Source organism: Gluconobacter oxydans DSM 3504 (assembly GCF_000583855.1).
Lineage (GTDB): Bacteria > Pseudomonadota > Alphaproteobacteria > Acetobacterales > Acetobacteraceae > Gluconobacter > Gluconobacter oxydans.
The window spans coordinates 2,740,623-2,796,590 of record NZ_CP004373.1; the positions used below are offsets into that span (position 1 = coordinate 2,740,623).

Below are 55,968 nucleotides of genomic sequence, written 5' to 3' on the forward strand. Positions count from 1 at the left end.
CTGAAGACCAGGTTATCATGGCCGTCCCGGGGCCTGTCGCGCAGTCCCTGCTTCCAGGACTGAAAGCGCCGGACGCTTTCGAGAGCATCGCGAACGCGCATTTCCGTCTCCCGGCCGTGGTTCATGCCCGAGGCGTCGTGGCTCAGGCCGGGTTTGTGGGGCTGGTTGGCGGCATTTCGGAATGGATCTTCCTCAAGGGCGATATCCTGTCCGTCACCGTCAGTGCGGCCAACCGCTACGCCGATCGCGAGAACAGTGAACTGCTGGCCACGATCTGGTCCGAGATCCGGCGCGCGCTTGATCCCGTCCTGTCGCAGTCGCTTCCGGTGGCCATGCCGCCCGCGCGTCTGATCTGGGAAAAGCGGGCAACATTCGCCGCGACACCCGAGCAGAACCGGCTGCGCCCCGGACCCCGAACGGATCTGGTGAATCTGGCTCTGGCCGGGGACTGGACCGACACCGGACTGCCCTCCACGATCGAGGGCTCCATCCAGTCCGGTCTTCAGGCCGTAGCGGCGCTGGGTTTCCGCTCCGCCGTTGAAAACACGGGATCGTGATGAGCGCTCTCACAGTCATGATTGTAACACAGCTCCCGCCTTTCAGGACCGCCTGTGTCGGGAGAACCGAACAATGCTGATCTATTCTGATATTCTGGAAAAGGAGGACCGCGTGAGCGAGACCTTGTCCCGCCAATCCGTCGAACCCGATGAGATCAATCATGCCATCGAGGGAGCGCAGGCCGCGCTGGGTGGGAAGCAGAAATCAGACGGACACTGGGTTTACGAGCTCGAAGCGGACGCGACGATCCCTGCGGAATATGTACTGCTCGAACATTATCTCGACCGGATCGACCCGGAAAAACAGGCCAAGATCGGTGTCTATCTGCGTCGCATCCAGGGCGATCACGGGGGATGGCCGCTTTATCATGACGGCGGCTTCGATCTTTCGGCGACCGTAAAGGCGTATTTCGCGCTCAAGGCCATCGGGGACGACATCAATGCGCCTCACATGCGCATTGCGCGTGAAGCCATTCTCGATCACGGCGGCGCGGCACGGACGAACGTGTTCACGCGGATCCAGCTCGCCCTGTTCGGGGAAGTGCCGTGGGACGCAACGCCCGTAATGCCGGTCGAGCTCATGCTCCTGCCACGCAAGGCGTTTTTCTCCGTCTGGAACATGTCCTACTGGTCCCGGGCCGTCATTGCGCCGCTTCTGGTGCTCAACGCGCTGCGTCCCAAGGCCATCAATCCGCGCGGCATCCATGTCCAGGAGCTGTTCGTCAAGCCACCTTCCGAGGTCAAAGACTGGATCCGCGGGCCGTACCGCTCGGTCTGGGGGCGGTTTTTCAAACACCTGGATTCCGCGCTGCGGCCGGTCCTGCCGCTCATTCCGCGCAGCGTGCACAAGAAGGCCCTCAAGGCTGCCAGCGATTTCATTGAGCCGCGTCTGAGCCGGGGTGGCCTTGGAGCCATCTATCCGGCCATGGCGAATGTCGTGATGATGTACCGCGCCCAGGGCGTGCCGGACAGCGATCCGCGGGCCAAAACGGCATGGGACGCAATCCAGGATCTGCTCGTGGATCATGGTGACGAGATCTACTGCCAGCCCTGCGTCTCGCCGGTCTGGGATACGGGTCTGTCGGGCCTTGCGATGATCGAAGCGGCGTCCGGACCGGCCGGCACGAAAACCAAGGAAACACTCGTCGCCCTGAAAAAGAGCGCCGAGTGGCTGCGGGAGCATCAGATCCTGGACGTCAAGGGCGACTGGGCCATCAATGCGCCTGACCTTCGGCCCGGTGGCTGGGCGTTCCAGTACGAGAACGATTACTATCCGGACGTCGATGACACCGCCGTCGTGGCCATGCTGCTGCATCGTGTCGATCCCGAAAACAGCCGCGAGGCCATCTCCCGCGCCCGGGAATGGATCATCGGCATGCAGAGCACCAATGGCGGCTGGGGTGCGTTCGATATCGACAACGACCACGAACTGCTCAACCACATCCCCTTCTCGGATCATGGCGCACTTCTGGATCCGCCGACCGCGGATGTCTCGGCGCGCTGCATCTCTTTCCTGGCGCAGCTTGGAGACCCGGATGACCGGCCGGTCATCCTCAAGGCGATCGAATATCTGCGCTCGGAACAGGAGCCCGAGGGCTGCTGGTTCGGCCGGTGGGGCACGAATTACATCTACGGGACATGGTCGGTCCTGTGCGCCCTGAACATCGCAGGCGTGCCGCATGATGATCCGATGGTCCTGCGGGCCGTAAACTGGCTTGAGAGCGTCCAGCGTCCGGATGGCGGCTGGGGCGAGGACTGCGCCACTTACGAGGGCGGCACCGCCGGTACGTACAAGAAGAGCCTGCCGTCCCAGACTGCCTGGGCCGTCCTCGCTCTCATGGCAGTCGGTCGCCGCGAGAGTGAGGCCGTCAAGCGCGGTGTGGCCTATCTCGTGTCCCAGCAGAACGAGAAGGGCGAATGGCAGGAAGAAGCCTATAATGCCGTTGGCTTCCCGAAGGTCTTCTACCTGCGCTATCATGGCTACAAGCAGTTCTTCCCGCTGACTGCCCTGGCCCGTTATCGCAATCTCGGTGTGAGCAACAGCGGCAAGGTGGAGTACGGGTTCTGATGCTTGGTATTCTCGCAGGTCTGAAACAGGAAGCCCGTCTGATCCGGCGCTTCCTGCCGAATGCTCCCGTGGCATTGAGCAATGCCACGCCGGAAGGCGCGCGCAGGGGGGTGGAACGTCTGCTCAAGGCAGGCGCAACGGAACTCCTGTCTTTCGGATGTGCGGGAAGCCTCTCAACAGACGTCGCACCTGGAACAGTCATCGTGGCGGACCATGTCCGCTACCAGGACAGGGATATTTCCTGCGATCCGCATCTGAGCGAAATGTTCGGCTCGGCCTATGCGCGACGCGGGGGCATCCTGCACAGCGATGTGCTGGTCGAACTGGGTCTGGAAAAAGCTTGGTATTTTTCGCAGACGAAATGCCTGGCCGTGGACATGGAAAGCGGCGTTGTTGCCGATGCAGGCGTGCCCTTTGCCGTTCTGCGGGTGGTCTGTGACGATGCGACGCGGGACCTTCCGCCGGCGGTCAAGACCAGTGTCAGAGACGGGGCCGTGTATGTACCGGGCCTGCTGGGTTCCCTGCTGCGACATCCACTGCAGATCGGCGGCCTGATCCGTCTGGGCCGGGAAGCGGCCATAGCACAGCGTTCCATGGCTTCATTCCTGCAGGCCAATCCGCCTCAGGCCTGAGAAGGTCCCGGCACCGGCAAACGTGGCTGCGACACCGATCGGAACGAGCCACGGGAAGGCAATGGGATGCCCCTCGATCCGGACGAGGGAGACGAGCGCCAGCACGATCACGGCGGATATGAAACCGGCAATGGCAGACCGTTCATCCCGGGAATGGCCGATCATGGCCAGCAGGAACACGCCAAGCGTAGCGCCATAGCTGTAGGACGCGATGGAGAGGCCGAAGACGACAGCCGAACCGCTCGGGCGCGAAAACAGCAGCGCGGTCAGAACGAGAAGAAAAGCCCAGAGCCCCGTCAGACTCCTTAGGGAGAACGGTCCGTGCGGCATAAAGTCTGCCCGGGTTGCGGCCGCCATGGCATTCATGGCGCTGGACAGGGACCCCATGGTCGCGGCGAGAATGCCTGCGATCATGAGGCCGCTTAACACGGGCGGCAAAGTTAGGATGAAATGCGGGAACAGTGCGTCGGGCCGGGCACCCTGAGCCGGCATCAGATCCCGCAGTGCCACACCGATGCAGGAAAGCAGGGCAAAAAGCCCTCCCACGACGAAAACACTGCCGATCATTGCCGCGCGCGCACCATTGAGTGTCTTTGCCGCGAGACAACGTTGCAGCATCAACTGATCGGTCCCGTGCGACGCCAGCGCCAAGATGGCCCCGCCGATGACTGCGCCGGCGATGGAAAACGGATCTGTAAAGACGGGCAGGCCGTGACTGAAGACAGGGGCCCAGTGAAAGGGAGCTGCCCCCGCGCGGCACCAGATCACGACCAGACAGGCAATACTTCCGCCCAGATACAATCCAAGCTGGAGACTGTCAGACCAGACAACGGCTTTCAGGCCGCCCGCGATCGTATAAGCCAGTGTCAGCAGAACGATCAGAAATAAAAGAAGCAGGTCCGAGACAGGATAGCCCATGCTGGCAAACAGCATCGAGACGGGAAGCATTCCGGCATAAAGGCGAACGCCCTCGGCGACGAGGCGGGTGATCAGAAAGGTGCCGGAGAGGAGCTTCTGCAGTTTTGTGCCAAATCTCTGGCCGATATAGCGATAGATGGATGTCGCGCCGCGTTCATGCAGCGGCAGAAACCAGATTGCGACCGCCGTGCGGCCAATCAGGTATCCAATGGCCAGCCCGACAAAAACATAACCCTTGAGGTACGCCACGCCCGGGACACTGACGATGGTCAGGGTCGACGTTTCGGTCGCGACCAGCGAGAGGCAGATCGCCCAGGGCGGGAGATCCTTGTGAGGCTGCCGGGCCAGCACAAGAGAGATAACGGGCAGAAAGCAGAGATACAGAAGAATAACGAGCAGGCTGGCAAGCATCGAGACGGGTTATTCTTCCGAAAAAATCTATGCGGGATGGCGGTATCTGCTGCCCTCAGGCACCCTTGCTGCTTTCGAGCAGACGCTCCGGGCGAAAACCCGTTGCAATGACATAAAGCTCGCTGGATTCCTTACGCGATGCCGGGGGTTTGACGTGCTTGACGCTGGAAAACGCCGTTTTCATCAATGCCAGCATGTCCTTTTCCGAGCCGCCCTGGAACACCTTGGCGATGAAGCTTCCCCCTTCAGCCAAGACCTGGAAGGCGAAATCAAGCGCACCTTCCGCGAGACCCATGATCCGCATGTGGTCGGTTGCGGCATGACCCGTCGTATTGGGCGCCATATCGGACATGACGAGATCGGCCGGACCACCCAGCATATCCTTCAGGCGATCCGGCATCTCGGGATCCGTGAAGTCCCCTTCGATGATTTCCGCACCGGCAACAGGATCGACCGGAAGCAGATCCAGCCCCACGACATGCTTCGCGCCCCGCTTGACCGCAACCTGGGTCCATCCGCCGGGAGCAGCGCCCAGATCGATGATCCGCGTGCCTTCCCCGATCAGTTTGAATCGGTCGTCGATTTCAATCAGCTTGAAGGCAGCACGCGAACGCCAGCCCTGCTTGCGAGCGGCCGCGACGTAGGGATCGTTCAGCTGGCGATTGAGCCAGCGCTGCTGGGCCGTGGTGCGTCCACGGGCCGTGCGGAGCGATACGGTCTTGTTGCGGGCCGTGCGGGCAGTTGCGGAATCAAGTGTTGCGTCGTTTTCACCGGGGTTGGAGGCGCTTTTCAGGGCCTTGCCCGGAATACGCTTCGGTCCCGTGTCCTTGCTGGAACCGGAGCGGGATCTTGGCGGCTTCATATCGTAGCGTATGTCCCGAATGGGCCCCGTGACCGGGGCGTGGCATGGCGACTGGTCGTGCTGCGCCCCTTGCCGGAACGCTGACCGTGATCGCGGGCCATACGCAGCAACATCCCGTCGCGCAACCCCCGGTCCGCAATCGTTACGTCCTCAACCGGCCACAGACGGTGGATCGCTTCGAAGATTGCACAGCCCGGCAGAACGAATTTCATACGTTCCGCCCCCACGCAGGGATGCTCCGCCAGTTCGTCACGATCCAGACGGCGCAGGCTGCCGATGGCATCCACCATGCTTGGACCAGGCAGTGTCAGTCCATCAATCGCCGCGCGGTTGTAGCGGGGCAGGGAGAGCGCCACCCCGGCAAGTGTCGTCACGGTTCCGGAGGTGCCGATCAGCCGTGTTTTGCCGAGCGTTACCTCACGCCGGATACGGTGCACGGTCTCAAAACCCTTCAGATAGTCCTGAACGTGACTGACCATCGTCTCATAAGAGGGGCCATGTCCTTCACCGAACATTTCCTGAAGGGTAATCACTCCGACGGGGACACTTGTCGTGCCGATCAGGGTCTGGGTCTGACGCTCCGGATCGATCCGGACCCAGGCGACCTCGGTAGAGCCACCGCCGATATCAAAAAGGACGCCACGATCCGCCTGGACGGGCTTGTGCTCCGGCTGCCGGAAGAGGGGGGAGCAGCTTTCAAGCGCCAGCTCCGCTTCTTCACGGGCCGTGATGATGTCGATGGTCAGACCTGTCTCATGCTGTACGCGCGCCAGGAACTCGCGACCGTTGGCGGCCTGACGGCACGCTTCGGTCGCGACGGCGCGGACATGAACGAGGGGCCACTGTTTCATGCGTTCCGCACAAATGCGGAGGGCATCGAGCGCACGCTTCATGGACTCTTCGGCAAGACGGCCACTGGCGCGCAGGCCTTCACCCAGACGGACTGAGCGGTTGAAGCTGTCCACCACACGAAAACCGTTGGGCGTGCCTGCTGCAATCATGAGGCGGCAGTTGTTGGTACCGAGGTCGATGGCACCAAAGAACGGACCCGTGCGTCTGGCAGACGCATGCACAGGCGCGGGGCCTGACAGGTTGTGATCCGTTCCATACCTCATCATGTGTTTCGGCTCCCGCTTGCCCGTGATCTGGGACCTTGGAAAAGCAGCATGGGGTGCGCGGGACCCTAGTCGCAAGAAAAATATCAGTTTTTCTGAAAAAAATGTCTATCGCCCCCTTGCGCCGTCCCGGAGCGATTGATAAACACCCTCTCACCGCTTGGGAGATAGTTTAGCGGTAGAACTACCGGCTCTGACCCGGTCAGCCCTGGTTCGAATCCAGGTCTCCCAGCCAAGAAATCCTCAGAAAATACCGCAAAAAAGAGACTTCCCCTCAGGGGGTAAAGTGCTCTATGAGGACCCGCCAACGGCCGGACGGCCTCTTGGTCTCCGGTTCACACACATCGCGTCGTCACGACGCATGACGTAACGGGGGCAAGCGGGCATGACATCATCTTCCGGCACAACCAATCTTAATGAGCGCATCCGCGATGCTTTGGCTTTTGACGACGTTCTCGTCGAGCCGGCTGAATCGTCGGTCCTGCCGGCACAGACCTCCACACGGACCCGCCTGACGCGCTCCATCGAACTGAACATCCCGCTGATGTCGTCCGCCATGGACACCGTGACCGAAGACGGCATGGCCATCGCGATGGCGCAGCAGGGCGGCATGGGCGTCATTCACAAGAACCTGTCCATCGAGGAGCAGGCCGAGCAGGTCCGTCGCGTCAAGCGCTTCGAATCAGGCATGGTCGTCAATCCTGTCACAGTTGGCCCGGACCAGACGCTGGCTGAGGTTCAGGCCATCATGGCGCGGCATGGCGTCTCCGGTCTTCCTGTCATTGAAGATGGCAGCGGCGTTCTCGTCGGCATTCTCACCAACCGTGACATGCGCTTCACGACCGATCCAAACACGCGCGTTCGCGACCTGATGACCCATGAGAACCTCGTGACGGTCCTCAACGGCGCAGCGCCGGATGAGGCGCGCACGCTCCTGCACCGTCACCGGATCGAAAAGCTCCTGGTGGTGGACGAGGCGAAGCGCTGCATCGGACTGATCACCGTCAAGGACATGGACAAGGCCATCGCGCATCCACTGGCCATCAAGGACTCCCAGGGCCGTCTGCGCTGCGCTGCGGCTGTAGGTGTCGGGGAAGACGGCTTCCGTCGCGCTGCTGCTCTTGCAGAAGCCGGGGTCGACGTCATTGTCGTGGATACGGCCCACGGACACTCCCGAGGTGTTCTGACCGCAGTTGAAACGCTCAAGAGCCGTCACGGGGACCTGCAGGTCATCGCAGGCAACGTCGCAACGCCGCAGGCTGCACGTGCGCTGATTGCGGCCGGTGCCGACTGCGTGAAGATCGGCATCGGACCGGGATCCATCTGCACGACGCGCGTCGTAGCGGGCGTGGGCGTGCCGCAGTTCTCCGCCGTCATGGAAACGGCTGCCGCCTGTCATGAGCTGGACATCCCGGCCATTGCGGATGGTGGCGTCCGGACATCGGGCGATATCGTTAAGGCAATTGGCGCGGGTGCTGACGTGGTGATGGTCGGCTCGCTGCTGGCCGGCACGGATGAGAGCCCGGGCGAGACGTTCCTGTATCAGGGTCGCTCCTACAAGGCCTATCGCGGCATGGGCTCGCTCGGGGCCATGGCCCGCGGCTCCGCAGACCGTTATTTCCAGGCGGAAGTCCGCGACACGCTCAAGCTGGTTCCGGAAGGCATCGAGGGCCAGGTTCCTTACAAGGGCGGCATGGCTCCGGTCATTCATCAGCTCGTCGGCGGCCTGAAAGCGGGCATGGGCTACACGGGATCGGCCACGGTGGCTGATCTTCAGGTCCGGACCATGTTCCGTCGCATCACGAATGCAGGCCTGCGTGAGAGCCACGTTCATGACGTGACGATCACCCGCGAAGCCCCGAACTACCGCCGGGACTGAACGTCCCCGCATCAAAGCCTCTCGCAATGAGAGGCCAAACGGGCTACGGGGGCGCTATGACCCCCGCAGCCCGTCTTTCAGGCGCCATCGATCTGCTCTGTGCGATCCAGAACGCGCCCCGCCGTCCAGCCGACGCCACAGCCAACGCCTTTTTCCGCGAGCGCCGTTATATCGGTGGCGGTGACCGGCGAGCCATTTCCACAATCGTCTGGGATGTCCTGCGGGGCTGGAGACGGCTGCAATGGCATCTCAAGGATATTTCCGGCGACATTTCCCCACGCCTGCTGTGCTCGGCATCGCTCCTCCTTGGTGGGGAAACGATGGAAAACGTCCGCAAGCTGTTCAGTGGCGAGCGCTATGCGCAGAAGCCTCTGACGTCACGTGAAGATATGGCGCTTAAGGGACTGGAAGGAAAAGAACTTTCCACCCAGAAGCAGCCTATCGCAGTGCGGCTTGAATATCCGGACTGGCTGGACAGTGCGCTGCGCGAGACGTTCGGCAACCGGCTTCCGGACGAGATGGAAGCCATGCTCGGAACGCCGACGCTCGATCTGCGCGTCAATCTGCTGAAGGGAAGCCGTGAGGCGGCCATCCGCGAGCTTCGCCGCGAATCGCTTCAGGCAGAACCGACAAAGCTCTCGCCCTGGGGACTGCGGCTTGACGGGCGCCAGCCGGTCACGGCGACGCAGGCGTTCAAGGATGGGCTGGTCGAAATCCAGGACGAGGGCAGTCAGCTTGTGGTTGCGGCCGCAGATGCGCGCGGCGAGCACCGGGTTCTGGATTACTGCGCGGGTGCGGGCGGCAAGACGCTGGCACTCGCGATGACCATGGAGAACCGCGGACATATCGTAGCCTGTGACGTGCATGAGAAACGTCTGGACGGAGCGGTCAAGAGGCTGCGTCGGGCTGGCGTTCATAACGTCGAGCGGCATCTTCTGGTGTCGGGGGACAAATGGGCCAAGCGTCGGGCAGGCAGCTTCGACCGGGTGCTGGTCGATGCGCCGTGCTCGGGAACAGGAACCTGGCGACGGAACCCGGATGCACGGTTGCGCCTGACGCCTGAAGACATTCAGGAGCTTATCATCAAACAGGCGCAGATCCTTGATCGTGCAGCATCTTTGGTGAAGCCGGGTGGACGGATGATCTATGCGACCTGCTCTCTTCTGGCGTGCGAGAACGGGCAGCAGATCGATGCCTTCCTTAAGCGTCGCACGGATTTTGTGCGTCTGTCGAAAGAACAGACGTCTGAACTTCTACCAGCCGAACTGCGGAATAAGGCACAGTTTTCCCTGACTCCCCTGCGGGATGGAACGGACGGGTTCTTTGCCTGCGTGCTGGAGCGGGTCGTGGCGGATGTGAAGCCTGAAGAGACGACCGAAGCGACTGAATCCGCTGTTACGACGCCGCAGGCAGAAGGTCCTTCCACATAACCAGCGCGTCCACATAGCCTTGGGAGGGGTGGTCGAATGCGCCGGGGAGCGTGCCGATCACCCGGAAGCCCAATGATTTCCACAGGGCTATGGCCCGCAGGTTGGTGCTGACGACGAAATTGAACTGCATGGCGCGGAAGCCGAGTTTCGTGGCTTCCGCCAGAGCATGTTCGGCCATGAGGCGGCCCGCGCCAAAGCCGGACCGGGCGACGAAACCGGCATTGGCAATATGCGCGCCACCGCCTTTCTGATTGGCCTGAAGATAGAATGTCCCGACGATCTCATGGTCACGGGTCTGCGCGACATAGACGCGATGCTCCACATCCATCCAGTACGCCAGCGCCTGCCGCCGTCCCCAGTGACGGGGCAACGCGTAGGTTTCTGCCTTGCGCAGGACAGGGGACAGGAGACGCCAGATTCCTTCACGGTCCAGCGACTGGGCGGGACGGATCAGGAGGTCCGTGTCGGGCTGGGATGGCGGGAGCGTCATAACGGAACATTATTCCATATTTTAGGTGCATTGGCTGATCCGGGATATGATACCGCTTCGTATCCATAACGCGGAGCCCGTCCCGAACATCCATGCAATATGACATTCTTATCGGCATTGCCTCGACTTTCGGAGCGGGGATGCTGGCCCAGTGGGTCGCCTGGCGATTCCGGCTTCCGGCTATTGTCCTTCTGTTTTCGCTTGGTCTGATCTTCGGGCCCGGGCTGGGTATTCTTCATCCATCGGAGACGATGGGTTGGATGTTCCGGCCTCTCGTGTCGCTGCTCGTGGCGCTCGTGGTGTTCGAAGGCGGCATGGCGCTGGATTTCCGCCAGTTGCGCGAGGCCGGGGAAGGCGTTGCACGCCTGACGATGCTTGCACTGCCGATCAACTGGGTTCTGGGCTCCCTGGCGGCACATTATGTGGCGCATCTGGAGTGGGGCACCTCCATGCTGTTCGGGGCGATCGTCGTCGTGACGGGGCCAACGGTGGTTCTGCCGCTACTGCGCAGTGCCAAGCTTCAGCCGCGCGTGGCGGCGTTCCTGCGCTGGGAAGCCATCGTCAACGATCCTCTGGGCGCGATTTTGGCGGCTGTCGTGCTTCAGCTCATGATGCTGCATGTGGACGTTCATGCGGATGTGTTCTTCACGCATACGCTGCCGGATCTGCTGGGTGCAATTGCCGTTTCGCTGTCAGCAGGCATCCTGCCGGCCTATCTGATCCGCTATCTCTTCACGCGCGATCTGATGCCGGAAATCCTCAAAACCCCAATGCTGATCTCGATGGCGCTGGTGATCTTTTCGCTGTGCAATCTGGAGATGGGCGGCGCGGGGCTGATGGCGGTCACGATCTTCGGCATGGCTCTGGCGAATCTTCAGATCCCTGGCGTCACGGAACTGCGACGCATGAAGGAATCACTCGTGGTTCTGGTCGTGTCCGTACTGTTCATCATGCTGACGGCCGATCTGCACCGCGATGTTCTGGCCCGACTTTCCATTCCGATTTTTGCGCTGACGGTCGTGGTCCTGTTCGTCGTGAGGCCACTGGGCATTTTCCTGTCCACGCTGGGGACGAGCATGCCCTGGAAGGAAAAGCTGTTTGTCGGCTGGATCGCGCCACGCGGTATCGTGGCGGCGGCTGTGGCCGGTGAGGCGGGGATCAGCCTCAAGGAAGCGGGCTATCAGTCCGCCGATCTCATCATGCCGGCGGTGTTCGCCGTGATTGCGGTCACGATGATCCTGCATGGATTTTCGCTCGGGCCGATCGCTCGGATGCTGAAACTTACGCTGTCCAACGATCCGGCGATTGCGATTTTGGGGGCAAGCCCGTGGTCCATCAATTTTGCGTCCTGCCTGCGCAGGGCTGGAGTGCCTGTGCTTCTGGTAGACAACCGCTCCAGTGCGCTTATGCCGGCGACACGGCAGGATATTCCCGTCCTGCGGGCGGAACTCCTGTCCCAGCACGGACAGGAATCCTTTGAGGAACGCCCTGCGGACTATCTGATCGCGACGACGGGTGACGGCATCTATAACGGGATGGTGTGTGGACATCTGGCCCCGACCATGGGGCGGCAGCGCGTCTATCAGATCAGCCCTGGCGTGGCGCGGCTGGATTTCTATCACGGCCTCTCACGCGATGCGCGGGGCAAGGTTCTGGGTGAACCCGCCTGGAATTACACCCTGTTCGATACGCTGTTCGAACAGGGGTGGCGCTTCGTGGCAGTGGAAGCCACGGAAGAAAGCGCGCCGACTTTCGGGACGGATGAGAACAGGCTCGACATTCTTGTCGTGCGGCGTGACGGAAACATCCTGATCCGGTCGGCCGAAGACAATGACAAAGCCGTGCCACAGCCGGGGGATTACATGGTCTCCATGGTCCCGCCGGCGGCAGAATAAGAGCAGTTCAGGACGGTTTTTCCACGGTGATGTGGGAGAGGCCGTCCCGCAGGAGCGCGCGAAGCTCCTTTTCCTCCACGGCGATGCAGCCTTCCGTGTAACCGCTGGCGGGCGGAAGGTGCAGGAAAATGGCCGAGCCGCGTCCCGACTCGGCTGGCGCGTCGTTCCAGCCCATCACAATACAGAGATCGTAAACATGGTCCTGGCGCCAGAGAGTCTCGCAGGAAGCGAGGTGGGGCAGGGAGACGGCACGGTTGTAGTCGGGATGAGCCGGATCATCGCACCAGCCGTCATTGGGAGCGATCGGTTCAACCGGCAGTTCCGCACCGCAGACGGGGCGCGATGTCCGGTCTGCGCGGTAGAGGACACGCCGGATCGGTAGTTCCCCCACGGGGGTGCACAGATCGCCCTCGACCTTGTCAAGAGACAGACCGCGCCTCCCCGTCAAAGCCGGAATGATTTTGCCCTGGAAGTGAAGAAAAGCGCGGTCTCCAGCGGTTTTCAAAATAGCTTTAGCCATAATGCTGTTTCCTTTTGCGGCTGTACTTGCCATAGTCTGCCCCGAGAGCATGCTGCTTTCTTCCCCCGTAGCGGGAATGGTAAGTCCGGATGCGCGAGTTACGAACGCCGATCTCTGCGGATGTGACTTTTCTTCCGTCGCGATAGAACGAGACAGGTTATTATGGCAGGTCCACGCCCCATTCTGGTTGTTGACGATGATGATACGCTGCGTCGTCTTCTGGCGGAGCAGCTTCAGCACGGTGGCGAACTGGAAGCCGTTGAGGCGACGTCCGTTGCCGCGGCGCGCGAACTTCTCGCCAAGCCTGGCGCCCGTTATGACGCCATGCTGCTGGATATCACTCTCCCCGATGGTGACGGGCGCGATTTCTGCGCCGAACTGCGACGCGAAGGCGTCCGCATGCCGATCATCATCCTGACCGGCTCCGATGACGAGCACGACGTTGTGCGCGGTCTGGATGCGGGTGCCAACGATTACGTTGCCAAGCCTTTCCGGATCGGTGAGCTTCTCGCCCGTCTGCGCGCCCAGCTGCGGATTTTCGAGAACAGCGAGGACGCCGTTTTCGAGATCGGTCCGTATGCCTTCCGTCCGTCCGCCAAGCTGCTGGTTGAAACCGCCCGCAACCGCCGGATCCGTCTGACGGAGAAGGAAGCGGCGATCCTGAAATATCTTTACCGCGCAGGTCAGCGCCCGGTGGCCCGTCAGGTTCTCCTGAACGAGGTGTGGGGCTACAACGCCGCCGTCACCACCCACACGCTTGAGACGCATATCTACCGTCTGCGCCAGAAGATCGAACCCGATCCGGCTCGTACCTCGCTGCTGATTACGGAAGGGGGCGGCTATCGTCTCGATCCGGAAGGCCGTGGTGTCATCGGCTCCGACAGCCTGTCAGCCTGAAGGCTGACAGGGCGGGTGACGGGTCAGGCCGGATCAAAATCCAGCACGACCGGAACGTGATCGGAGGGACTGGCCCAGTCCCGCACGTCCTGCAGGACCCGGACATTACGCAGACCCGGCATAAGATCGGGCGTCATCCAGACATGATCCAGCCGCCGTCCACGGTTGGACTTCTTCCAGTCCCTGTTGCGGTATGACCACCACGTATAGAGCTTTTCCGGCTCCGGCGTGATCGTCCGCATGGCATCCTGAAATCCCGTTGCCATCCACGCCTTGAGACGTTCGATCTCGGGGGGCGTATGGCTGACGATCTTCAGGAGCTGTTTGTGGCTCCAGACGTCATGTTCCAGCGGCGCGATGTTGAGATCGCCAACCAAAATGCTGCGGGCAGGCGGTGTGCTGGTGAACCAGCTGGTTGCCTCGTCCACAAAGGCCAGCTTGTGGGCGAATTTCTCGTTTTCTTCGGGATCCGGGATGTCCCCGCCAGCTGGCACATAGAAATCGTGCAGCAGGATCGGGCCAGCCGGTGTCGCAATGCTGGCAGCGACATGCCGGCAGTCGGATCGGGTACACCAGTCCGGTGTGCCGTCTACGCTCTGCAGTTCGTATCGCGACAGGATCGCCACACCGTTATAGCCCTTCATGCCTTTATAGATCTGATGGGGCAGTCCCATTTCGGCCAAGGCCTGAGCGGGGAAGAGGGGATCCGGGACTTTCGTTTCCTGTAGACAGACGATGTCCGGGTTTTCCTGTTCGACGATCTGCTTCAGCAGAGGCAGTCTGAGTCGAAGGGAATTGATGTTCCAGGTGATGAGACGCATGCAAACTGGATCGACCGGATCGGGCGTTTTGACAAGCACCCTCTTGCACACAAGGCGTTCCCGTCCGATCTAGAACGAACCATGACTGATCTGCACGACACGCTCCTGACGCTTGATTCCCATATCGATATTCCCTGGCCGGACCGGCAGGATGCCTGGGCGGAAGAAACGCCCCGGCAGGTGAATGTCCCCAAGACTCGCAAGGGCGGTCTGCGGGCCGTGTGCCTGGCTGCGTATATTCCACAGGGCCCCCGTGACGAAGCAGGACACGCTGAAGGTTGGGAGCGGGTCCAGGGCATGCTGGACGTGATTGCCGGACTTGAAGGACGGCAGGGCGGTCAGGGCGCACATGTCTGCCGCACAGCTGCGGATGTGCGGGCCGCCTACAAGGCAGGCGACCTCGCCATCATTCCGGCGATCGAGAACGGGCATGGTCTGGGAGGCCGTCCGGAGCGTATTGCGGAACTCGCCCGCCGGTATGGCGTGCGCTACATGACACTGACCCATAACGGGCATAATGCGCTCGCGGATGCGGCCATTCCGCGCAAGGATCTTGCCGATAACGAGACGCTTCATGGCGGACTGTCGGATCTGGGACGTGAGACGATCGCGCAGATGAACCGCTCGGGTGTTCTGGTCGATGTGTCGCATGCAGCGAAGTCGACCATGATGCAGGCCACCGAAGTCTCGAGCACGCCGGTTTTCGCCAGCCATTCCTGTGCCCGCGCCCTGTGCGATCATCCGCGCAATCTGGATGACGAGCAGCTTGACCGCCTGAAAGAGACAGGCGGGCTGATCCAGGTGACGGCCATGGGATCGTTCCTGAAAAAAGGCGGGGGCGGTACGGTCGAGGATCTGGTGCGGCATGTCTCGTACATCGCGGATCGGATCGGGGTAGAGCACGTAGGCATCTCGTCCGATTTCGATGGCGGGGGTGGGATTCCGGGCTGGAAGGACGCAACCGAGACCGCGAACGTGACCCGCGCGCTTCAGGCGGCAGGATTCAGCGACGCGGATATTTCTGCCATCTGGGGTGGTAACATGCTGCGTCTTCTGGAGACGGCCGAGCGGGCTGCAGAGAAGGCCTGAGAGCGGGGTCTTCACACGCTTTCGGGACCGACCGATAGAACAGAACATGATCATGGGCGGCGAAAAGGGAGCCAGTTCGTCCACCATGGTCGGAAGAGATGTTCTTCGGGAGCTTCCCGCTCCTTTCCGTCCCGCAGATCGAAGCTGACGGGAAAGATCGGAAAGCAAGATGCAAGTGTTTTCAATGACTTGCAAAACATGATTAAAAATTGGGCAATCTGATGGCAGGTCTGGCAAACCGGGGCTTTCATGATTCTGTCACGGAGCAGCCCACAGACTTTTCCACAGGTTCAGTGGATGACTGAAGAAGCTGAATGACCGACCTTCCTCCGCACAGTTCCGACCATCCTGCCGATCAGGGTGAACCCCTTGTTCCTGCGGAAAAAAAGCAGGGCGTGGAGGCCATCCGTGAGGCCCTGAAGACCATTCCCTACAGCCCTGGCGTGTATCGCATGCTGAGCGAGAAGGGAGAGGTTCTGTATGTCGGCAAGGCGCTGAGTCTGAAGAAGCGCGTGTCGTCCTATACCCGCATCAACCAGTTGCCGGAGCGGCTGCGGCGGATGGTGTCGATGACGGTATCGATGGAAATCGTCATCACACGAACGGAAGCGGACGCCCTGCTTCTGGAAGCCAACTACATCAAGCGGATGAAGCCCCGCTTCAACATCCTGCTGCGCGACGACAAGAGCTATCCGTGGCTTATGCTGACCGAGAGCCATGAGTTTCCCCAGATCACCAAGCAGCGTGGCAAACCGGTCAAGGGTGCGACCTACTGGGGACCGTTCGCGAATGCCTGGGCGGTCAATCAGACGCTGAATCTGGTGCAGCGCAGCTTTCTGCTCCGGTCCTGCTCGGATGCGGTCCTGAACAGCAGGACGCGCCCCTGCCTGCTGTACCAGATCAAGCGCTGCTCGGCGCCTTGTGTGGACCGGATTTCCAAAGAGGATTACGCCGAGCTGGTCAGCGAGGCGCGGCAGTTCCTTTCCGGGCATAGCACGGAACTGCAGCAGCGTCTGGTGGCCGAAATGGAGCAGGCCTCGCAGGAAATGAACTACGAGCGGGCCGCGTCGATCCGGGACAGGATCCGGGGTTTTGCCAGCATTCAGGGCTCGAGCACGATCAACCCGACCTCGATCAACGATGCGGACATCATGACCATCTGGCAGGAAGCCGGTCAGAGCTGCATCCAGGTCTTCTTCATCCGTGGCAGCCGCAATAACGGCAACCGGGCATTCTACCCGGCCCATGCGGAAGAAGAGACCGCGGCAGACGTGCTGTCGGCGTTCATGATCCAGTTCTATGACAACAAGCCGCCGCCGCCTTCCATTCTTGTGAACTGCGAACTGCCCGAACTGAAGCTCGTCGAGGAAGCACTCAGCATCCGCCGGGGGCAGAAGGTCGAGATCCTGAGGCCCCAGCGGGGCGAGAAGAAAGACGTTGTCGAGCATGCCGCACTGAATGCGCGTGAGGCGCTGGAGCGGAAGCTGGCCGAGAATACCGGGCAGCGCAAACTGCTCGAGGGTGTGGCGGAAGTCTTTGGCCTGCCGGAAATCCCCCAGCGGATTGAGACCTATGACAACTCGCACATCATGGGGCAGGCCCCTTATGGCGTGATGGTCGTGGGCGGCCCGGAAGGGTTCAACAAGCGCGCCTATCGCAAATACGCCATCAAGGGGCCTGTCACGCCAGGCGATGATTTCGGCATGATGCGGGAAGTCATGGAACGGCGGTTCGGACACCGCCCTGAAAACGGGGAGCGACCGGAAGACTGGCCGGATCTGCTGCTGATCGATGGCGGCCTCGGGCAGTTCAACGCGGTACGGGCCGTTCTGGCGGATCTGGGCGTGACAGGAATCCCGATTGTCGCCATCGCCAAGGGACCGGATCGTGACGCAGGGCGGGAGTGGTTCTTCACGGAAACGAAGCCGCCATTCCAGCTCCCGCCGCGGGATCCGGTTCTGTATTACCTGCAGCGGTTACGTGACGAGGCGCACAGATTCGCCATCACAACCCATCGGGCAGGGCGCTCCAAGGGACTGCGCAGTTCGGAGCTGGATCACGTTCCGGGAATCGGGGCGGCGCGGAAAAAAGCCCTGCTCAACCATTTCGGCTCGGCGAAATCCGTCAGGCAGGCGAGCCTTGAGGAACTTGAGAACGCGCCGGGGATCAGCTCGAGTACGGCAACCGCCATCTACGGGCATTTTCATCCGGAATGGGTCCAGAAGACATCGGCCGATAATCGCAGCCATTAAGCCACACGTCGGAATTTACACGAAAAATACATCTTTTACGGGCATATTGGCGCATACCGGAGAGACGGAAACTGTTCTAGACTGACTGCGATGCTGACAGATCTGCCAAACATCCTGACACTGCTGCGTATCGCGTCCATTCCTGTACTGGTCGTGCTGCTCTCCGTGCATTCGCCGACTGCAAACGTGATTGCGTGCGCGGTCTACACTGCCGCGTGCATCACGGACTATCTGGACGGGGCGCTTGCACGCCGCTGGCACCAGCTTTCGGAGCTGGGCCGGATGATGGATCCGATTGCGGACAAGCTGCTGGTAGGGTCGCTTCTACTGGCTCTGGCGGGGCTGACGCACCTCCCGGTTTTCTCACTTTATGCCGGGATCATCATCATGGTCCGGGAAATCCTGGTCAGTGGCCTTCGGGAATACATGGCCTCGCAGCGGGAAACGCTGCCCTCCACCCGCCTGGCGAAATGGAAAACCGGAATCCAGATGGTGGCGATCGGGTTTCTGATCGGTGGGGACGGGGCGGCAGGAATGCTGGGTCTCTCTTTCCTGCCTGCCACCCTGATCGGCGGAATTCTTCTCTGGTTCTCGGTCATTCCGACCGTCATCAGCGGCTGGGGTTATCTGACTGCCGGGCTCACCCGCATCATGGCGGGACAATCCCGCAAGTCATCCAAGATCAGCTTCTGACACCAGTCTCTGGTAGAATTATGGATGTCTTTGACTGTCTTCATCTGGCGCTCCGTTACAAGGACCGCTAAAGGTCATTTATTGACCTTGTGGGAGTAAGAAATGCGGAAGGCCGCTCTGCTGGCACTACCTCTCGCTCTGAGCGGCTGTTCAGGCATGGGCAAGTATATCCGTGACACCATGGTGTGGACGGCGCTCGACAACCCCAATGGTCCACACGGCGACAGTGAGAATATTCACCGTGCCCGTGGCGAGAAATACGCTGAAACCCCGATTTTCCCTGAAGGCGGCAATATCTGGCCTGGTGCCCCACAGCCCCTTCCGACCCTCAAGGACGTCGAAAACCCCGACAGCACGTTCAGTCATGCCCTCGGAGACCCGGCAACCTATTTCGGCGGCGCAGCTCTCGACGAGAATTTCATGGGTGGCATTGGCAGCAAGGGCGCTCTGGGCGCTTCCGGCCAGCAGCTCATGCAGGGGCAGAGCATGTCGGTCGGCGAAAGCGCCGATACCCATCAGGGTGTGAGCCGGGACCGCAGCCATGTCATTCCGACATTGCCATCCTCGGTCCCCGATAGCGCTACCCGTTTCCTGAACAAGAATCCAAGCAAGACCATCGTCATTCCGAATGGTGACGGCACGAGCACGCTGATTGCGCCAGATGGCAGCGTGAAAGTCGTACGCGGCACCCCCGCTGCGCCGCAATAACAGGGTTTCTGACGGCTCCTGAAGCCGTCAGCAGTAACCCTGGTTTCAGTACTGCCGGAAAAGCGCGACCAGACGGCCCTGAATATGGACGCGCTCCGCCGGGAAGATGCGGGTTTCGTAGTCCCTGTTGGCCGCTTCCAGCGCAATCATCGATCCGCGACGACGCAGCTTCTTGAGCGTCACTTCCTGCTCGTCGATCAGGGCGACGATGATCTGTCCGTTTTCCGCAGTTTCGCGTCGCCGGATGATGGCGATGTCACCATCCAGAATGCCCGCTTCGATCATCGAATCACCCGCAACCGTCAGGGCATAATGCTCGCCGGTACCCAGAAGCGAGACCGGCACGTCAATCCGGTCGCTGTCATCCTGCATGGCCTCGATCGGGAGGCCGGCTGCAATACGTCCATAGAGCGGGATGCTGACAGTCTGGCGGTCGTTGGCGACGCTGGCTTCTGAGAACGCACCCTCAAGACCCGTCTGTCCCTGGTTGAGAACAGCCGGGACGAACGCGGTCCCCGTGCCGGTAGCGGCCGGTGCCTCGGTTCCCATGTGTGGCAGACGCAGCACTTCGAGCGCACGGGCACGATGATGGTGACGACGCAGAAAGCCGCGTTCTTCCAGAGCGGAAATCAGCCGATGGATGCCAGACTTTGAGCGAAGCTCAAGAGCATCCTTCATTTCATCGAAAGAAGGGGAATAGCCCGTCCGGCGAAGATGGTCGTCGATATATAGCAAAAGCTGGTGCTGCTTGCGGGTCAGCATACAGGCGCTCCCATGCGCCTCGGCGGAGGCAGGTCGGAAAACAAGGTGCAGAATGAAAGCCATCCCGCATTTGTTCCTTATAGGTTCCTGTCTGTTGCCTCACAAGCGAAAGAGAGGGGCTCACACGATGGCCTGATAAGATTCCTTCAGGCTGAAAGTCCCTGAAAGCGCAGGAAAACCCCGAAATTATACGTCAGGGCCTTGACCTGCGGACCACAAATCAGCATGGTGCGCCCAATCTAGAGATCAACATGCTGCATCGACACCTTCGAGCGGCATCAGTATGGCGAAAGCCCGAGGGTATCATGGGAAAGAGCAACGTTATTCAGATCCGGCTCGTTTCGTCCGCCGAAACCGGCTACTTCTACGTCACGAAGAAGAATGCCCGTTCCGCTACGGGAAAGATGGAAGTGCGCAAGTACGACCCGGTTGCACGCAAGCACGTCGTGTTCCGCGAAGCCAAGATCAAGTAAGACTGTTTCGACAGTCTTCATGAAAAAAGCGGCCTTCTGGCCGCTTTTTTTGTATCTGCAGAACCGGATTTCCTAGCCGCTGCTCAGAACAGCTTGTCGTGAGGACCGTAAGGGACAACCAGATCACCGCTGCGCGTCAGGTTCATCGTGGCACGGGCCCGCTCATCCAGCATATCGGCGTCCAGCGCCTTTTCCTTGAGAGCAACGACACGCCGACGCCAGACATTCTGCTCGTCGTCGGCATCCTGCCGAGCCTGAAGGGCATCCTTCTGAAGCTGCATCTGTTCCTGATAGGCGTGAATACCGTGAGCGCCGTGAAGGGCGTTCCATCCGAAATAAGCCGTCAGGGACAGGAAGAAAGCTGGGGGAGCAACGGCGCGGACACCACGCTTGATGAGCCGGATCAGTGTCACGTCGTGAGAACTCCGTTCTGAGGGACTACTTCAGTTTATATCAGTCAATCGTGACCAGACAATGAAGGATGCGAGGATCTTTCACGTCCGGACCTGAAAAAACGGCCCCGTTCCCGAAGGACATGAGGCCGTTGTGCAATCTCAGGAGTTCTTGAGAATGCTGCGGCCGGCATAGCGCGCGGCGCTGCCGAGCTGCTGCTCGATCCGGATGAGCTGATTGTACTTCGCCGTGCGGTCCGAGCGGGAAAGGGAGCCCGTCTTGATCTGTCCACAGTTCGTGGCGACGGCGAGGTCGGCAATCACGGAATCTTCCGTCTCGCCCGAGCGATGGCTCATGACGCAGGCGTAACCGGCCTTATGTGCGGTTTCGACAGCTTCGAGCGTCTCGGTCAGCGTGCCGATCTGGTTAACCTTGACGAGCAGGGCGTTACCCGTGCCGGCCTTGATGCCACGGCGCAGGCGCTCGGGGTTGGTTACGAACAGATCGTCGCCAACAAGCTGAAGCTTCTTGCCCAGACGGGTCGTAAGCTCTGCCCAGCCTTCCCAGTCGTCTTCCGCCAGACCGTCCTCGATGGAGACGATCGGGTAACGGTTGGCCAGATCCTCAAGGTAGGAAATCATGCCCGAAGCATCGAATTCCTTGCCTTCACCCTTCAGGTTGTACCGGCCATCCGCATAGAACTCCGTGGCAGCACAGTCGAGCGCGAAGGTCACATCCTCACCAAGCTTGTAGCCCGCAGCCTCAACGGATTTTGCAATAAATCCAAGAGCTTCGTCAGCAGACTTCAGGTTCGGTGCGAAGCCGCCTTCATCGCCGACATTGGTGTTGTACCCGGCTTCGGACAGACCTTTCTTCAGGCGCGCAAAGATTTCCGAGCCCATACGGATGGCATCCGCGACCGTCGGAGCACCGACTGGCTGGATCATGAATTCCTGGATGTCGATCGGATTGTCGGCATGCTCGCCGCCATTGACGATGTTCATCATCGGCACCGGCAGGAGATGGGCATAGGCGCCACCGACATAGCGGTACAGCGGCAGCTCCAGTTCCTCGGCCGTGGCCTTGGCGACTGCAAGGGAAACGCCCAGGATGGCATTTGCACCCAGACGGGATTTGTTAGGGGTCCCGTCCAGATCGATCATCGCGTTGTCGATGGCGATCTGATCTTCCGATTCGGCGCCCTGGAGCACTTCGAGGATGTCGTTTTCAACGTGGCTGCAGGCCTTCAGGACGCCCTTGCCTCCGTAGCGGGACTTGTCACCATCGCGCAGCTCCACGGCTTCATGGGCGCCTGTAGAGGCACCGGACGGGACAGCAGCGCGGCCGCGGGCACCCGAGGACAGCTCGACCTCGACCTCGACGGTGGGATTGCCGCGGCTGTCCAGGATTTCGCGGGAGGTGATATCAACGATGGCGCTCAATGGAAGCTCTCCTGGAGATGCGTGAACCGGGGTGGCTCGTGACCGTTCGGAATGAAACAGCTATTTCAAGTCTCAAAATCACGCCGTGAGGTCAACGACGACATGCGTCTTCCTTTTCCCGTTTTCGTGCTCGGCATTGCCGGACTGATCCCCTTCATGACGCTTGGCGGGTGGATCTTTCTGGCCGGACTGTTCGCGCCGCTGCCACATCTGAAGATCATTCTGCTGGCGTACGGGGCCTGCATCCTGTCATTTCTGGGAGCCGTGCACTGGGGGCTGGCCATGGAACGGCCGGACATCATCACCGTTGGCGGCACATCGCAGCGGGACCGTCAGCGTCTCGTGCTGGGCGTCTGCCCTGCGCTGTGGGCATGGCTGTCGCTATGCGTGGGTGTACTGGGGCATGTCCGTGCCGGTTTCGGGCTGGAAATCATCGGTTTTGTCGGGACGTTCCTCGTGGAACGGGAAGCCTGGAGGAAAGGCGCTCTTCCCCCAGGTTATCTGCCGCTTCGCACAGGGCTGACGGCTATTGCGGTGCTGAGCCTGTTTCTGGCGGCTCTGGCCCCGTCGGGCACTTAGACCAGAAAGGACTTCGCCAAAGCGTCAAAGGCTTTCAGACGCGTCAGGAGACCATGCATTTCACTGAGCGGAACCATGGTCGGGCCATCGCTCGGAGCGTGGTCCGGGTCCTGATGCGTCTCGATGAAAACGGCAGCCACGCCAATGGACAGGGCAGCGCGGGCCAGTGGTTCAACGAATTCACGCTGCCCACCCGTTGACGCACCAAGCCCCCCCGGCTGCTGAACCGAGTGTGTGGCGTCGAACACGACCGGATAACCGGTCTGCGCCATGACCGGCAGGCCACGCATGTCGCTCACAAGCGTGTTGTAACCGAAGCTCGTACCGCGGTCGCAGAGCATGATGCGCTCATTGCCTGTGGATGCGATCTTCGCCGCAACATTCGCCATGTCCCACGGTGCGAGGAACTGGCCCTTCTTGATGTTGATGGCGCGACCGGTTTTTCCCGCAGCCAGTAGCAGATCCGTCTGGCGGCACAGGAAGGCTGGGATCTGAAGAACATCCACCGCCTGGGCAGCAGGCGCGCACTGCTCTGCAGTATGGACGTCCGTCAGGACAGGAACGCCGAATCGTTCCCGGATGCTGGCGAGAATATCCAGACCGGCATCCATGCCCACACCACGCGCAGCGTTGACCGAACTGCGGTTCGCCTTGTCGAAGCTGCTTTTGTAGATCAGACCAATTCCCAGCTCACGGCACAGGCTGGAAATGGCGTCGGCCATTTCCGTTGCGTGCTCGCGGGATTCGATCTGGCAGGGACCAGCGATCAGCGTGAAGGGCTGATCCTGGCCGACCGTAAGGTCTCCGATCCGGAAGCTCACTTGCGGTGAGCCTCCTTGACGGCCGCGGCGATGAAGCCCGCGAACAGCGGATGCGGGTCGAAAGGCTTGGAGAGCAGTTCCGGATGGTACTGCACGGCCACGAACCATGCGTGATCCGGGTATTCGACCACTTCCGGCAGCACGCCGTCAGGAGACAGGCCGGAGAAGCGCAGGCCCGTCTTTTCGAGACGGTCCTTGTAGTGCGCATTGACCTCCCAGCGGTGACGATGGCGCTCGCGGATTTCCGTGCGGCCGTAGATTTCCGCCACGCGGGAGCCCGGAACCAGTTTGGCCGGGTAGGCACCCAGACGCATCGTACCGCCCAGATCGCCACCTTCGCGACGACGGAGCATTTCGCTGCCACGGGCCCATTCGGTCATCAGGCCAACCAGCGGCTCGTCCGTAGGACCAAACTCGGTGGACGAGGCCTTGGGCAGACCCGCCAGCGAACGGGCACATTCGATCACGGCCATCTGCATGCCGAAGCAGATACCCAGGAACGGGATATTGTGCTCACGGGCATAGCGGACAGCCTGGATCTTGCCTTCCGCACCGCGCTCACCGAAGCCGCCTGGGACGAGGATGGCGTCCGCATCCTTCAGACGCTCGGCGATGTTGCCGTTCTTCTCGAACTCTTCCGATTCGATCCAGTCGAGCTTCACCTTCACATGGTTGGCGATGCCACCATGCAGCAGGGCTTCGGCCAGCGACTTGTAGCTGTCGAGCAGAGCCGTGTACTTGCCGACGATGGCCACGCGGACTTCGCCTTCGGGTTCGCGAATCGCATGGACGATCTTTTCCCAGCGCGAGAGGTCCGGCTTGCTGTCATAGGGCAGGTCAAAATAGCGCAAGACTTCCTGATCCATTCCCTCATTGTGATAGGAAATGGGGCAGGCATAGATCGTGTCCACGTCGAGCGCCGCGATGACGGCTTCCGGACGGACGTTGCAGAAGTTGGCGATCTTCCGGCGCTCGTTATCCGGAATGGGACGGTCCGAGCGGCACAGCAGCATCTGCGGCTGGATACCAACGTTCTGCAGTTCCTTGACGGAATGCTGCGTCGGCTTCGTCTTGAGTTCGCCGGCTGCCGGGATATAGGGCAGGAGGGTCAGGTGCACGCACATGGTCTGGGCGTGGCCGAGATCATTGCGCAGCTGACGGATGGCTTCGAGGAAGGGCAGGCTCTCGATGTCGCCGACCGTACCGCCGATTTCCACGAGGACGAAATCATAGTCGTCGGTACCCGTGACCACGACGTCCTTGATAGCATCCGTGATGTGCGGGATGACCTGTACGGTCCCGCCCAGATAGTCGCCGCGGCGTTCGCGGGCGATCACATCCGAATAGATCCGTCCCGTCGTGGTGTTGTCCGCACGTGACGCATGGACGCCCGTGAAGCGTTCATAGTGCCCGAGATCGAGGTCGGTTTCGGCCCCGTCATCGGTAATGAACACCTCACCGTGCTGGTACGGGCTCATGGTGCCCGGATCCACGTTGAGATAGGGGTCCAGTTTGCGCATGCGGACCTTGTATCCGCGCGCCTGGAGGAGAGCAGCGAGGGCCGCTGAAGCGATGCCCTTGCCGAGAGAAGATACCACACCGCCGGTGATGAATACGAAACGCGTCATGGGCGGTCTTCATACACTGCCGACATGGGGCAGGGGAAGCGAAGAGACGCGTCTGTTGAAAAGATCCCCGTTAAAAAGTTTGAACGGGGATTTTCAGCCCCGATCAGTGAGCAGGTGCGGGAGCCGGAGCGGCAGGTGCAGCCGGGGTTGTGGTGGTGGTCGTCTGGGTGGCGGCAGGCGGTTCGGCCAGAATGTCATGCGAGCCGACGCCGGAAGAGGCGCCACGGTTCATGACGGCCAGCACCAGACACAGCAGCATGAAGATGCCGGCGAGAACGGACGTGGCACGCGTCAGCAGCGTTGCCGTTCCACGGCCGCTCATGAAGGAGCCCATGCCCTGGCCGCTGCCAATGCCGAGGCCGCCGCCTTCGCTGCGCTGGATCAGGATCACCCCGATCAGCGCCAGTGTGACCAGCAGGTTGAGAGCAAGCAGAAGAGTGGTCATGAACGATAGGGTCCGGACAATGGTTGGGACGTCAGGCGGAAAGATGCCGCTTCAGCGATGCGCAGGAAGCTCTCTGCTTCCAGACTGGCACTGCCGACCAGCACCCCGCCAAGCGACCCGATGGAAAAAATGGTCGGCGCCTGAGCCGGTGTGACGGAGCCGCCATACAGGATTGGCACACGAATGTCATCCGTCTTGAGACGGGACTGCAACAGTCCATGCAGGAGAGAGAGGGTTCTCTCGAGCTCGTCGATGGGCGGGATCGTGCCGCTTCCGATGGCCCAGACGGGCTCGTAAGCCAGGATACCGGTAAAGTCGTCGGTCAACGATCCCTCGACCTGCGTGGCCAGAACGGTGGTCGTCCGGCCTTCGAGACGCTCCTGCATCGTCTCGCCGATACAGACGATGGGAATGAGGCCCGCAGCTTCGGCAGCTTCGACCTTCTGGCGAATCAGGACATCGGTTTCGCCATGGGCCTGACGCCGTTCGGAATGACCGAGGATGACATAGCGGACGCCAAGGTCGGCCAGCATTTCAGCCGAGATGTCCCCGGTGTGGGGCCCCGAAGATGTCGTATGACAGTCCTGCGCGCCAAGACGCAGCGGCGTCGCCGGACCTTCGGCATTGATGATGCCATGCACGCTGGCGAGCTGGGTGAAGGGTGGGCACAGGACGAGCCGCACGTCATCGGGGAGGGACTGCGCGCCCTCGGCGACGGCACGGGCCAGACGGCCGGACTGCTCCCGCAATCCGTGCATCTTCCAGTTTCCAACGACAAGCCTGGGTGATGGGGGCACTCTTCCTCCTTGATGATGACGCCCTGAAGAATGGCGGCGTTACCGGTGTATGCTCAGTGTCTGCGACCGGCTGAATGCCGCAAGGTCGCACTCGTTCCGGTCTGCTTCTGGTCAAGCCGTTCTCACGACATTATGGTGCGGCAAGTCTAGCGGGCCTTTTGTGTCCGCACCATCCCGTCATCCGGATCTGCCCTGACCCTATGATTACCACGCTCCGCCACCTCTTTGTTGACTCCTGGGCCGGCCGTGCCGCCGCGCTGCTGATCTTTCTGGCCTTCATCGGCTGGGGCGTGGGAGATGTGTATTCCAACATGGGCACGGCAAGCTCCAACGAAGTCGTGCGCGTCGGCGATCGCAGCATAACGCCGGATGATTTCAGCCGCGCGCTCTCGGCGCAGCTTCCCGAAGTCGCCAGGCGGATCGGGCTTGCCGACCCGTCCAAACTCCCCAAGGGCGAGGTCGAGCAGATCGCACGGCAGACGCTTCAAAACCTTGTGATCCAGAACGAGACCCAGCTTGCCGCCGCCCGTGCAGGCATGATGGTTCCTGATGATCTGGTGCGGCAGGAAGTCTTTGCCATTCCGGCGTTTCACAATGCCGCCGGACAGTTCGACCGGAGCGTCTTCAATGACCGTCTGACCCGGATCGGACTGTCCGAGGGCAAGCTGCTCCAGGCCATCCGCGAGGACATCGCTTCACGCGGGCTTCTGCAGGGCATGGGGCAGTCCGTTATCGCGCCGCCCTCCCTGACGGACCGGATGCTGTCCTTCGATGCAAGCCAGCGCGTCTTCGATCTGGTTCAGATCCCGTTTGCAAGCGGTGTCGTTGCCGCTGCGCCGACGGATGACCAGCTTCACCGTTTCTATGACAACCACCCGCAGATGTTCCGCACGACGGAATACCGCCATGCGAAAATGGTCGTCATGACGCCGGACAGCGTGGCGAAGACGATCGAGGTTCCCGACGACGTCCTGCACCGCCTCTATGATTTTCAGGCCCGCACCTTCGACATGCCCGAGACGCGGACGCTTCAGGTCCTGACCTTCACCGATCAGGCAAAGGCCGATGCGGCTGCAACGGCCTGGAAGAGCGGAACGTCCTGGGACGATATCCAGAAGAAGTTCCCCGAAGCTGCTGCGGTGTCCCTGCCGTCCGTGCGTCAGAGCGACATTCCGAACCCCGAGCTCGCCAAGGCGGCATTCGCAGCACCGTCCGACCGCATCTCCGGACCGGAAAAGACCGGCATGGGCTGGGTCGTCTTCAACATCACGGCCATCACCGCGCCCCACAAAACGACCTTCGAACAGGCTAAGGACGGTCTGAAGACGCAAGTCCAGACCCAGGAAGCCGGGGAGGCGCTTCAGGCCCGCCAGAAGCAGTTTCAGGATGCGGTTGCCGGATCTTCGACACTGGAGCAGATCCCGAGCGATCTCGGGGCCGTTCCCGCATCCGGCACGCTGGATTCAAACGGCCTGACACAGGACGGTCTGCCTGCCCCCATCCCGGGCGACGCGGCCCTGCGCCAGGCGATCATCCACCAGATCTTCACCCAGTCCAAAGGTGCCCAGCCGACCGTCATCAATGGTCCGAACGGCACGGCGTTCTCCCTACTCGTCGATGAAGTACATCCGGGTACGCTCAAGCCGTTCGACAGCGTGCGCGATCAGGTCGTGCAGGCCTGGACAGCTGATCAGAAGCGCCACGCTGCGGATCTGCGGGCAACCGCGCTGTTCAATGCCGCCAAGGCGGGAACGCTGCGCAAGGCTGTTGAGGGGCAGGCCGAAGCCTCGGCCCTGCGTCAGGACGTTGCCGTGTCGCGGGTTCATCCGGACCAGAGCCTGCCGCAGAATGTCCTGCGCGGTGTCTTCGGTCTCAAGCCGGGAACGAGCGGCATGTTCGAATCCCCCGATGCATTCTGGCTGGTCAACGTGACGGCAGACAAGCCGGCCTCGGCAGAGGACATGAAAAGCCTGGGCAACCAGCTTTCGGACGAATACCTGCAGTCCATGCGTTCCGACATCCCGGTGGCCCTGAATGCGGCCATAGAAAAGGCGGTTCCGCCGTCGCACATCAACATGGCGCTCTATAATCAGGTCGTGACTGCGGCCGCGCCGGCAGCAGGAAACGGGGCGCAGTAATGGGCATTGTCTACAGCATCGAGGCCGCCGATCTTCTGACGCCTGTCTCGGCCTTTCTGCGTCTCTCGAAACTGTCGGACGATCCGTACCGGCTGCTGTTTGAAAGCGTCGAAGGCGGTGCGGCCCGCGGGCGTTATTCCGTAATCGCGCTTCTGCCGGATCTGGTCTGGAAGTGCCGGGACGGGAAGGTGACGCTGGACGGCAAGCCCGTTGGCGGCGTACCGCTCGAGACCCTGAAGACCATCGTGGATGAGAGCCAGATGGAGCTTCCGGCCGGAATGCCGCCGATGATCGGCGGCGTGTTCGGCGTGCTGGGTTACGACATGGTGCGCCAGATGGAGCGCCTGCCGAACGCCCCGGTCAACGATCTGGGACTGCCGGAAGGGATCATGATCCGTCCGCGCCTGTTCGCGGTCTTCGATTCCGTGCGGGACGAGCTTACGCTGGCCGTGCCGGTGCGCGGCGAGACGACGGATGCGGAGGCGCATGCGCTTCTCGATCAGGCACGGGCCGCTCTGGCCGCCCCGCTGGGAGATGCGCGCGAAACGCTGCCGGCTGGCACGGAACTGGCGCCCCCGACATCGAACATGACGCAGCAGCAGTTCGAGGATCACATCCGCAAGGCGCAGGACTATATCGCTGCGGGCGATGCATTCCAGATCGTGCCGAGCCAGCGCTTCACGACACCATTCCCGCTGTCACCGCTCTCGCTCTATCGCAGCCTGCGCCGCGTCAATCCGGCGCCGTTCCTGTTCGTGATGGAGCTTGAGGATTACGCTCTGGTCGGATCGTCTCCGGAAATCCTCGTGCGTCTGCGCAACGGCGAGGTCACGGTACGTCCGCTGGCGGGCACACGCCCGCGCGGAGCGGACCGCGAAGAGGATCTGGCTCTGGAAAAGGAGCTTCTGGCCGACCGCAAGGAACTGGCCGAGCATCTGATGCTGATCGATCTGGGGCGCAACGATGTGGGGCGTGTTTCACAGCTCGGAACCGTCGAGGTTCCGGAGAAATTCGTCATCGAGCGCTACAGCCACGTCATGCATATTTCCTCGACCGTGACCGGCCGCATCAAGGGCGGCAAAACCGCGATGGATGCACTTGTTGCAGCTTTCCCGGCCGGGACCCTGACGGGCGCCCCCAAGATCCGTGCAATGGAAATCATCGACGAACTGGAACCGACACGCCGCGGGCCGTATTCCGGCTGCGTCGGGTATTTCGGGGCGGACGGGGAAATGGATACCTGCATCGGGCTGCGCATGGCCGTTCTCAAGGGCGGGAACATGTATGTGCAGGCCGGCTGCGGCGTCGTGGCGGACAGCGATCCGAACGCCGAGTTCCGTGAGACGCAGGCGAAGGCCCGCGCCTTGTTCCGGGCGGCGGAAATCGCCGTCGCAACGGCCGCGAAAGCCTGACAGAGCCTCGAAGCGCGATGTATTTGACGAAAACAGACACGGGGGTCATTCTGTTGCCATGATCCTTCTCATCGACAATTACGACAGCTTCACATTCAACATCGTCCACCATCTGGGTGCGCTTGGGGTTGAGTGTGATGTGCGGCGCAATGACGCGCTGAGTGTCGACGAGGCCCTGGCGCTCAATCCGTCCGCAATTGTGATCTCGCCAGGCCCTGGTGCCCCGGCCGAGGCCGGGATCTGCTGTGATCTGATCCGGGCGGCTGCGGGGAAGGTGCCGGTTTTTGGCGTATGCCTTGGCCATCAGGCGATCGGGCAGGTCTTCGGAGCAGAAGTCGTGCGGGCACCTGTGCCGATGCATGGCAAGATCAGCGCGGTGCATCATGACGGAACGGGCGTCTTTGCCGGGCTGCCGGAGCCGGTGGATGTGGTGCGCTATCACAGCCTGACGCTTGCCCCCGACAGCATTCCCGAAACGCTTGTGGTCAATGCCCGGACGGAAGACGGCGTCATCATGGGCGTGCGTCACCGCGACTATCCCGTGCATGGCGTCCAGTTCCATCCCGAAAGCATCGCATCTGTTGCAGGACGCGAGTTGCTGGCCAATTTCCTGAAAATTGCCGGTATTCCGGTCCTCGCCGCACAGGCCGCATGACTGTGAGCGCGGATTTCACGTCCCTTCTGCACAAGGCGGCCCTGGGACGGCAACTCGACAGTCATGAGGCGGAAACGGCTTTTCACGCCATCATGGCCGGCGAGGTCGATCCCGTTCAGCTTGCCGCTTTCCTGACCGCGCTGAAACTGCGTGGCGAAACCTTTGCCGAACTGACCGGAGCCGTTCAGGCGGTCCGTCATCACATGACGGTTCTGCCGGATGTGCCAGCCGGGGCGATTGATGTGTGCGGAACAGGCGGCGACGGCCTGAAGACACTGAATGTCTCCACAGCCGTAGCCTTCGTGCTGGCGGGACTTGGCGTTCCCGTGGCCAAGCATGGCAACCGCGCACTCTCATCTGCCACGGGTGCCACGGATGTTCTCGAAGTTCTGGGTATTCCGCCGACTGATGATCTGGAGCTTCAGGGGCGTCGGCTGCGCGAAGACGGCCTGGTCTTTCTGGCAGCCCCCCAGCATCATCCTGCGATGCGGCATGCGGCTCCCGTCCGAAAGGCACTGGGTTTCCGCACGCTGTTCAACCTGCTCGGGCCGCTGTGCAACCCCGCTCAGGTCCGCCATCAGCTGATCGGCGTGTTTGACGGAAACTGGTGCGAGCCAGTGGCGCGGGCGCTTGGCGCACTGGGCAGTTTATCGGTCTGGGTCGTGCATGGCTCGACCGAAGAAGGGGGAAGCGACGAGCTTACGCTTGCTGGCCCCTCCCAGGTTTCGGCGTGGCAGGATGACACCCTTTTTTCATTCGGGATCGAACCGGACATGGCCGGACTGGCTGCCGCACCGATTTCAGCCATCCGGGGCGGGGATGCGCAGGCCAATGCGGCTGCGCTTGTTGCCCTGCTGGATGGCGCGGGTGGCGCCTACCGGGATACGGTTCTTCTCAACGCCGCTGCGGCCCTGCATGTGGCAGGGCGCGGCGATATCGTGAAGGCCGGAGCGATTGACGTTCCGGCTTTCCGTCGCAATGTAGGAATGGCGGCAGACTCCATTGACCGGGGTCTTGCCCGTGCCGCGCTCGAGGCTGCGCGCATGTCAGCTCATTCCATTGCCCCCAAAGACGCAGGACGATCATGACATTCATGTACCATCGACCGGCGATGACATATTCGCCTGAGGGAACGGAACAGTTCCCGGACCCGGAAATTCCGGAAACGACGACCCCGCCCATCAAGGATCCCGAAGCGGAAACCGCGGCTGACCGCAGTGACGTTCTGGCCCGGATCTGTGCCCGCACCCGCGTGGACATCGAGCAGCGCTCCCAGATCATGTCCCTCAAGGAGATCACGGCACGCGCCCGGGAAGTCACGGTCCCGACACGGGGCTTCGGTCAGGCGCTCCAGCATCTCACAGCCGATCGTCAGGTCGGACTGATTGCCGAGATCAAGAAGGCGTCTCCGTCTGCCGGTATCCTGCGTCCGGACTACAATCCGGTCGAGATCGCGCAGGAATACCAGGCTGCCGGCGCCACCTGTCTTTCGGTACTGACGGAAGGCTCGTGCTTTCACGGCAGCACGGACGATATCCGGGCCGTGCGCGAAGCATGCAGCCTGCCGATCCTGCGCAAGGACTTCATTCTGGACCCGTGGCAGGTTCATGAAAGCCGCCTGATCGGGGCGGACTGCATCCTGCTGATCATGGCGATCCTGACGGAAACCCAGGCTGCCGAGCTAATCGCGATCGCCCGCGGGCTGGACATGGATGTCCTTCTGGAAGTCCATGACGAGGCCGAACTGAACCGGGCGCTGGCACTCGATACGTTCCTGATCGGGATCAACAACCGTAACCTGCGGACACTGAAGACCGACATCCAGACGACAATCGATCTTGCGCCGCTGGTGCCGCCGGATCGTCTGGTCGTCTCCGAAAGCGGCATCCGGACGCAGGACGACATGATGAAGGTCGGGGCGGTCGGAGCGAGCGCGGTTCTGGTGGGCGAGAGCCTGCTGCGTGAGCCCGACCCCGGCGTGGCCGCACGCCGTCTGCTCGGTTTCGTATGATCCCAGGCCGCCCTTCGGGGCGGTCTGATCCGTTTTTCCACGGCACATCCAGCAGGCCGGGACTTCCTCGAAAGCGGGGGCGTGGTCTGGCTTTTGGCGGGTTCTGCCGCTAAGAGCATGCAGGATTTTGTGCATTTCCATCAGGAGACCGTCATGGACGAGACACCGTCCGCTTCAGGCCGGAGCAACGGTCCGGCCCTTTCGCCGGAGACCATGAAGCGCGCTTACAGGGACATGCTTCTTGTCCGGCGCTTTGAGGAAAAGGCTGGCCAGCTTTACGGCATGGGTCTGATCGGCGGCTTCTGCCATCTGTATATCGGCCAGGAAGCCGTTGTGGTCGGGATCGGCCTCAACATGAAGCAGGGCGACAAGTCCATTACGTCCTATCGCGACCATGGGCAGATGCTCGTCGCGGGCATGACGCCGCGTGGTGTTATGGCGGAACTGACGGGCCGCTCCGGTGGATATTCGCACGGCAAGGGCGGTTCCATGCACATGTTCTCCCGTGAAAAGGAGTTCTATGGCGGCCATGGTATCGTCGGTGCACAGGTCGCACTCGGTACGGGTCTGGCCTTTGCGAACAAGTATCGCGGCACGGACGAGGTCTCGATCGTGTATTTCGGCGAGGGTGCGTCGGCACAGGGCCAGGTCTATGAGAGCTTCAATCTCGCGGCCCTGCACAAGCTGCCCTGCATCTATGTGATCGAGAACAACCGCTACGGCATGGGCACGTCCATCGAGCGCGCCTCGGCCTCCAAGGATCTGTCCCGCAATGGCGAGCCCTGGGGGATTGCCAGCCGCAAGGTGGACGGCATGGATATTTTTGCCGTGCATGAAGCCGCGCAGGAAGCCATGGAATACTGCCGCTCGGGCAAGGGACCGTTCCTGCTTGAGATGGAAACCTATCGCTATCGCGGGCACTCCATGTCCGATCCGGCGAAGTACCGCCAGCGTGCGGAAGTCGAGGAGATGCGTCGCACGCGCGATCCGATTGAGACGCTGAAGGCCGAAATGCTGCGCAGCGGCATTGAGGAGAGTGTCTTCAAGGACATTGAGACGGACGTGAAGGCCATCGTGGCGGACGCGACCGAATTTGCACAGACAAGCCCGGAGCCGGACGTGTCCGAACTCTGGACCGATATTCTGGTGGAGGCCTGATCCATGGCATCTCTGATTCTGATGCCGGCTCTCTCGCCGACCATGACCGAAGGGACGCTGGCCCGCTGGGTCAAGAAGGCCGGTGATACCGTTGCAGCCGGTGACGTGATTGCCGAGATCGAGACCGACAAGGCGACGATGGAAGTCGAAGCCGTGGACGAAGGTGTGATCGGTAAAACGCTGGTGGAAGAGGGCACACAGAACATCGCGGTCAACACGCCGATCGCCGTGCTTCTGGCAGAAGGCGAGGATGCTTCTGCGGCCGATAGTGTCGTGCGGTCTTCCGATCCGGCAGTCGGCGCGCCTGTCGCCATTGAAACACCGTCCGATCCGGCCATTACCGAAGCGCCGGAAGTGGCGCAGGCCGAGGATGATCGCGACTGGGGCGAAACCAGCGAGATCACCGTGCGTCAGGCGCTGCGTGATGCCATGGCGGCTGAACTGCGTCGTGATGAAGACGTATTCCTGATCGGCGAGGAAGTGGCGCAGTATCAGGGCGCGTACAAGATCAGCCAGGGTCTGCTGGAAGAGTTTGGCGAAAAGCGCGTCATCGACACGCCGATCACCGAGCATGGCTTCACGGGTATGGCCGTTGGTGCGGCGCTGACGGGGCTGAAGCCGATCGTCGAGTTCATGACCATGAACTTCTCGCTTCAGGCCATTGATCATATTATTAATTCCGCCGCCAAGACGCTGTATATGTCCGGTGGTCAGATGGGCTGCCCCATCGTATTCCGTGGACCGAACGGTGCAGCGGCCCGCGTGGGTGCCCAGCATTCGCAGTGTTTCGCAAGCTGGTACGCGCATATTCCGGGCCTGAAGGTGGTCGCTCCCTGGTCCGCCGCGGATGCGAAGGGGCTGCTCCGGGCGGCCATTCGTGATCCGAACCCGGTCATCGTGCTGGAAAACGAGATCCTTTACGGCCAGAAATTCCCGTGCCCGGTGGATGAAGATTTCATCCTGCCGATCGGTCGCGCGAAGATCGAGCGGGAAGGGACGGATGTGACGCTGGTGGCGTTCTCCATCATGGTTGGCGTGGCTCTGGAAGCCGCGGCAATCTTGGCGGATGAAGGCATCTCGGCCGAAGTCATCAACCTGCGTTCGATCCGTCCTCTGGACACTGAGACGATCGTGCGCAGCGTGAAGAAGACGAACCGGATCGTCTCCGTTGAGGAAGGCTGGCCGGTGGCGGGTATTGGTGCGGAAATCTGCACCGTGGCCGTCGAGCAGGCCTTTGACTGGCTCGATGCTCCGCCGGCACGTGTCTGCGGGCTCGACCTGCCGATGCCCTATGCGGCCAATCTCGAAAAACTGGCGCTTCCGAAACCTGAATGGGTTGTGGATGCCGTTCGCAAGCAGCTGCGGGACTGACAACGATGGCTACCGATATTCTGATGCCGGCGCTGTCGCCGACCATGACCGAGGGCAAACTGGCCCGCTGGCTTAAAGCCGAGGGCGATACCGTCTCCGCTGGCGACGTGATTGCCGAGATCGAGACCGACAAGGCGACCATGGAAGTAGAAGCCGTGGACGAGGGCATTCTTGGCCGCATCCTGATCCAGGAAGGCGTCGAAGGCATTCCCGTCAACACGCCGATCGCGGTTCTTGTGGAAGAGGGGGAGGCTGTGCCGGAAGCCTCTTCCACGCAGGCGCCAGCGGCCCCGAAAGCCGAGGCCGCTCCGGCCGTATCGACGGGGACTGCGCCTGCAAAAGCTGCGCCAGAAGAGAAAGGCGAACGAATTTTCGTCTCTCCGCTGGCCCGCCGCATGGCGCGTGAGCGAGGCATTGCCCTCGATGCACTGACGGGAAGCGGCCCGAACGGCCGTATTCTCAAGCGCGATGTGGAAAAGGGCGTGACGGCTCCGAAGACTGCGCCGAAAGCAGTTCCGTCAGCGACACCCGTTGCTGCTTCGGAAGAGACGGTGCGTCGCGTTCCGAACTCCACGATGCGCAAGGTCATTGCGCGGCGTCTGACGGAGTCCAAAACGCAGGTGCCGCATTTCTATGTCTCGGTCGATATCGAGTTGGATGCACTGCTGGAACTGCGTTCGAAGCTGAATGCCACTGCACAGGAAAACAGCTTCAAGATTTCCGTCAATGACATGATGATCAAGGCCGTTGCGCTAGCGCTGAAGAAGGTGCCGGGTGTGAACGTGCAGTTCACGGATGCCGAGACGCTGCATTTCGAAAATGTGGACATATCGATGGCTGTGTCGGTGCCGGACGGCCTGATCACGCCGATCATCCGCAACGCCGATCGCAAGTCCCTGCGCCAGATCAGCGTCGAAGCCAAGGATCTGGCCAAGCGCGCCCGTGCCGGAAAGCTCAAGCCCGAGGAATTCCAAGGCGGCACGTTCTCCATTTCCAACATGGGCATGTTCGGCGTGCGCGAGTTCGCGGCGATCATCAATCCGCCGCAGGCCGGTATTCTGGCGATTGCCTCGGGTGAGAAGCGGGCCGTGGTGCGTGGATCAGAAATTGCGGTTGCGACCGTGATGACGGCGACGCTTTCGGTCGATCACCGTGCCGTCGATGGCGCGCTTGGTGCCGAATGGCTTAATGCACTGCGCGATATCGTGCAGAACCCTTACACTCTGGTGGTCTGAACCATGTCCGATACGTTCGATCTGATTGTTGTTGGTGGCGGCCCCGGCGGCTATGTGGCGGCCCTTCGCGCCAGCCAGCTCGGCATGAGCGTGGCGATCGTGGAAAGCACGCATTTCGGCGGCGTATGCCTCAACTGGGGCTGCATTCCGACCAAGGCGCTTCTGCGGTCTTCGGAAATCCACCATCTGCTGCAGGAACTGGGGACGTTCGGGCTTTCCGCCGACAACATCTCGTTCGACCTGTCCAAGATCGTTGGCCGTTCACGCAGCATCGCACGCCGGATGGGCGGCGGTATTGCGCATCTGTTGAAGAAGGCCAAGGTCACGACCTTTGACGGTCGTGCAAAGCTGTCCGGCCGTTCGGGTGAGGCGCATCAGGTTGCCATCACCAAGGATGGCGCGGCGGTTGCCACCATCAAGGCGCCGCATGTCATCCTTGCAACGGGTGCGCGCGGTCGTCAGCTTCCGGGTCTTGAGACAGACGGCACCCTGATCTGGGGCGCACGCGAGGCCATGACGCCGAAGGAACTGCCCAAGCGGCTCCTCGTCATCGGTTCGGGCGCTATTGGAATCGAGTTTGCGTCCTTCTACCGGAACATGGGCAGCGAGGTCACGATTGCCGAAGTCGCGGACCGGATCCTGATTGCCGAAGACCCGGAAATCAGTGACGCTGCCCGCAAGGCTTTCGAGAAGCAGGGGATGAAGATCATCACCAGCGCGAAGGTCGGGCCGCTGAACAAGGGTGAAAACGAGGTCTCCACGACGATTGAGAGCCCGACGGGCAAGATCGATCTGACGGTGGATCGGGTTATCTGCGCGGTCGGTATCGTCGGCAATGTCGAGGATCTGGGGCTTGAGGGCACCAAGGTCCAGGTCGAGCGGACCCATATCGTCACGGACGGCTTCTGCCGCACCGGCGAACCGGGCATCTATGCGATCGGCGACGTTGCGGGTGCTCCGTGGCTGGCCCACAAGGCGAGCCATGAAGGCATCCTGTGCGTCGAGAAGATTGCGGGCCGTTCGCCGCAGCCGCTCCATCCGCTGAATATCCCGGGCTGTACCTATTCGCGTCCGCAGATCGCCTCTGTCGGGCTTAGCGAAGAGAAAGCCATTGCCGCCGGCCACAAGGTCAAGGTTGGGCGCTTCCCGTTCATTGCCAACGGCAAGGCCGTCGCGATGGGTGAGACGGACGGCATGGTCAAGACCGTGTTCGATGCCACGAGCGGCGAGCTTCTTGGCGCCCACATGATCGGCGCGGAAGTCACGGAAATGATCCAGGGCTACGTCATCACCCGCACAGGCGAACTGACGGAAGCGGAGCTGGTGGAGACGGTCTTCCCGCATCCGACCATTTCCGAAACCATGCATGAGGCAACTCTGGCGGCCTTCGACGGCCCGCTGCATATCTGAGCATTATGTCCCAGCGCATCACCATCGATCACCGTTCGGCGCCTGCCCTCCGTCATCCGGAGAAGGCGCACCGGCCTGATAACCCGATCCAGCGCAAGCCGTCCTGGATCCGGGTCAAGGCGCCGAACCATCCCGTCTATCACGAGACCCGTGCGCTCATGCGGGATGCCGGGCTGGTGACGGTCTGCGAGGAAGCGGCATGCCCCAATATCGGGGAATGCTGGTCGCAGCGTCATGCCACGATGATGATCATGGGCGAGATCTGCACCCGGGCCTGCGCATTCTGCAATGTCACGACCGGACTGCCGAAGCATCTCGATGAGGACGAGCCACGGCGGGTCGGAGAAGCGGTGGCGAAGCTTGGGCTCAAGCATGTCGTCATCACTTCGGTGGATCGTGACGATCTGGAAGACGGGGGAGCGATGCACTTCGCGCGGGTCATTCATGCGATCCGCGAGACCTCTCCACAGACCACGATCGAGATTCTGACCCCTGATTTCCTGCGCAAGGATGGCGCGCTGGAGGTCGTGGTGGCGGCCCGGCCGGACGTTTTCAATCACAATATCGAGACCGTACCCCGCCTTTACCCCACCATCAGACCGGGTGCGCGTTACTATCAGTCCGTCCGTCTCCTGGACGGAGTAAAGAAACTCGATCCTTCCATTTTTACCAAGTCCGGCCTGATGCTTGGGCTTGGCGAGGAGCGGATGGAAGTAGCCCAGGTGATGGATGATTTCCGGATCGCGGACGTCGATTTCCTGACGCTTGGACAGTATCTCCAGCCGTCCGCGAAACATGCGGCGGTGGAAAAGTTTGTTACCCCCGACGAGTTTGACGGCTATGCTGCTGCTGCCCGTTCAAAAGGATTTCTTCAGGTCAGTGCCAGTCCGCTGACCCGGTCCTCCTACCATGCGGACAGTGATTTCGCGAAGCTTCAGGCTGCGCGGAACAGCCGTCTGAAAGAAAGTCTCTGATGCCGACACATGCCGAGCAACGGTTGATCGCCTACACGCCGGACCAGCTTTTCGATCTTGTGGCAGATGTGGAGAAATATCCGCAGTTCCTTCCCTGGTGTGTGAAGGCAAGCATCCGGACCCAGACGGAACAGGAGCTTGTGGCGGATCTGACGATCGGGTTCGGCCCGTTCCGCGAGACCTTCACCAGCCGCGTGACGCTGGAGCGGCCTTCACGTATCCGGGTGCGCTACGAGAAAGGGCCTTTCCGTTACCTGAACAATGTCTGGACATTCACGCCGGACCCACGAGGCTGTCTGGTCGATTTCTTCGTGGATTTCGAGTTCCGTTCACGCCTTCTGCAGAATGCGATGGGCGTCGTGTTCAACGAGGGCGTGCGCCTGATGGTCTCCGCCTTCATCAAGCGGGCACGGGACATTTACGGCACTCAGGCGACGAAAACGGTCCCGCCGACACCGGGCCTTTCCCAAAGGACATAAAATTTCGTAGTATTTCCAGAACCATTCGGTGCGTGGGCCGTTACAGGTCTCAAGCACCGTCATGGTGACATGAAAAGGATTACGTAATGAAAAAGATTTCCTTTGGCGCATTTGCCCTGACCGCTCTGGTCGCTGCAGCTTCGCCCGCAATGGCCGAGCATCACCATCATCACGGCAAGCACCACGACAAGACTGCGCAGACGCAGAAGACTGACAGCGAGTCTGCTACGGATGCCCTGAACGCCCGCTCGCTGCAGCAGGCTCAGACGCCGGTTGCCCCGACGGCCCCGACCGCTGCAGTCCCGCCGGCAGCTCCGACCGCCGTTCCGACGGCTCCGAGCCTTCAGGCTCCGGCAGCAGCCTCCACGCTTCCGGCCCCGACGCAGGGTAACTGAGGCTCCGGGCGGACCTCAGGTCCGCTCCGACTTCAGGCAAAGGCGGCTTCCGTTTATTCGGGAGCCGCTTTTTTCGTGTCAGGCCCCCAGAACCATCTGCAGGGCATGGTGTACGGACTGGGCACGGATGGCAGCGCGATCCCCCATGAAATGACATTGCACGCTTGTGGTTGGTCCCGTTCGAATGGCCCGCCCGAAGCAGACGGTTCCGACCGGTTTGAGGGCGCTGCCACCACCTGGTCCGGCGATCCCTGTCACGGAGATGGCAACGTCCGCATCCCTGGCATTGAGAAGACCACCATTGGCCATCGCCTCGGCTGTCTGGATGCTAACGGCGCCGTATTGAGCCAGAATGGCTTCGGGAACACCGACAGCGCTCACTTTCAGGGCGTTGGAATACGTAACAAAGCCGCCTTCCAGCACGTCTGACGATCCGGGAATATCACTGAGCGCGGCCGCAATCAGACCACCCGTACAGCTTTCCACTGTGACCAGTCTCTGGCCGGTCTTGCCGAGATACTCAAGCACCTGTTCGGCCAGCGTGCGGAGTTCGTTATCCGGCATGGGTGTTCCTGACACGGTAGATCATCATGCTGGCCTCGATGTTTTCGATATAGAGGCGTGTCTCGCGATAGGGCAGGCGTTCGATCCAATCCAGCACGCCGTCTTCGGAGAGTGGTTCGGAAGGGGGATCTGCCTTCAGCCAGAGATCAACCCGGTGCGGGCCGGCATTATAGGCCGCCAGCGCATAGGGAATCACATTCCCGAAACGCTCCAGAAGCTGTGAGACATAGGCGTTGCCGATCCGGAGATTTGTCTGGGGATCGGTCAGGGCGGCGGGTGAGACATTAACGGGGCCCAGATGCCCCTTGCGCACCACGTCCTTTGCCGCGGCGGGAAGAAGCTGCAACAGGCCGACCGCATGGGCGCCACTGATGGCGTCGGGGTCGAAGCCGCTCTCCTGTCGGATGATGGCGGGCAGCAGCCCGTCGGGGACAGTCGAGGCTGACGGATAGGGATCGGGAAAGCCCTGCGGATAAAGAGCAATCCCCTTACGCGCCAGGGCATAGGACGCGAAGACTTCCGGTGCGGCCAGGCCCAGCCGGGACGCGGCGTCCGCGACGGCTTTCTGCCCCTCGGGCGATGGATTGACCACGCCCAGCATCATGAGGAATTCCCGTGCATGATCGGGATCGCCCGCCTGCACGAGATCCGTTGCAGCTTCGAGCAGGTCCGTACGGCTGAGAGTTCCGGCAGTCGGGGTGGGAAGGGTCTGGAGCGCCTGAAGCAGGGCGCTGTCAAAAGCCTCTGACGATTTTCCGGAGACCAGAATATTTTCGTCCCGGGTCAGGGCCGCGAGCGCGAGCTGACCCGGAAAAGTCGTGGGATACGACGCAGCCTTGCGGAAGGCGGCTTCGGCATCCTGCTGCCGGTCTGCAGCCTGTAGGGCGCGGCCTGTCCAGTAATAGCCACGGGCCTGCATCTGAAGCGAAGTGGCGTTCTGAAGTGGCCTGAAGAATTTTTCCGCGCGGGCAGGAGCCTGAAGCTCCCTCAGCGCGATGATACCGCTCAACAGTTCGGCTTCCTGACGGTCCGTCGTGTCGGGCGCCATGGTCGTGTCGTCTGCGAGATCCGCGGCCTCTTTCGGACGGCCAGCCAGCAGCAGGGCGCGGGCGAGACTGATGCGCTCGGACGACCAGTCATGCGAGGGGCTGGCCTGCTGGAGCGCGGCGCCCTGCGCGTTCCACAGCGAGAGCGCTTCGTCCAGCCTGTCTCCACGGCGCAGCGCTCTGAGACGATAGCGGATCAGGGTAGGATCGGATTGCAGGTCAGCAGGGAGCGATGCGAACAGGGAATCGGCATCAGGCGACGCCAGACGTTCGGCCAGCCGGGCACGTGCCAGCGGCTGTTGGTCCGGAGCAAGACGCTCGATCTGGCGCGACGCGGCGGAGAACTGGCCCCGCAGTTCCAGGGCCTCGTAACGGGCCCACTGATCGGCGGCTGTGAAGCTCTGGCCGAAACGCTGGAACAGCGTCTGTTCTTCGCTGACGGTCAGGGCATTGCCTGACAGCCAGAGGCGACGGACCGTTGAAGCCGCGTCAGGAAGATGAGGAGCGCAGGCCTCGAACGCCGCCGGGAGCGTGAGGGGATAGCGCGGGCAAAGGGCATTCAGGATCTGCGGATCGGTGGTCTGGGACAGGGCATTCTGATAACGCCAGAGGATCCGGACCCGCTGCGGCCACTGGGGCGTCTGTGCCAGGAAATCAGCGTAGCGCTGTGCCGGAAAAGCGGTTCCGCCCGGTCCGACGAGAATAAGCCATTCCGCGAGCCGCTCCCGAACGGGAGGAGACGGGGGCGCGGCGAGGGCCGATGACGCGGCGTAAAGCGCCATAAGCCCCGCAAGGAGTGTTCGGCTATTTCGGAAGAACATGCGTCCAGACCTCTCCGCCACCCCGGATGACGAGTTCGATTGCGACACCCAGCACCACCAGCAGACCGATCCAGGCGATCCAGCGGTAACGGGCCAGAAGATTGGCGACGACCGATGCGGCAAGTCCCATCAGTAAAACCGAGAGCACAAGCCCCGATACAAGAATCCACGGATGCCCGACGGCGGCACCAGCCACAGCCAGAACATTATCGAGACTCATGGACAGATCGGCCACCACGATCCTCAGGACGGCCGGGCCGAGGCGCGGTGGGGCAGCTTCGACGTCCTCGTGATGCTCGCCACCACGAAGCTCACGATACATCTTCCAGCAGACCCACAGAAGCAGAAAACCACCCGCCAGCGTCAGGCCGACCACGGCAAGGAGCGTTGTCGCCAGCAGGGCCAGGCCGACCCGCAGAATGGCCGCAAAACCCGTTCCGAACAGGATGGCCAGACGGCGCTGCCGCCCTTCGAGATTGCGGACGGCCATCCCGATCACGACGGCATTGTCACCGGCAAGCGTGATGTCGATCAGGGTGATCTGGCCGAGGGCGATCAGGGCGTGAAGCAGAGAGTCAGGGGCCAAGGTGTCATTCTTCCGAAAAGGGGTCCGTGCAATATCTTCGTATTTGGTCTAAGGAGCCTCCGTAAAGCCCCACCCCGCATCCGGAGTTCCCATGGTACCCCGTTACAGCCGTCCGCAGATGACTGCCATCTGGTCTCCCGCCAACCGTTTTCGCATCTGGTTCGAGATCGAAGCCCTTGCCTGCGAAGCCATGGCGAAACGGGGTGACATTCCCACCGAATCAGCAAAGACCATCCGCGAGAAGGGCGACGCCGCCATGGCTGCGTTCTCCGATGCGGATTTGGCCCGCATCGACGAGATCGAAGCCGAAACGCGCCATGACGTCATCGCGTTCCTGACCTGGCTTGCGGAAAAGGTCGGCCCCGACAGTCGTTTCGTCCATCTGGGCATGACGTCTTCGGACGTGCTGGATACCTGCCTGTCCGTTCAGATGACGCAGGCCGCCGATCTGCTGCTGAAAGATCTGGATCGCGTTCTCGCCGCGCTGAAGGCCCGCGCTTACGAGCACCGCAACACGGTCACGATCGGCCGCAGCCATGCCATCCATGCCGAGCCGACCAGCTTCGGCCTGAAGATCGCCGGCCACTACGCCGAATTCGCCCGCAACCGCGCCCGTCTGATCCAGGCACGCAAGGAAATCGCGGTCTGCGCCATCTCCGGCGCTGTTGGCACCTATGCCCATATTGATCCGGAAATTGAAGAATATGTGGCCGACAAGCTGGGTCTGGCTGTCGAGAGCGTGTCCACGCAGGTCATTCCGCGTGACCGTCATGCCGCGTTCTTCTGCACGCTCGGCGTGATCGCCAGCGGCATCGAGCGTCTGGCCGTCGAGGTCCGTCATCTGCAGCGTTCGGAAGTCCGGGAAGCGGAAGAGTTCTTCCACAAGGGGCAGAAGGGCAGTTCGGCGATGCCGCACAAGCGCAACCCTGTCCTGTCGGAGAACCTGACGGGTCTGGCGCGCCTGATCCGCTCGCATGTCATCCCGGCGCTGGAAAACGTCGCGCTGTGGCATGAGCGGGACATCAGCCACTCCGCCGTCGAGCGCAACATCTGCCCCGATGCGACGATCGGTCTGGATTTCGCGCTGATCCGTCTGGCCGGGATGATGGAAAAGCTGGTCGTCTATCCCGAGCAGATGATTGCGAACATGGAGAGCCTCGGTGGCGTCGTCCATTCCGGCGAAGTGCTGCTGACGCTGGCCCGTGCCGGTATTTCGCGCGAGGACGCCTATCGTATCGTGCAGCGCAACGCCATGGAAACATGGACGAAGCTGGGCAAGCCGGGCTTCAAAACCTTCCGCGAAAACCTTGAGGCCGATCCGGAAGTCTCCGGTCGTGTCAGCAAGGAGATTCTCGATCAGGCGTTCGATCCGGCACAGCATCTGCGCGCCGTGGATCGCATCTTCGCCCGTATCTTTGACTGAGAGGTCTGCGGGGCGTGGATTTCCTGCGCCCCGCACACTCGCAGTTCCGGTTCCGCAATGCTATGGAACCACAATTCGTCGCTGCTCCAGCCGTCCGCATTTCCTGTCAGGACGGCGCAACGCTAAGGATTGCTCATGGCTCGCCGCCGCCAGCTCTATGAGGGCAAAGCCAAGGTTCTTTTTGAAGGCCCAGAACCCGGCACACTCGTTCAGTACTTCAAGGATGACGCCACCGCCGGAAACGGCGCGAAGAGCGGCATCATCACCGGGAAGGGCGTGCTGAACAACCGCATCAGCGAGTACCTGATGCTGAAGCTGCACGAGATCAACATCCCGACCCACTTCATCCGCCGGCTGAACATGCGCGAGCAGCTCATCCGCGAAGTGGAGATCATCCCGCTTGAAGTCGTGGTGCGCAACGTGGCGGCGGGCTCCCTGTCCAAGCGGCTCGGCATCCCCGAGGGGACGCGCCTGCCGCGCACGATCATCGAGTACTATTACAAGAACGATGCACTCGGCGATCCGATGGTCTCCGAAGAGCACATTGCCGCCTTTAACTGGGCCGCGCCGCAGGACATGGACGACATGAACCAGCTGGCGCTCCGGACGAACGATTTCCTGATGGGCATGTTTACGGCCGTCGGCATCACGCTTGTCGATTTCAAGCTGGAATTCGGTCGGATCTGGGAAGGCGAGGAGATGCGCATTCTTCTGGCGGACGAGATTTCGCCGGATAACTGTCGTCTGTGGGATTCCAAGACGAACGAGAAAATGGACAAGGATCGTTTCCGCCGTGACATGGGTCGCGTCGAGGAAGCATATCAGGAAGTGGCAAAGCGTCTCGGGATCCTGCCCGAGTCCGGGAATGGTGACCTCAAGGGTCCGGAGGCAGTTCAGTGAAAATCCGTGTTTTTGTTTCCCTGAAAGACGGCGTTCTCGATCCGCAGGGCAAGGCCGTGGGCCATGCTCTCGAAACCCTTGGTTTCAAGGGGCTGGGCGAAGTCCGCATCAACCGCGTCGTCGAGCTTGAAGTTCCAGCCGACAATGCCGCCGATGCGCTGGCGCAGGGTGAAGCCATGGCGCGTGCTCTGCTGGCCAATGAAGTCATCGAAGATTTCAGCGTCGAGGTGGCAGAATGACCCGGCTTTCCGCGATGTTCCTGCTGGCCGGCCTTGTGGCCGCGCCGGCTCTCGTTGCAGCCCCGGCCCACGCACAGCGCGTGTCCAAGGTTTCGGGCAAGGCTCTGGGCCAGATGTGCTCCAGCAAGTCGTCCATCGGCATATGCGACGCCTATCTGTCCGGCCTGATGGACGGCGAGGCCTGGGCCAAGAAATACGACAGCTTTGCGCATGATGAGTCCGCTCCGGTGGCATTCTGCGTGCCAGCCCAGCAGACCGCACCGCAGGTCCGCGGTCTGGTTGTTGCCTGGCTGCATGCACATAACGACGCGCTGACGGAACCGGCAGGCAAAGCCGTCTATCGCGCCCTGCACGACACCTATCCGTGTCATGCGGCTTCCGCTCCGGCGGAGGGCCAGAAATGAAGGCAGGTATCGTCGTATTTCCCGGCACGAACCGGGAGCGCGACATGGTCCATGCCCTGAAGCTGGTCACGGGGCAGGCGCCGCGTCTGATCTGGCACGGGGAGATCTCGCTGGGTGATCTGGACCTCGTGGTGCTGCCGGGTGGGTTCAGTTTCGGGGACTATCTGCGTAGTGGCGCCATGGCCGCCCATTCGCCGATCATGCGTGACGTCAAGGCGTTCGCGGGCAAGGGCGGTCACGTTCTGGGCGTCTGCAACGGCTTCCAGATCCTGACGGAATCCCATCTGCTGCCGGGTGCGCTGCTGCGCAATGCGGGTCTGCGCTTCCTGTCGCAGGACTGTCACCTGAAGGTCGAGAACGCGTCTGCGCCCTATACGCGGGGCTGGGCGCGCGGCGATGTGTTCCGCGCGCCGCTCGCCCATGGTGACGGCAACTACACGGCTTCGCCCGAGACGCTGAAGCGCCTTGAAGGCGAAGGCCGCGTGGCGTTCCGTTATTGCGGCGCGGATGGTGTGGTTTCGGAAGATGACCGCACGACCAACCCCAACGGGAGCACGCGCTCCATCGCCGGGATCCTGAGCGAGAACGGCCGTGTCTGTGGCCTGATGCCGCACCCGGAGAACCTGACTGACCCCGAAATCGGCGCAACCGACGGCGTGCCGCTTTTCAAAGGCCTTGTGGAGGCTCTTGTCGGATGAGTGTGACGATTGATGCCCAGCTTGCCCAGTCTTTCGGACTGACCGGCGAGGAATACGACAAACTTGTCACGATCATGGGACGGACGCCGAGCTTTACGGAGCTCGGGATTTTCTCCGTCATGTGGTCCGAGCACTGCTCCTACAAATCGTCCCGCATCCATCTCAAGACGCTGCCGACCAAGGCGCCGTGGGTTATCCATGGGCCGGGCGAGAACGCAGGTGTCGTGGATATCGGCGAGGGTCTGGCCGCCGTCTTCAAGATGGAAAGCCACAACCACCCGTCCTTTATCGAGCCTTATCAGGGTGCGGCGACGGGCGTTGGCGGCATCCTGCGTGACGTGTTCACGATGGGCGCGCGCCCGGTTGCAAACCTCAACGCTCTGCGTTTCGGTGATCCGAAACATGCGGGAACGCGTCGCATCGTCGATGGCGTTGTCCGTGGCGTTGGCGGCTACGGCAACTGCGTCGGTGTTCCGACCGTGGGGGGCGAGGTCAACTTCCACAAGGCGTATGACGGCAATCCGCTCGTCAACGCCATGACGGTGGGTGTGGCCAAGCAGGACAAGATCTTCCTGTCGGCTGCGGCTGGCGTGGGCAATCCGGTCGTGTATGTCGGCTCCAAGACGGGGCGTGACGGCATTCATGGTGCGACCATGTCCTCGGCGGAGTTCGACGAGGAAGCTGCGTCCAAGCGTCCGACCGTTCAGGTTGGCGATCCGTTCATCGAGAAGCTGCTGATCGAGGCCTGCCTGGAACTGATGGCGACGGATGCGATCGTGGCCATTCAGGACATGGGTGCCGCAGGGCTGACATCTTCTGCCGTTGAAATGGCCGGCAAGGGTGGCGTGGGTATCGAGCTTAACCTTGATGCCGTTCCACAGCGTGAGCCGAACATGTCGGCTTACGAGATGATGCTGTCCGAGAGCCAGGAGCGCATGCTCATGGTCCTCAAGCCCGAGCGGACCGAGGTTGCCCGTGCGATCTTCGCAAAGTGGGAGCTGGATTTCGCCGTCATCGGTGAACTGACCGATACGGGCCGCATTACGATCCGCCATAAGGGCGAGGTCGAGGCCGATATTCCGCTGGCCCCGCTGGCAGATGAAGCGCCGGTCTATAACCGCCCGACCGTGCCTCTGACGGCACCGGCGCGGATCGAGACACCGGCTGACCCGGAAGGGATCGAGAAAGCGCTTCTGACGCTGATCGGTTGCCCGGATCTGGCGTCCCGCGCCTGGGTCTGGAACCAGTATGACGGCTCTGTTGGTGGCAACACGGCCCGTCGTCCGGGTGCGGCCGATGCGGCTGTTGTGCGCGTCGAAGGCACGCGTTTGGGTCTTGCCCTGACGACGGACTGCACGCCGCGCTACTGCCAGGCTGATCCGAAGACGGGCGGTGCACAGGCTGTTGCCGAAGCATGGCGCAACATCACGGCAACGGGCGCAACCCCGCTGGCCGTGACGGACAACCTGAACTTCGGCAATCCGGAACGTCCGGAAATTATGGCGCAGTTCGCCGATGCCATCAAAGGCATGGGTGATGCCTGCCGTGCGCTCAACTTCCCGGTCGTGAGCGGCAACGTCTCGCTTTACAACGAAACGCGCTCTCCGTCCGGTGAAGCTCAGGCGATCCTGCCGACGCCGGCGATCGGCGCGCTTGGTGTGCTGGCCGATGCATCGAAGTCCATCGGACTTGCGATGCCGGATGCCCATGATCTGGTGCTGGTTGGTGGCATTCGCGGCGAGCTCGGGCAGTCCCTGTGGCTACGCGAGATCTGCCAGCGTGAAGACGGTGCGCCGCCAGTGGTCGATCTTGCGGTGGAGCGTCGCAATGGTGACTTCGTACGCACCCAGATTGGCGCAGGTGCAGTGACGGCCTGTCACGACATTGCCGATGGTGGTCTGCTGGTGACGGTGGCGGAAATGGTCATGGCGAGCGGCGTTGGCTGCACGCTGGAAGCTGCTCCGACGGACGTTGCAGCGCATGCTTTCTGGTTCGGTGAGGACCAGGGCTGCTATGTTATTGCAACTTCCGATGGCGCAGCCCTTGTCGCAGCGGCGGAGAAGGCCAACGTTCCGGCAATGCGCCTGGGACGTTCGGGCGGCACCGATCTAGAGCTTCCGGGCACTGTCCGCGTCAGTGCCGAACGTCTCCGGGAGATCAATGCCGCATTCTTCCCGCGGTTCATGGGTGAGGGGGCCTGATTTTCATGCCGATGGCAGCTTCTGAAATCGAACGCACGATCCTTGCCGCCATTCCCGATGCCCGGATCGAGATCGAAGATCTCGCCGGGGACGGGGATCACTATGCCTGCACGGTCACGAGTGAGGCCTTCCGTGGTCTTTCGCGTGTGCGGCAGCACAAACTGGTCTATGATGCTTTCGGAACCCGCATGGGCACTGAACTGCATGCGATGGCCCTCAAGACGCTCACCCCTTAAGAGCCGGGGCTGACGTCCTTTTTTCCAGACGAGCACTGAGACAGCAGGCGCGGGCCCATCGTCCGCCCTGCCGAAACAAGGAAAATCCAATGTCCGAAACCGTGTTCCAGCATATCCAGAACCTGATCGACGCCAATCCGGTCATGCTGTTCATGAAGGGTGACAAGCTCTTCCCGCAGTGCGGCTTCTCCGCCCGCGTGGTGCAGATCCTCACGCATCTCGGCGTTCCGTTCGAGACCTGCAACATCCTTGAAAGCGCCGAACTGCGTCAGGGCATCAAGGATTTCTCCCAGTGGCCGACCGTGCCGCAGCTCTACATCAAGGGCGAGTTCGTCGGTGGCTGCGATATCGTGACCGACATGTACCAGAGCGGCGAGCTCGAGACTCTGCTGACCGAAAAAGGTATCACGACCGCCAACGCCTGATTCGGGCACGGTCATCACGAAAAGCGCCGAATTCAGCGTTTTTTAAGCATTGCTCCTGCCACATTTCAGCCATGAAGCGGCGAAAAGTGGCAGGACCTTGATTTTTTCGGAAACTTTCCCAACAGGGGTTGTCGAACCCCGAGTTCAGCGCATAGGCTGGTTCCATCAGAACGGGATGGGATAAACGTCAATGGCGCGGAACTGGGTCGGCAGAATTGCTCTGGGTATCATGGGCGTCGGTATCTGCATGGGGGCAGGCAAGGCCTATGCCCGTCCGGCAATCACCGATTACGAAGCCAGCAAGCTGACCTTCGATGCACTGACCGCCACGCCGGTCTATCACCACGTCGTTTTCCATCATGCCCTTGCACGTCGCACGACGTCGCATAATACGGCCGTTGCCTGGAACAGCTCCCACGCGGTTGTCCGTAACGTGGCCTATCGTCCGCATGCAATCGCTCACGCACGTGTCGCAGTTGCCTCGGCACACCGCCACGCACGCGTTCGCCGGACCTGATCCTTCAGAACTGGCGCAGCGCATCCTGGATGCGTCGCGCCTGACCTGACGGATCAACAACGATCAGATCAAACCGGGTGCTGGGCCTGTTCCAGTCCGGTTTTGTCAGCAGAATATAGTTGAAGGCTTCCATCAGCCTTTGAGACTGCCTAGCTGTCAGGCATAACGCACTTTCCTGCAGGCTGCGTCTCTGCTTGACCTCAACGGCAATCAGCCATTCCGAATCTGCCGCCAGTATATCGAGTTCGCCGTAAGGCGTTCGCAGTCTCTGTGCGAGAATTGTCAGCCCGCGCTCCTCAAGGAGGCGGGCTGCAATGTTTTCGGCATTCAGCCCCGTATAATAGGACTGAACGCCGCGTATCTGCCGGTTTTTCAGCGTTCGTCCCGCAGGAGACGTGCTGCATCCAGCGCGAAATAGGTGAGGATGCCGTTACAGCCAGCGCGCTTGAAGGCGATCAGGCTTTCCATGATCGTGCGGTCCCGATCAAGCCAGCCATTCTGGATGGCCCCCATCAGCATCGCGTACTCGCCAGACACCTGATAGGCGAAGGTCGGCACTTCAAAGCGCTCACGGACGCGACGGATGATATCGAGATACGGCATGCCTGGCTTGACCATGATCATGTCCGCACCTTCACGCAGATCCTGCTCGACTTCGCGCATGGCTTCGTCGGAATTGGCCGGATCCATCTGATAGGTCTTCTTGTCTCCGTGCAGCAGGCTACCGGAACCCAGGGCATCACGGAACGGGCCATAGAAGGCGGAGGCATACTTGGCCGTGTAGGCCATGATACGCGTCGTGTCGTAGCCGTTGCCGTCGAGCGTTTCGCGGATGGCCTTGACGCGGCCGTCCATCATGTCGGACGGGGCGATGATGTCATTGCCGGCGCGGGCCTGATTGAGGGCCTGCTGACGCAGGATCTCGACAGAGGCGTCGTTGAGGATACGGCCGTTCTCGATCACGCCGTCATGGCCATGATCGGTGTACGGATCGAGCGCCACGTCGCCGATGATACCCAGATCAGGAAAGGCTTCCTTAATGGTGCGCGAGGCGCGGCACATCAGGTTGTCCGGATTGAGGGCCTCGGTACCGGTGGCGTCGCGGACGCTCATAGGTGTCACGGGGAAAATGACGATGGCCGGGACGCCGAGGTCCACGGCCTGCCGGACGTGTTCGACGACATTGTCCACGCTGACGCGCTCGGCGCCCGGCATGGAGTCGACCTTCTGGCGCTGGTTTTCGCCCTCGCAGACGAAGATTGGCCAGATCAGGTTGTCGACATGCAGGCGATGTTCCTGCACCAGACGGCGGGTGAAATCATCGTGGCGATTACGCCGCGGGCGGGAGAGGGGGTATGCTGCATTGCTCATACCCCCGATCATGCTCCTAACTTTCGCTTCTGCAAAGTCGACTGTTGCGGATGCCGTACGCAAAATAGACGGCAAGTCCAATAGCAAGCCAGACAACAAGTCTGATCCAGGTCAACCTGTCGAGCGATACCATCACCGCACCGCAGGACAGGATGCCGAGCACGGGAACGAGCAGGCCACCCGGAACCCGGAACTGTCGCGGGGCATCGGGATATCTGGCTCGCAGCACAGGGACGCCGATGCAGACGATAATGAAGGCAAGCAGGGTGCCGATGGACGTCATATTGCCGAGCTGACCAATCGGAAGCACCGCAGCAAGCCCGCTGGTCAGCGCTGCGAACATCAGATGTGAGGTCCAGGGCGTATGGGTGCGGGCATTGAGACGCGAGAAGACGGGCGGCAGCAGACCATCATGGGACATGATAAGGAAGACGCGGGCCTGCCCCATCAGCAGCCCGAACAGGACCGAAATATAGCCGGCTGTGATGCCGAGTTTCACGAGACTGGCCAGCCAGGGCATGCGGGCGACATCGATGGCTGTCGCAACGGGGCTCGGATCATTGGCCATTGCGCGGTAATCGACCACGCCCGTCAGGACCATCGAGAACACGGCATAGACCACGGAGCAGACGAGCAGGCTTCCCAGAATGCCAATGGGGATGTCGCGCGCCGGATTGCGGCTGTCCTGTGCCGTAGTGGAGACGATGTCGAAGCCCAGATACGCGAAGAACGCCATGCCGGCGGCCCGCATGACGCCGGACATGCCGAACTGTCCGAATGTACCGGTATTCTGCGGGATGAACGGATGGTAGTGCTCAAAACTGATATGTGGTGCGCAGGCCGCGATCACGGCGACGATGACGGCGAGTTTGATGCAGACGACGATCGTATTGATGGTCGTGGATTCACTCACACCTCGCATCAGCAGAGCCGTGACGCCCCAGAGCGCACAGACGGCCGGAAGGTTGAACCAGGCCGAGGCCATGCTTCCATCCGGCATCGTGACGGGCGTCATTGGCGTTGCCAGCAGGCGCGGATCAATATGGATGCCCCAGCCCCCCAGCAACGACGCAAGATAGCCTGACCAGCTGGACGCAACGGCTGCGGCGCCCACGGTATATTCCAGCACGAGGTCCCAGCCGATGATCCAGGCGATCAGCTCACCCATCGAGGCATAGGCGTAGGAATAGGCTGAGCCGCCAGAAGGGATCATGCTGGCGAGCTCACCGTAACACAGGCCCGCAAAGCCGCAGGCCACCGCTGCGATGACGAAAGAGAGGGTCACGGCCGGGCCGGCATTCTGGCCGGCGGCGACGCCCGTAAGGGAAAAAAGGCCAGCACCGATCGTCACACCGACGCCCAGAGCAACGAGCTGCCACGGGCCGAGGACACGCTTGAGGCCAGTCTGGCTGTCAGCTGCGGAAGATACGGGTTTGGTCCGCCAGAGCGGAGTGGTCATGAAGGATCCTCGTTTGATAGGCGGATTGTTTTTGCCGAGGCAGGCAATCTGGGCTAGTCACATGCCGAACTCACCCTGGAGAATGGACCACGATGTCGGAACACGCCAGCCAGTCCACGCTGAATCGTTTCTTTCATGCCCCCCTCAAGGAGGTTGATGCCGAAGTTGCCACCATCCTGAACGAGGAGCTGACGCGCCAGCAGGATGGCATCGAGCTCATCGCTTCGGAGAACATGGCCTCCTTTGCCGTCATGGAAGCACAGGGTTCAGTGCTGACGAACAAGTATGCGGAAGGCCTTCCGGGCAAGCGCTATTATGGCGGTTGCGTGGATGTGGACCGCGTTGAGAACCTTGCCATCGATCGTCTGAAAAAGATTTTCGGTGCCGAGTTTGCAAACGTGCAGCCGCATTCCGGCGCCAATGCCAACCAGGCCGCCTTCATGGCGCTGGCCAAGCCCGGCGACACGGTTCTGGGCCTGAGCCTTGCTGCGGGTGGACATCTGACGCATGGCGCGGCCCCGAACTATTCGGGCAAGTGGTTCAACTCCGTGCAGTATGGTGTGCGCGCCGAAGACGGTCTGATCGACTACGACCAGATGGAAGCGCTGGCCCGCGAGCACAAGCCGAAGATCATCGTGGCTGGCAGCTCTGCCTATCCGCGCGTCATCGACTTCGCGCGTTTCCGCAAGATCGCCGATGAAGTCGGTGCGTATCTGATGGTGGATATGGCGCATTTTGCCGGTCTGGTTGCTGCTGGTCTGTATCCGAACCCGGTTCCGATTGCCGACATCACCACGTCCACGACGCACAAGACGCTGCGTGGCCCGCGCGGTGGCATCATCCTGACGAACAATCCGGATCTGGCGAAGAAGGTGAACTCCGCCGTGTTCCCAGGGCTGCAGGGCGGTCCGCTCATGCACGTCATCGCCGGCAAGGCCGTCGCTTTCGGCGAAGCCCTGTCGGATGAGTTCAAGGCCTATCAGAAGCGCGTTCTGGCCAATGCCCGTGCGCTGGCCGACGAGCTTCAGAACCGTGGCTTCGACATCGTCACGGGTGGTACGGACAGCCATCTGATCCTCGTGGATCTGCGTCCGAAGAAGGTGACGGGCAAGCTGGCCGAAGCTATTCTCGAGCGCGCTGGCATCACGGCGAACAAGAACGCCATTCCGTTCGATCCGGAAAAGCCGTTCGTAACCTCCGGCATCCGTCTGGGTAGCCCGGCAGCGACGGCACGTGGTTTCGGGGAAGCCGAGTTCCGCGAAGTCGGTCGTATGATCGACGAAGTGTTGACGGCGGCTCTTGAGGAAGACAATGCCGAGGCCGTGACGGCCCGTGTGCATGAGGAAGTAAAGGCCCTGTGCCACCGCTTCCCGATCTATGACCGCGCTTCTGCCTAAGACCTGAACAGTGCTGCGGTCCGTCTGGCCAGGCGGACCGCAAGCTGCCCCCGACGGGGGCGAAGATTGGGCATGATCAGCAGACACTCGTCATAGGGTGTGTAGATCAGGTCATGCCCGTCATGGGCGAGAGGCGTTCCCGCCTTGGGGATTGTAACCCCGCCCTCCCATGGCCTGATGAAACTGAAATCCGCATTCCTGGCGATGATATTGTCCGTCACCACCGCCATTTCCGGCGGGCACGACTCCTCTGTCGCCTGTCCACGAAGATGGATGGTCTCGGCCTCCGCCAGCAGGCGTGCGATCGCGCTTTCCATGACCGTGACAGTGGCAGGCTCCCAGTGAGGACCAGCTTCCAGCAGGCAACTGCGCCCCGTGCCGCCCGGCGACATGAAATGCGCATGCTCGATCAGCCGTGATCCGCCGTGATGCCCGAGATCCGTCAGGACGGTCTGCGGCAGTTCCTTGCCCCCGGCCAGAGCGCAGGCGAATTCGGCAGAACGCTGGCGGGGCGGGGCAATGAACAAAGGCTCGGATGGCCAGAGCGTGGAATGCAGATCCAGCAGCAGGTCGGCCCGGGCGATATAGGGCTGAAGCTTACGGGCGCGCTCAAGTTCGCTGGAATGCTCGCGACTGTTCAGTCGTGTGTTGTGCCACAGACGGTTGAGGTCCTCGTCCACATGACGGGACATGACCGGATTGGCGGCATCGAAGCGATCAAACGCCTCCAGATTGGCCAGGATCAGCGTCAGGCGTCCCGAGGACAGGGCAGGACCACGCCTGCGGAGATTTTCAAGCGCCCATCCCCCGGCATATTCGTTTCCATGCACCATGGCCGTGATGACCATCTCCGGGCCGGAGCGTCCCGAATCGAAAACCCAGACGCCCGGCACGCCCGAAGGAGGTGCGCGCCACGATGAAAGATCGGGGGGCGGAAGGGCCACGTTGAAGACCAGAGGCGGGCGGCCGAGCCCGGGCAGCGTTTCCGACAGGCGGGGCTGACGGATCCGGAGCGGATGGTGCCGCTGTCCCGCCTTGCAGCTCATGGTCCCCGGAAATCCGACGGAACAGGACAGGACCGACTGCTCCCCGTCCGGTCGCCCGGCGGAGCCATACCTGCACCGGGGAGCATAGGACATGGATCGGTCATGGGTTGTAGTGTAAGCACGTTGGAGACGGCTCGCCAGAGAGGGAATGTTGCCTTTTTCCTCGGCCGGGCCTGAGGAGAGTCACATTTCGCCGAGGTTGATCTGGCGCGTCCCTTTTCCGTACTTCGCCCGGTTTTTAGCGGATTACGGCCCGTGTCCATGGTCACGACCCAGGTACAGACGACACATGAACGGACGATGAAACAGTCTCTCTCCCTTTTTCACAAATTGTGGCAGCGGCTTCCTGCCGGATCCCGAAGGCGGTTTTTCGCGTGGGTCACGGCGCTCGCCGCCCCTGCGCTCAGGCCGCACAGAATTGTGCCGGCACACGGGATGATCGTGGCGGGAGAGTTCAGCCGCAGTTCGGGACTGGGCGAGGGAGCGCGCCTGATGGTCCGGGCACTGCGGGAGATGAACATTCCCTGCGCAACATGGGACATCGACAGGCGCGTTCTTGAAGGTGACGCGACGGGACCGGGAGCACCACTGGTAATTCACGTCAATGCGCCGATGCTGCCTTATGTGCAGCTTTTCATGCCTCGCTGGCTGAGAACCGGACGGCGGGTCATCGGATACTGGGCCTGGGAACTGCCGGTCGTGCCGCAGACATGGCGTCATGCCCGCCGTCATGTCCATGAAATCTGGGCTCCGTCGCATTTTACCGCTCAGGCTTTTCGTACGCTGGGGCGCCCTGTGCGGGTCGTCGAGCATCCGGTGG

56 protein-coding genes and 1 tRNA gene (2 of these 57 running past the window's edge) are annotated in these 55,968 nt (G+C 61.5%); 37 read left to right on the forward strand and 20 right to left on the reverse strand.

All coding sequences use genetic code 11. From position 1 onward, the window contains the following. The 3 genes from hpnE to GLS_RS12185 all read left to right on the forward strand — a co-directional run. Positions 1 to 557, forward strand: the final stretch of a protein-coding gene (gene hpnE / locus GLS_RS12175; protein WP_041112421.1) for a hydroxysqualene dehydroxylase HpnE. It extends 739 nt beyond the left edge of the window; 557 of the gene's 1,296 nt are visible here — the last part of the coding sequence; its start codon lies beyond the left edge, outside the window; it ends in the stop codon at positions 555 to 557. 73 nt (positions 558 to 630) lie between these two features. Then, entirely contained in the window at positions 631 to 2,625 is a 1,995-nt protein-coding gene (gene shc / locus GLS_RS12180) for a squalene--hopene cyclase (RefSeq protein ID WP_041112422.1), read from the forward strand. Next, complete coding sequence (locus tag GLS_RS12185; protein WP_041112423.1) at positions 2,625 to 3,257, forward strand: phosphorylase family protein; 633 nt, start codon at positions 2,625 to 2,627, stop codon at positions 3,255 to 3,257. Before shc ends, GLS_RS12185 begins: the two co-directional genes overlap by 1 nt. Here the strand turns inward: GLS_RS12185 and GLS_RS12190 are convergent. The 3 genes from GLS_RS12190 to GLS_RS12200 are packed head-to-tail and all read right to left on the reverse strand — an operon-like array spanning position 3,225 to position 6,566. Then, complete coding sequence (locus tag GLS_RS12190) at positions 3,225 to 4,586, reverse strand: sodium:solute symporter family transporter (RefSeq protein ID WP_041112424.1); 1,362 nt, start codon at positions 4,584 to 4,586, stop codon at positions 3,225 to 3,227. The genes GLS_RS12185 and GLS_RS12190 overlap by 33 nt on opposite strands. Before the next feature lie 55 nt (positions 4,587 to 4,641). Continuing rightward, complete coding sequence (locus tag GLS_RS12195; protein WP_011253766.1) at positions 4,642 to 5,448, reverse strand: RlmE family RNA methyltransferase; 807 nt, start codon at positions 5,446 to 5,448, stop codon at positions 4,642 to 4,644. Beyond that, the gene (locus tag GLS_RS12200) at positions 5,445 to 6,566 is read right to left on the reverse strand and encodes a Ppx/GppA phosphatase family protein (protein ID WP_041112425.1); all 1,122 of its coding nucleotides are present in this window, start codon (positions 6,564 to 6,566) and stop codon (positions 5,445 to 5,447) included. The genes GLS_RS12195 and GLS_RS12200 overlap by 4 nt, the downstream gene beginning before the upstream one ends. Positions 6,567 to 6,724: 158 nt before the next feature. Between GLS_RS12200 and GLS_RS12205 the strand changes: the two genes are divergently transcribed. From GLS_RS12205 to GLS_RS12215, 3 genes are all read left to right on the forward strand, one after another. Next, positions 6,725 to 6,798: transfer RNA gene (locus tag GLS_RS12205), tRNA-Gln, on the forward strand. A gap of 150 nt (positions 6,799 to 6,948) precedes the next feature. Continuing rightward, positions 6,949 to 8,442, forward strand: coding sequence for an IMP dehydrogenase (gene guaB, locus GLS_RS12210; RefSeq protein WP_041112426.1), 1,494 nt, complete (start codon positions 6,949 to 6,951; stop codon positions 8,440 to 8,442). A gap of 56 nt (positions 8,443 to 8,498) precedes the next feature. After that, positions 8,499 to 9,872 (forward strand): RsmB/NOP family class I SAM-dependent RNA methyltransferase, encoded by a 1,374-nt coding sequence (locus tag GLS_RS12215; RefSeq protein ID WP_041112427.1) that lies wholly within the window; start codon positions 8,499 to 8,501, stop codon positions 9,870 to 9,872. Here the strand turns inward: GLS_RS12215 and GLS_RS12220 are convergent. Continuing rightward, a complete protein-coding gene (locus GLS_RS12220; protein ID WP_041112428.1) occupies positions 9,838 to 10,362 on the reverse strand; it encodes a GNAT family N-acetyltransferase in 525 nt (174 codons plus the stop codon). The two genes, GLS_RS12215 and GLS_RS12220, sit on opposite strands and share 35 nt — an antisense overlap. Before the next feature lie 92 nt (positions 10,363 to 10,454). Between GLS_RS12220 and GLS_RS12225 the strand changes: the two genes are divergently transcribed. After that, a complete protein-coding gene (locus GLS_RS12225) occupies positions 10,455 to 12,257 on the forward strand; it encodes a cation:proton antiporter (RefSeq protein WP_041112429.1) in 1,803 nt (600 codons plus the stop codon). A 7-nt stretch (positions 12,258 to 12,264) separates the two neighbouring features. Here the strand turns inward: GLS_RS12225 and GLS_RS12230 are convergent, their stop codons facing one another. After that, positions 12,265 to 12,777: a L,D-transpeptidase family protein gene (locus GLS_RS12230; protein ID WP_041112430.1), complete on the reverse strand. Its 513-nt coding sequence runs from the start codon at positions 12,775 to 12,777 to the stop codon at positions 12,265 to 12,267. Between the two features lie 162 nt (positions 12,778 to 12,939). Here GLS_RS12230 and GLS_RS12235 point away from each other — a divergent pair, with 162 nt between their 5' ends. Continuing rightward, positions 12,940 to 13,674: a response regulator transcription factor gene (locus tag GLS_RS12235; RefSeq protein ID WP_041112431.1), complete on the forward strand. Its 735-nt coding sequence runs from the start codon at positions 12,940 to 12,942 to the stop codon at positions 13,672 to 13,674. Positions 13,675 to 13,697: 23 nt separating this feature from the next. Here the strand turns inward: GLS_RS12235 and GLS_RS12240 are convergent, their stop codons facing one another. Next, positions 13,698 to 14,495, reverse strand: coding sequence for an exodeoxyribonuclease III (locus tag GLS_RS12240; RefSeq protein WP_052327672.1), 798 nt, complete (start codon positions 14,493 to 14,495; stop codon positions 13,698 to 13,700). An 81-nt stretch (positions 14,496 to 14,576) separates the two neighbouring features. Here GLS_RS12240 and GLS_RS12245 point away from each other — a divergent pair, with 81 nt between their 5' ends. From GLS_RS12245 to GLS_RS12260, 4 genes are all read left to right on the forward strand, one after another. Continuing rightward, the gene (locus GLS_RS12245; RefSeq protein ID WP_041112433.1) at positions 14,577 to 15,584 is read left to right on the forward strand and encodes a dipeptidase; all 1,008 of its coding nucleotides are present in this window, start codon (positions 14,577 to 14,579) and stop codon (positions 15,582 to 15,584) included. A gap of 314 nt (positions 15,585 to 15,898) precedes the next feature. After that, the gene (gene uvrC / locus GLS_RS12250; RefSeq protein WP_041112434.1) at positions 15,899 to 17,836 is read left to right on the forward strand and encodes an excinuclease ABC subunit UvrC; all 1,938 of its coding nucleotides are present in this window, start codon (positions 15,899 to 15,901) and stop codon (positions 17,834 to 17,836) included. Between the two features lie 90 nt (positions 17,837 to 17,926). Further along, positions 17,927 to 18,529, forward strand: coding sequence for a CDP-diacylglycerol--glycerol-3-phosphate 3-phosphatidyltransferase (gene pgsA, locus GLS_RS12255; RefSeq protein ID WP_041112435.1), 603 nt, complete (start codon positions 17,927 to 17,929; stop codon positions 18,527 to 18,529). 102 nt (positions 18,530 to 18,631) lie between these two features. After that, a complete protein-coding gene (locus GLS_RS12260; RefSeq protein WP_041112436.1) occupies positions 18,632 to 19,237 on the forward strand; it encodes a hypothetical protein in 606 nt (201 codons plus the stop codon). Positions 19,238 to 19,282: 45 nt separating this feature from the next. Here GLS_RS12260 and lexA read toward each other — a convergent pair whose 3' ends face one another. Beyond that, positions 19,283 to 19,999: a transcriptional repressor LexA gene (gene lexA / locus GLS_RS12265; protein WP_024716897.1), complete on the reverse strand. Its 717-nt coding sequence runs from the start codon at positions 19,997 to 19,999 to the stop codon at positions 19,283 to 19,285. Positions 20,000 to 20,304: 305 nt separating this feature from the next. On the opposite strand from lexA, the gene rpmG reads away from it, so the two are divergent. Then, positions 20,305 to 20,472 carry a 50S ribosomal protein L33 gene (rpmG, locus tag GLS_RS12270; RefSeq protein ID WP_011253780.1) on the forward strand — a complete coding sequence of 56 codons (168 nt, stop codon included), beginning with the start codon at positions 20,305 to 20,307 and terminating at the stop codon, positions 20,470 to 20,472. 83 nt (positions 20,473 to 20,555) lie between these two features. Here the strand turns inward: rpmG and GLS_RS12275 are convergent, their stop codons facing one another. Both GLS_RS12275 and eno read right to left on the reverse strand, forming a co-directional pair. Beyond that, a complete protein-coding gene (locus GLS_RS12275) occupies positions 20,556 to 20,885 on the reverse strand; it encodes an FtsB family cell division protein (protein ID WP_041112437.1) in 330 nt (109 codons plus the stop codon). 141 nt (positions 20,886 to 21,026) lie between these two features. Then, positions 21,027 to 22,307 carry a phosphopyruvate hydratase gene (eno, locus tag GLS_RS12280; protein WP_011253782.1) on the reverse strand — a complete coding sequence of 427 codons (1,281 nt, stop codon included), beginning with the start codon at positions 22,305 to 22,307 and terminating at the stop codon, positions 21,027 to 21,029. 102 nt (positions 22,308 to 22,409) lie between these two features. Between eno and GLS_RS12285 the strand changes: the two genes are divergently transcribed. Beyond that, positions 22,410 to 22,886 carry a DUF3429 domain-containing protein gene (locus GLS_RS12285; protein WP_024716898.1) on the forward strand — a complete coding sequence of 159 codons (477 nt, stop codon included), beginning with the start codon at positions 22,410 to 22,412 and terminating at the stop codon, positions 22,884 to 22,886. Here the strand turns inward: GLS_RS12285 and kdsA are convergent. From kdsA to tpiA, 4 genes are all read right to left on the reverse strand, one after another. Beyond that, positions 22,883 to 23,707, reverse strand: a complete 825-nt coding sequence (gene kdsA, locus GLS_RS12290; protein WP_041112438.1) for a 3-deoxy-8-phosphooctulonate synthase — start codon at positions 23,705 to 23,707, stop codon at positions 22,883 to 22,885. The genes GLS_RS12285 and kdsA overlap by 4 nt on opposite strands. Further along, positions 23,704 to 25,335, reverse strand: a complete 1,632-nt coding sequence (locus GLS_RS12295; protein WP_011253785.1) for a CTP synthase — start codon at positions 25,333 to 25,335, stop codon at positions 23,704 to 23,706. The genes kdsA and GLS_RS12295 overlap by 4 nt, the downstream gene beginning before the upstream one ends. A gap of 103 nt (positions 25,336 to 25,438) precedes the next feature. Then, entirely contained in the window at positions 25,439 to 25,780 is a 342-nt protein-coding gene (secG, locus tag GLS_RS12300) for a preprotein translocase subunit SecG (RefSeq protein WP_011253786.1), read from the reverse strand. After that, entirely contained in the window at positions 25,777 to 26,577 is an 801-nt protein-coding gene (gene tpiA, locus GLS_RS12305; protein ID WP_080691972.1) for a triose-phosphate isomerase, read from the reverse strand. The genes secG and tpiA overlap by 4 nt, the downstream gene beginning before the upstream one ends. Before the next feature lie 200 nt (positions 26,578 to 26,777). On the opposite strand from tpiA, the gene GLS_RS12310 reads away from it, so the two are divergent. From GLS_RS12310 to GLS_RS12365, 12 genes are all read left to right on the forward strand, one after another. After that, positions 26,778 to 28,715: a peptidylprolyl isomerase gene (locus GLS_RS12310; RefSeq protein ID WP_041112440.1), complete on the forward strand. Its 1,938-nt coding sequence runs from the start codon at positions 26,778 to 26,780 to the stop codon at positions 28,713 to 28,715. Then, on the forward strand, positions 28,715 to 30,127 hold the full coding sequence (gene trpE / locus GLS_RS12315) for an anthranilate synthase component I (protein WP_041112441.1): 1,413 nt from the start codon (positions 28,715 to 28,717) through the stop codon (positions 30,125 to 30,127). The genes GLS_RS12310 and trpE overlap by 1 nt, the downstream gene beginning before the upstream one ends. Before the next feature lie 58 nt (positions 30,128 to 30,185). Then, positions 30,186 to 30,782, forward strand: a complete 597-nt coding sequence (locus GLS_RS12320; protein WP_041112442.1) for an anthranilate synthase component II — start codon at positions 30,186 to 30,188, stop codon at positions 30,780 to 30,782. After that, positions 30,779 to 31,870 (forward strand): anthranilate phosphoribosyltransferase, encoded by a 1,092-nt coding sequence (gene trpD / locus GLS_RS12325; protein ID WP_041112443.1) that lies wholly within the window; start codon positions 30,779 to 30,781, stop codon positions 31,868 to 31,870. Before GLS_RS12320 ends, trpD begins: the two co-directional genes overlap by 4 nt. Then, positions 31,867 to 32,793, forward strand: coding sequence for an indole-3-glycerol phosphate synthase TrpC (gene trpC / locus GLS_RS12330; protein ID WP_011253791.1), 927 nt, complete (start codon positions 31,867 to 31,869; stop codon positions 32,791 to 32,793). Before trpD ends, trpC begins: the two co-directional genes overlap by 4 nt. Positions 32,794 to 32,946: 153 nt before the next feature. Beyond that, positions 32,947 to 33,951, forward strand: coding sequence for a pyruvate dehydrogenase (acetyl-transferring) E1 component subunit alpha (pdhA, locus tag GLS_RS12335; RefSeq protein ID WP_011253792.1), 1,005 nt, complete (start codon positions 32,947 to 32,949; stop codon positions 33,949 to 33,951). Positions 33,952 to 33,954: 3 nt separating this feature from the next. Continuing rightward, positions 33,955 to 35,322, forward strand: coding sequence for a pyruvate dehydrogenase complex E1 component subunit beta (locus GLS_RS12340; protein ID WP_041112444.1), 1,368 nt, complete (start codon positions 33,955 to 33,957; stop codon positions 35,320 to 35,322). 5 nt (positions 35,323 to 35,327) lie between these two features. Then, positions 35,328 to 36,557, forward strand: coding sequence for a pyruvate dehydrogenase complex dihydrolipoamide acetyltransferase (locus GLS_RS12345; RefSeq protein ID WP_041112445.1), 1,230 nt, complete (start codon positions 35,328 to 35,330; stop codon positions 36,555 to 36,557). 3 nt (positions 36,558 to 36,560) lie between these two features. Further along, entirely contained in the window at positions 36,561 to 37,967 is a 1,407-nt protein-coding gene (gene lpdA, locus GLS_RS12350) for a dihydrolipoyl dehydrogenase (RefSeq protein WP_041112446.1), read from the forward strand. A gap of 5 nt (positions 37,968 to 37,972) precedes the next feature. Then, on the forward strand, positions 37,973 to 38,941 hold the full coding sequence (gene lipA, locus GLS_RS12355; protein ID WP_041112447.1) for a lipoyl synthase: 969 nt from the start codon (positions 37,973 to 37,975) through the stop codon (positions 38,939 to 38,941). Continuing rightward, entirely contained in the window at positions 38,941 to 39,420 is a 480-nt protein-coding gene (locus GLS_RS12360) for a type II toxin-antitoxin system RatA family toxin (protein WP_041112448.1), read from the forward strand. Before lipA ends, GLS_RS12360 begins: the two co-directional genes overlap by 1 nt. Before the next feature lie 86 nt (positions 39,421 to 39,506). Continuing rightward, positions 39,507 to 39,815, forward strand: a complete 309-nt coding sequence (locus GLS_RS12365) for a hypothetical protein (RefSeq protein WP_041112449.1) — start codon at positions 39,507 to 39,509, stop codon at positions 39,813 to 39,815. A gap of 78 nt (positions 39,816 to 39,893) precedes the next feature. Here GLS_RS12365 and GLS_RS12370 read toward each other — a convergent pair whose 3' ends face one another. From GLS_RS12370 to GLS_RS12380, 3 genes are read right to left on the reverse strand one after another with little or no spacing between them, the layout of a single operon-like run. Then, entirely contained in the window at positions 39,894 to 40,379 is a 486-nt protein-coding gene (locus GLS_RS12370; protein ID WP_041112450.1) for a CinA family protein, read from the reverse strand. Further along, complete coding sequence (locus tag GLS_RS12375) at positions 40,369 to 42,246, reverse strand: lytic transglycosylase domain-containing protein (RefSeq protein WP_041112451.1); 1,878 nt, start codon at positions 42,244 to 42,246, stop codon at positions 40,369 to 40,371. The genes GLS_RS12370 and GLS_RS12375 overlap by 11 nt, the downstream gene beginning before the upstream one ends. Next, the gene (locus GLS_RS12380) at positions 42,230 to 42,832 is read right to left on the reverse strand and encodes a YjbE family putative metal transport protein (protein WP_024716901.1); all 603 of its coding nucleotides are present in this window, start codon (positions 42,830 to 42,832) and stop codon (positions 42,230 to 42,232) included. Before GLS_RS12380 ends, GLS_RS12375 begins: the two co-directional genes overlap by 17 nt. 91 nt (positions 42,833 to 42,923) lie before the next feature. Here GLS_RS12380 and purB point away from each other — a divergent pair, with 91 nt between their 5' ends. The 9 genes from purB to GLS_RS12425 all read left to right on the forward strand — a co-directional run bounded on the left by purB (position 42,924) and on the right by GLS_RS12425 (position 49,875). Then, on the forward strand, positions 42,924 to 44,255 hold the full coding sequence (purB, locus tag GLS_RS12385) for an adenylosuccinate lyase (RefSeq protein ID WP_041112452.1): 1,332 nt from the start codon (positions 42,924 to 42,926) through the stop codon (positions 44,253 to 44,255). 135 nt (positions 44,256 to 44,390) lie between these two features. Next, complete coding sequence (purC, locus tag GLS_RS12390; RefSeq protein ID WP_011253803.1) at positions 44,391 to 45,155, forward strand: phosphoribosylaminoimidazolesuccinocarboxamide synthase; 765 nt, start codon at positions 44,391 to 44,393, stop codon at positions 45,153 to 45,155. After that, entirely contained in the window at positions 45,152 to 45,394 is a 243-nt protein-coding gene (gene purS / locus GLS_RS12395; RefSeq protein WP_041112453.1) for a phosphoribosylformylglycinamidine synthase subunit PurS, read from the forward strand. Before purC ends, purS begins: the two co-directional genes overlap by 4 nt. Continuing rightward, a complete protein-coding gene (locus GLS_RS12400) occupies positions 45,391 to 45,798 on the forward strand; it encodes a Rap1a/Tai family immunity protein (RefSeq protein WP_041112454.1) in 408 nt (135 codons plus the stop codon). Before purS ends, GLS_RS12400 begins: the two co-directional genes overlap by 4 nt. Beyond that, the gene (gene purQ, locus GLS_RS12405) at positions 45,795 to 46,496 is read left to right on the forward strand and encodes a phosphoribosylformylglycinamidine synthase subunit PurQ (RefSeq protein ID WP_041112455.1); all 702 of its coding nucleotides are present in this window, start codon (positions 45,795 to 45,797) and stop codon (positions 46,494 to 46,496) included. The genes GLS_RS12400 and purQ overlap by 4 nt, the downstream gene beginning before the upstream one ends. Then, on the forward strand, positions 46,493 to 48,697 hold the full coding sequence (gene purL, locus GLS_RS12410; protein ID WP_041112456.1) for a phosphoribosylformylglycinamidine synthase subunit PurL: 2,205 nt from the start codon (positions 46,493 to 46,495) through the stop codon (positions 48,695 to 48,697). Before purQ ends, purL begins: the two co-directional genes overlap by 4 nt. Before the next feature lie 5 nt (positions 48,698 to 48,702). Then, positions 48,703 to 48,933 carry a BolA/IbaG family iron-sulfur metabolism protein gene (locus GLS_RS12415; protein WP_011253808.1) on the forward strand — a complete coding sequence of 77 codons (231 nt, stop codon included), beginning with the start codon at positions 48,703 to 48,705 and terminating at the stop codon, positions 48,931 to 48,933. 89 nt (positions 48,934 to 49,022) lie between these two features. Then, positions 49,023 to 49,358: a Grx4 family monothiol glutaredoxin gene (grxD, locus tag GLS_RS12420; RefSeq protein WP_011253809.1), complete on the forward strand. Its 336-nt coding sequence runs from the start codon at positions 49,023 to 49,025 to the stop codon at positions 49,356 to 49,358. A gap of 190 nt (positions 49,359 to 49,548) precedes the next feature. Further along, positions 49,549 to 49,875, forward strand: a complete 327-nt coding sequence (locus GLS_RS12425) for a hypothetical protein (RefSeq protein ID WP_041112457.1) — start codon at positions 49,549 to 49,551, stop codon at positions 49,873 to 49,875. 4 nt (positions 49,876 to 49,879) lie between these two features. Here GLS_RS12425 and GLS_RS12430 read toward each other — a convergent pair whose 3' ends face one another. Genes GLS_RS12430 through GLS_RS12440 form a run of 3 tightly spaced genes read right to left on the reverse strand, consistent with a single transcriptional unit; the run spans position 49,880 to position 52,705 of the window. Continuing rightward, a complete protein-coding gene (locus tag GLS_RS12430; RefSeq protein ID WP_319424407.1) occupies positions 49,880 to 50,251 on the reverse strand; it encodes a YraN family protein in 372 nt (123 codons plus the stop codon). Beyond that, positions 50,248 to 51,246, reverse strand: coding sequence for a porphobilinogen synthase (gene hemB / locus GLS_RS12435; protein ID WP_041112921.1), 999 nt, complete (start codon positions 51,244 to 51,246; stop codon positions 50,248 to 50,250). The genes GLS_RS12430 and hemB overlap by 4 nt, the downstream gene beginning before the upstream one ends. Positions 51,247 to 51,262: 16 nt before the next feature. Then, complete coding sequence (locus GLS_RS12440; protein WP_041112459.1) at positions 51,263 to 52,705, reverse strand: APC family permease; 1,443 nt, start codon at positions 52,703 to 52,705, stop codon at positions 51,263 to 51,265. A gap of 92 nt (positions 52,706 to 52,797) precedes the next feature. Here GLS_RS12440 and glyA point away from each other — a divergent pair, with 92 nt between their 5' ends. Beyond that, positions 52,798 to 54,102, forward strand: a complete 1,305-nt coding sequence (gene glyA / locus GLS_RS12445) for a serine hydroxymethyltransferase (RefSeq protein ID WP_041112460.1) — start codon at positions 52,798 to 52,800, stop codon at positions 54,100 to 54,102. Here the strand turns inward: glyA and GLS_RS12450 are convergent. After that, positions 54,099 to 55,148 (reverse strand): M14 family metallopeptidase, encoded by a 1,050-nt coding sequence (locus GLS_RS12450; protein WP_041112461.1) that lies wholly within the window; start codon positions 55,146 to 55,148, stop codon positions 54,099 to 54,101. The two genes, glyA and GLS_RS12450, sit on opposite strands and share 4 nt — an antisense overlap. A 441-nt stretch (positions 55,149 to 55,589) precedes the next feature. On the opposite strand from GLS_RS12450, the gene GLS_RS12455 reads away from it, so the two are divergent. Continuing rightward, positions 55,590 to 55,968 carry the 5' end (the start) of a glycosyltransferase family 4 protein gene (locus tag GLS_RS12455; protein ID WP_193363869.1) on the forward strand. The gene runs 674 nt beyond the window's last position, so the window shows 379 of its 1,053 coding nt (coding positions 1-379); the start codon lies at positions 55,590 to 55,592; its stop codon lies beyond the right edge, outside the window.

Bases quoted from the DNA above. Each gene is read 5' to 3' on its own strand.
- GLS_RS12230 (WP_041112430.1), bottom strand. From the start codon at position 12,777: ATGGCTAAAGCTATTTTGAAAACCGCTGGAGACCGCGCTTTTCTTCAC.
- purB (WP_041112452.1), top strand. From the start codon at position 42,924: ATGGTACCCCGTTACAGCCGTCCGCAGATGACTGCCATCTGGTCTCCC.
- GLS_RS12285 (WP_024716898.1), top strand. From the start codon at position 22,410: ATGCGTCTTCCTTTTCCCGTTTTCGTGCTCGGCATTGCCGGACTGATC.
- trpE (WP_041112441.1), top strand. From the start codon at position 28,715: ATGGGCATTGTCTACAGCATCGAGGCCGCCGATCTTCTGACGCCTGTC.
- lexA (WP_024716897.1), bottom strand. From the start codon at position 19,999: ATGCTGACCCGCAAGCAGCACCAGCTTTTGCTATATATCGACGACCAT.
- GLS_RS12295 (WP_011253785.1), bottom strand. From the start codon at position 25,335: ATGACGCGTTTCGTATTCATCACCGGCGGTGTGGTATCTTCTCTCGGC.
- hemB (WP_041112921.1), bottom strand. From the start codon at position 51,246: ATGAGCAATGCAGCATACCCCCTCTCCCGCCCGCGGCGTAATCGCCAC.
- lpdA (WP_041112446.1), top strand. From the start codon at position 36,561: ATGTCCGATACGTTCGATCTGATTGTTGTTGGTGGCGGCCCCGGCGGC.
- trpC (WP_011253791.1), top strand. From the start codon at position 31,867: ATGACATTCATGTACCATCGACCGGCGATGACATATTCGCCTGAGGGA.
- GLS_RS12400 (WP_041112454.1), top strand. From the start codon at position 45,391: ATGACCCGGCTTTCCGCGATGTTCCTGCTGGCCGGCCTTGTGGCCGCG.
- GLS_RS12450 (WP_041112461.1), bottom strand. From the start codon at position 55,148: ATGAGCTGCAAGGCGGGACAGCGGCACCATCCGCTCCGGATCCGTCAG.
- guaB (WP_041112426.1), top strand. From the start codon at position 6,949: ATGACATCATCTTCCGGCACAACCAATCTTAATGAGCGCATCCGCGAT.
- GLS_RS12260 (WP_041112436.1), top strand. From the start codon at position 18,632: ATGCGGAAGGCCGCTCTGCTGGCACTACCTCTCGCTCTGAGCGGCTGT.
- GLS_RS12310 (WP_041112440.1), top strand. From the start codon at position 26,778: ATGATTACCACGCTCCGCCACCTCTTTGTTGACTCCTGGGCCGGCCGT.
- GLS_RS12370 (WP_041112450.1), bottom strand. From the start codon at position 40,379: ATGCCGGATAACGAACTCCGCACGCTGGCCGAACAGGTGCTTGAGTAT.
- GLS_RS12190 (WP_041112424.1), bottom strand. From the start codon at position 4,586: ATGCTTGCCAGCCTGCTCGTTATTCTTCTGTATCTCTGCTTTCTGCCC.
- GLS_RS12245 (WP_041112433.1), top strand. From the start codon at position 14,577: ATGACTGATCTGCACGACACGCTCCTGACGCTTGATTCCCATATCGAT.
- GLS_RS12345 (WP_041112445.1), top strand. From the start codon at position 35,328: ATGGCTACCGATATTCTGATGCCGGCGCTGTCGCCGACCATGACCGAG.
- GLS_RS12375 (WP_041112451.1), bottom strand. From the start codon at position 42,246: ATGTTCTTCCGAAATAGCCGAACACTCCTTGCGGGGCTTATGGCGCTT.
- purL (WP_041112456.1), top strand. From the start codon at position 46,493: ATGAGTGTGACGATTGATGCCCAGCTTGCCCAGTCTTTCGGACTGACC.
- GLS_RS12360 (WP_041112448.1), top strand. From the start codon at position 38,941: ATGCCGACACATGCCGAGCAACGGTTGATCGCCTACACGCCGGACCAG.
- GLS_RS12200 (WP_041112425.1), bottom strand. From the start codon at position 6,566: ATGATGAGGTATGGAACGGATCACAACCTGTCAGGCCCCGCGCCTGTG.
- GLS_RS12320 (WP_041112442.1), top strand. From the start codon at position 30,186: ATGATCCTTCTCATCGACAATTACGACAGCTTCACATTCAACATCGTC.
- purC (WP_011253803.1), top strand. From the start codon at position 44,391: ATGGCTCGCCGCCGCCAGCTCTATGAGGGCAAAGCCAAGGTTCTTTTT.
- grxD (WP_011253809.1), top strand. From the start codon at position 49,023: ATGTCCGAAACCGTGTTCCAGCATATCCAGAACCTGATCGACGCCAAT.
- GLS_RS12195 (WP_011253766.1), bottom strand. From the start codon at position 5,448: ATGAAGCCGCCAAGATCCCGCTCCGGTTCCAGCAAGGACACGGGACCG.
- GLS_RS12440 (WP_041112459.1), bottom strand. From the start codon at position 52,705: ATGACCACTCCGCTCTGGCGGACCAAACCCGTATCTTCCGCAGCTGAC.
- GLS_RS12185 (WP_041112423.1), top strand. From the start codon at position 2,625: ATGCTTGGTATTCTCGCAGGTCTGAAACAGGAAGCCCGTCTGATCCGG.
- GLS_RS12415 (WP_011253808.1), top strand. From the start codon at position 48,703: ATGCCGATGGCAGCTTCTGAAATCGAACGCACGATCCTTGCCGCCATT.
- GLS_RS12365 (WP_041112449.1), top strand. From the start codon at position 39,507: ATGAAAAAGATTTCCTTTGGCGCATTTGCCCTGACCGCTCTGGTCGCT.
- trpD (WP_041112443.1), top strand. From the start codon at position 30,779: ATGACTGTGAGCGCGGATTTCACGTCCCTTCTGCACAAGGCGGCCCTG.
- uvrC (WP_041112434.1), top strand. From the start codon at position 15,899: ATGACCGACCTTCCTCCGCACAGTTCCGACCATCCTGCCGATCAGGGT.
- GLS_RS12425 (WP_041112457.1), top strand. From the start codon at position 49,549: ATGGCGCGGAACTGGGTCGGCAGAATTGCTCTGGGTATCATGGGCGTC.
- lipA (WP_041112447.1), top strand. From the start codon at position 37,973: ATGTCCCAGCGCATCACCATCGATCACCGTTCGGCGCCTGCCCTCCGT.
- GLS_RS12340 (WP_041112444.1), top strand. From the start codon at position 33,955: ATGGCATCTCTGATTCTGATGCCGGCTCTCTCGCCGACCATGACCGAA.
- GLS_RS12220 (WP_041112428.1), bottom strand. From the start codon at position 10,362: ATGACGCTCCCGCCATCCCAGCCCGACACGGACCTCCTGATCCGTCCC.
- GLS_RS12240 (WP_052327672.1), bottom strand. From the start codon at position 14,495: ATGCGTCTCATCACCTGGAACATCAATTCCCTTCGACTCAGACTGCCT.
- GLS_RS12215 (WP_041112427.1), top strand. From the start codon at position 8,499: ATGACCCCCGCAGCCCGTCTTTCAGGCGCCATCGATCTGCTCTGTGCG.
- purQ (WP_041112455.1), top strand. From the start codon at position 45,795: ATGAAGGCAGGTATCGTCGTATTTCCCGGCACGAACCGGGAGCGCGAC.
- rpmG (WP_011253780.1), top strand. From the start codon at position 20,305: ATGGGAAAGAGCAACGTTATTCAGATCCGGCTCGTTTCGTCCGCCGAA.
- GLS_RS12225 (WP_041112429.1), top strand. From the start codon at position 10,455: ATGCAATATGACATTCTTATCGGCATTGCCTCGACTTTCGGAGCGGGG.
- pdhA (WP_011253792.1), top strand. From the start codon at position 32,947: ATGGACGAGACACCGTCCGCTTCAGGCCGGAGCAACGGTCCGGCCCTT.
- glyA (WP_041112460.1), top strand. From the start codon at position 52,798: ATGTCGGAACACGCCAGCCAGTCCACGCTGAATCGTTTCTTTCATGCC.
- pgsA (WP_041112435.1), top strand. From the start codon at position 17,927: ATGCTGACAGATCTGCCAAACATCCTGACACTGCTGCGTATCGCGTCC.
- GLS_RS12235 (WP_041112431.1), top strand. From the start codon at position 12,940: ATGGCAGGTCCACGCCCCATTCTGGTTGTTGACGATGATGATACGCTG.
- secG (WP_011253786.1), bottom strand. From the start codon at position 25,780: ATGACCACTCTTCTGCTTGCTCTCAACCTGCTGGTCACACTGGCGCTG.
- shc (WP_041112422.1), top strand. From the start codon at position 631: ATGCTGATCTATTCTGATATTCTGGAAAAGGAGGACCGCGTGAGCGAG.